Source organism: Bacteroides faecium (assembly GCF_012113595.1).
GTDB lineage: Bacteria > Bacteroidota > Bacteroidia > Bacteroidales > Bacteroidaceae > Bacteroides > Bacteroides faecium.
In genome coordinates this window covers 1,845,485-1,903,155 of sequence record NZ_CP050831.1, presented here as the reverse complement: position 1 = coordinate 1,903,155, position 57,671 = coordinate 1,845,485, and the positions used below count along the sequence as shown (strand labels likewise).

The window sequence follows — 57,671 nt, the reverse complement described above, 5'->3', positions numbered from 1 at the left end:
CCGCACAGTCCGCAACGTAGTAAGTCGCGACCTGGAAGATGAAGCCATCATATCGGAAGAGCTCGTAAGCGCTATCGGCGACGAGAATATCGCCATCCCGGTAGTCGATATGGATATACTGGACGTAGCGCCACAGGAATATAAGGTAGGCAATAACCTGCAAGCCAATCCCGTTGGACTGGTAGGAAGCCATATCGAAGGCCGTTTCCTCAATATCGTTGCCCGCGCTTCCGTACGGAAAAATCTGGAACACTGTTTCCAGCAGGCTAAAATCGACATTGCCGACCAACTGATTGCTCCACTCGTTACAGCCAACGCCGTACTGACAGAAAGCGAACGCCGTTCGGGTTGCGCACTCATCGACCTCGGCGCAGACACGACCACCATCTCTGTTTACAAGAACAACATTCTCCGCTTCCTGACCGTACTGCCGCTAGGTGGCAACAGCATCACGCGCGACATCACCACCCTGCAAATGGAGGAAGAAGAAGCGGAACGCCTGAAGAAAGCCTATGGTGACGTCCTCTACGAGGAAGACCCGGAACAAGAAGAAGCTACCTGCAAACTGGACGATGACAGTCGTACCCTCAAAGTAGCCGACCTCAACAATATCATCGAAGCCCGTGCCGAAGAAATCATCGCCAACGTATGGAACCAGGTACAGCTATCCGGATTTGATGATAAACTGCTGGCAGGAATCATCCTGACGGGAGGAACCGCCAACTTGAAGAATATCGAGGAAATGCTGCGCAAACGTAGTAAAGTAGAGAAAATACGGATTGCGAAACTTCCTCGCAACACAGTTCATGCCCCAAGCAATATCCTGAAAAAAGACGGTTCGCAGAACACACTGTTCGGACTTCTGTTTGAAGGAAACCAGAACTGCTGTCTGACAGAAACCGCTCCGCAACCTGCTCCCGCTCCGGCAACTTCCAAACCGGAACCGGCAGAAGTCCACAAAACGGTAGATATGTTTGAGGACGACCAGGAACTGAAAGAGCAAGCCCGCATCGCCCGGCTTAAAAAAGAGGAGGAAGAACGGGAAGCGAAGACAGCAGCCAAAGAAGCGGAAAAGCTTCGTAAGCAGAAGGAGAAGGAAGAGAAAGAAAGACGGAAAAGAGAAGCCGGCCCGAGCTGGATTCAGCGTAAGATTGACTCGCTGACGAAAGAAATCTTCTCCGACGACGATATGAAGTAAGTGATTAGTGTTTTAGTGATAAATAAAAATAGATAGGATATGGACGAGATAGTACAATTCGATTTCCCGACAGATTCACCGAAAATCATCAAAGTGATTGGTGTAGGTGGTGGTGGTGGTAACGCTGTAAACCACATGTACCGGGAAGGTATCCATGATGTAACGTTCGTTCTTTGCAACACGGACAACCAGGCGTTAGCCGAATCACCCGTCCCGGTGAAACTGCAACTGGGCCGTAGCATCACCCAAGGGCTTGGAGCCGGCAACCGTCCCGAACGGGCACGCGACGCCGCCGAAGAAAGTATAGAAGATATCAAAAGCCAACTGAATGACGGCACCAAGATGGTATTCATCACCGCCGGAATGGGAGGAGGAACCGGAACCGGAGCCGCCCCTGTCATTGCCCGCATTGCGAAGGAAATGGATATCCTGACTGTCGGTATCGTCACCATCCCCTTTATCTTCGAAGGAGAAAAGAAAATCATCCAGGCACTGGACGGTGTGGAACGCATCGCCCAGCACGTTGATGCCCTGCTGGTTATCAACAACGAACGCCTGCGCGAAATATATGCCGACCTTACCTTTATGAACGCCTTCGGCAAAGCCGATGATACCCTCTCGATTGCCGCCAAGAGCATTGCCGAGATTATCACCATGCGTGGTACGGTCAACCTGGACTTTGCCGACGTCAAGACCATCCTGAAAGATGGTGGCGTAGCCATCATGAGTACCGGATTCGGCGAAGGAGAAAACCGTGTCACCAAGGCCATAGACGATGCTCTCCATTCTCCATTGCTCAATAATAATGATATCTTCAACGCCAAGAAGGTTATGCTGAACGTATCTTTCTGCCCGTCGTCGGAACTGATGATGGAGGAAATGAACGAGATTCACGAGTTCATGAGCAAATTCCGCGAAGGTGTGGAAGTAATCTGGGGTGTTGCCATCGACAATTCTCTGGAATCAAGAGTAAAGATTACCGTACTGGCCACCGGATTCGGTGTGGAAGACGTTCCCGGAATGGATACTCTGCATGCCGCACGCAGTCAGGAAGAAGAAGAACGCCAGTTGCAACTGGAAGAAGAGAAAGAAAAGAACAAAGAGCGTATCCGCAAGGCATACGGCGAAAGTGCCAGCAACATCGGAAGCAAGAGTCTCCGCAAACGTCGCCATATCTATCTCTTCAACACGGAAGATTTGGACAACGACGACATCATCGCCATGGTAGAGGACTCTCCTACGTATATGCGTGACAAGACGACTCTGACTAAGATTCGCACGAAAGCGGCTCTTGAAGAGGAAGTAGCGACGGAAGAAGCGACAGACGATAACGGTGTCATCACTTTCTGATAACTCATAACATATAAACATATAAAGATATGGATTTATTCGAACAAGTCAGCGAAGACATTAAAACCGCAATGAAGGCAAAAGACAAAGTTGCCTTGGAAACTTTGAGAAATATAAAGAAGTTTTTCCTGGAAGCAAAGACTGCTCCGGGAGCTAATGATACATTGACGGATGATGCAGCTCTCAAAATCATTCAGAAATTAGTAAAACAAGGAAAAGATTCTGCTGAAATCTATATCGGACAGGGTCGTCAGGATTTGGCTGACGTGGAATTGGGTCAGGTAGCCGTTATGGAAAAATTCTTGCCTAAACAAATGTCTGCCGAAGAATTGGAAGCTGCATTGAAGGAAATCATCGCCGAGGTAGGTGCTACCAGCGGTAAGGATATGGGTAAAGTGATGGGAGTTGCTTCCAAGAAGTTGGCTGGCCTTGCAGAAGGACGTGCCATCTCCGCAAAAGTGAAAGAACTTTTGGGATAACTTTCCCACGACTCTACACAAAAAGTTTCATGCTGTTTTTATTGTCACTTGTCATTTTTTTAAGCCATTCTATTGGTAATCAGCAATCTTAGAGTGACAATAGACAGTGATAATAAGGTGATAATAGAAAGGTTACGTGCTTTCTATTGTCACCTTATTTTTTATCAAATAGTTTCAAGCCGGGAAACAAAGTGTTTAGAGCCGGGAAAAAGAAACTATCCTCAAGGATGGCGAACTTTAGCAGCCTTAGTCAAATAATTCCTTCAGTACTTCCAGTGATTTTAAAGCCGGGAAGTCCGGCAAATGCAAGCTATAATAATCATTTATAGTCGCCAGGCATCGGGTACGTTCCGCACGACTCAGGCCGAAAAGATGCATCGTCTCATAATTCATACGCATTAGTCGGCGAAGACGCCCCGCCTCATCGGGCTTGATATAAGATGAATGTAGTTGGGGACGAATCGAAGTGAAGCAAGCATTCAGCAAGTCGAAATAATCGCCGGTATGATAATCTTCGAGATTGGGATAAAGTCCCAGAAAGCGGGAAAGACGCATCAGGAAAACTAAATGGAAATTGGCAAAACCTTCGCTGCACTCATCCAGCCAGATAATAGAATGTTGCAAATAGGCAAACAAAGGACGGTTTTCAGCTTCTTCGCGGATAGCACGATAAAGGAACTCCGCGAGGAAAAGTGCCATCGCAGACTTGTACGGGTCATAAGGAATGGAAGAAAAAGGATAAAAAGATTTCGCTTCCTTCACACGATAGAGAGTCGTGTTCGGTCTGTAATCCGCTTCAAATTCAATAAAAGATAATGGCTGGAACAGGACGGACTTTACTGCCGCCTTTCGCGAACGAGGTACTGCTACAAGGAAAGAAGCCCTTCCGGACAATTCCGTGTACATATCTACAATGATGGACGTATCATTATATTTTAACGTATGTAGAACTATTCCTTTTGTTTTTTGCAACATAACAGACCACTTCATTATCAATCCGGAACAAAATTACAAAAAATACAAGGTAATCAGAGACTTTTCATAAGCATTAACAACCTAAAAAACAACTACTTTTGTTATTCACCCTGAATGAATTTATTCACCTTTTATCATGGAATCTATATCCTACCCCTAACATCAGATTATTAGGGTCTTTGAACTTGCTCAACTGGTATCCCACATGCAGAAACAAATGGCGCGTGACGTAAGTCTTGAGAGCCAGAATCTGATAGAAACCGTTCGTATCATCTCCACGGCATACCAAGTTTCGTCCAAGTCCGGCATTGATTGAGAAAATCGGCATCACCAGTTCCGCGCGAAGGGACAGCCCCACCGCAAATTGCTCGCGGAAAGGAGGACGATGGAACTTTATATCGTCCTGATAGCTTCCTTCCAGTTTATAATCCTTGATATTAGCGCTTTCGTCATACTGCGCATCCACAGAAAGTCCCGCTCGGAAATAGTTATTGAAATTATACATCGGAGCAAAATTGAGCCCCGCGATACCAAACGAACCGGGCACCAAACTCGGTACATTGTCTTTAACGAATCCCCTTTTGCGAGTCGCACCATATAACACCAAATCATAACTGACGTGCGGCTTTATGAACAATCGTTTGGGAACTATTCCCTCGAACGCACCATCCGTATCGCCAAAGGTGCGTACAATGCCTACTTTCCCACCGATAATATTGAGTCCCCCATTGGGATAATGAGTATTTCCATTGGAGAAATGCGTTAAGTCCACACCTGCCGCCAGTCTCCATTGCGGATGAAACTGCCAGTTCAGAAGAAGCCCCAAATTGATATATGCATTAATTTTAGAGCCGATAACCTCATTCTGCGGATTGTATTGTTCATCATATTTCTTCCAACCGAAAGAAGCTCCGAAATTCCACTCATAATCGAATGACAGACGGGACGAAAGTCGTACTATGGGTGCACCTTGAAAAGCATATACCGTCACCGGGTTTCCTAATTCGGCAGGGCAGTGAAAAGTATTATACGAAACTCCAATCCCCTGATAAGCATGAGGATACATTCTGCCCAAATTGGAATCTTTACTAAACTGGAAAGCATACTTCAGATGCAGGGAGAGCGATTGTTCGATGGTTTTCTGCTGCAAATTATCTCCTTCGAGAAAACTGTTTGTCGGAACAACATAGCCCGGACGAATGTCCAAACCTATCCTATGTTTCTCAACTATCTGCGCCTTCAATTTTCCGCCAACTGCCAGGAGCGACAGCAGGCAAATAATATACAGTAACCGTCCGGTATTCATATTTCCAGTCATTTTAGGTTTTCGCGTATTAGGTAATATTTTCCAGGAATTTTACTTTGTAACATGCCGGTTATGATTCGTTGTTTCCCCGTCTTGGGTTGAGTGGCATAGAGAGTATATTCCGTTTCAAACCATTCATAATCCATCTTCAGAATAATATGCTGAATAGAATTAGGTGGAATAGGAACTTCTACTTGTTCCGTGTTAGGAAAAGGCAATGTTTGCTGCATGGAAGTATATTGCGCCTGTTTGCCATTCATACCCAAACGCCCGTCTTCCAGACTTGGTATCTCTACTGTCAAATTATCTTTTCCCAGTAATTGAAAAGCTTCGGACCTATTACTTCCGAATGCCACTTCATAGCGAGCATTCTCGTATGGAAACCATACATGAGAATAAAAAATATCCGAACTGTTAGTTTGCACGAAATCCTTTAGTGTGTATGTTTCGCGTTTATAGGAATACGCATCCAAAGAGTAAGTGATACGATCGAACACATATCTGTCCGACGGTGAAATATCAACATAAATTTCTTGGTACTCATATTCATTGCCTACCATAATCATAAATTGGAAGTGAATGGAGCGGGCATTCTCGTCCACTGTAATCTTCAATTCTTTGGAATTACTGCGTTCTATGGTGAAACCTGTCAATTCTTCATCACACACAATTTTCCCCAATCCTTCCAGATATGGAACTTCTCCCGTTGTCGTCAGGTTGCCGTCCACATCATAGATTTTATATGGATAAGAGAAGTTATCACTATGAGTATAAATTAATAAATCCCAATTGGAAGACGCAAACCGGATTACCGCGACATCACCGTTCCCATCCAAAGTCAGTTCGGAATCGGAAGAGCGGAAATCGTCAACAAATACATCCCCGTTGCAACTATAAAATACCAATAGAATAAGAAGATATGCTGTTAAGTCTATGCACTTTTTCATGCCATTGTCCTTTTGTCGTTTTCGTTGGGGACAAAAGTAGTATATATTTTAAAACATAAGACTGCGCATTCAGTTAAAAATCTAATCCTGTGAGAGAAAATTCCCTAAATAAAATCCGATTAAATGACATCCAATCGAAAAATAGACTACTTTTAGAACAAAACTAAAACACACAGACTAATGAAGAAGCATATCTACATACTATTCATGTTTATTTTCCTGTTATTAGGATGCAATAGACAACCGTCCGACTCTGACAAACAGCTAGATGAAATTGAGAAAATCATTGAAGTGAATCCTGACAGTGCATCGAATATCCTAAAAAGTATACCATCGCCCGAAGAACTGGATAACAGAACGTATGCACGCTGGTGTATGCTATCCGGCAAAGTAACAGATAAAATATTCAATGACCTTTTACCTACTTATCAGTTTGAAAGGGCTTATGGCTGGTATTCGTCACACGGCACTCCCGATGAACAAGCGCAAATCTTAATTTATCTCGGTCGCTCCTATTTTGCAGAAGGAGATTATGATAAAGCAATGTCAATATACACCAATGCATTGGATATCGCAGAAAAACATAAACTCAATAATCTCACCGGATACACATATAATCATATAGGTGATTTGTATAGAGAAAAATTCATGTTCACAGAAGCTATCAAAAAATACGAGACTGCTGCCGAATGTTTCAAAAAAGAAAATAATACAGATAGTTATGCCTGTGCATTAAAAAACATAGGACGTGAATATGCATGCATAGACTCATTATCACGTGCTTTAGAAATACTGACTATCGCTGATTCCGTAGCAGCTAATACTAAAGATATAGAAGTTACCGCTTCAATAAATAATGCTTTAGGAAATATTTATGTAATGCGAGAAGAATATAATAAAGCCGAAAAGTACTTTCTTAAAGCATTATCGACGGGAAAAGAAAAAATGCCTGATTATGTAGCACTGATTGACTTATATACCACAACTGATTCTATAGATAAAGCTAAAGAACTATTATCTAAAATGCCACAAGATGATCCCCAATATACGTGTAGCATCAATTATTTATATTATCAAATCCATAATGCAGAGAGAAACTATAAAGAAGCGCTTGCCTACCTGGAAGAATATGTTGACATGGTAGATTCTATCGTATACGCTGACAACCAATCTAAGATATTAAACATAGAATCTAAATATAATCATTTAAAAATCAGCAAAGAAGTCGATAGATTAAAGATTAAACAACAAAGCTACATTATATTTTCAGTTATCTGCATTTCATGCTTATTATTGATAACGATAGTGTACTTATTATATCGAAAACAAGTAAAAGAGAAAATCCAAAGACAACGCGATGAATTAAACCGGATTAAAACAGATTTTCTCTATGTATCATTAGAATTGGAAGAGAGAAAAAAGTTATTAGACACATTTAAAGAAAAAGATGACAACTATAATAAGATAGAGGAAGAAATATCACTTTTAACTAGCAATTATAAGGAATTACAACATAAATCTCTAGAAAATTCACCGGTATTTAAAGAGTTGGTACGATTAGCCAAACAAAATAAGCCAAGAAATGATAAGCCATTAATAACAGATAAACAATGGAAACTCATTGCAGATGAAATAACATATATCTATCCAAATTTATCAAAATACATATATAGTTTATGCCCCAATTTACCAGAACAAGACTTTTTGTATTGCTGTTTATGTATGTGCGGATTTGACACTAACACAGAAGCGAAGTTACTAAATATTGCAAGCGATTCAGTAAGAAAAAAACGGCTTAGGCTTAGAGAAAAACTGAACATTGCATTGCTGAATGATAATGCTACATTATATGAGTACTTGATTGAAAATATGCACTAATACCTTCATTTTAGAAGGAAATAAACTACAGTTTAAGAAGCCGTCCACGCAAAAGTGCATAAACTACTGATTATCAACAGTCTTTTGTCCACACCGAAAAACGTCTTTTGCTTGTGCACCCCTTCATATCTCTATAACTTTGCAGAAAACAATTAAAGATATGAAAAGACTAAGTATTGTATTATTAATTGGCATTTCATTTATGACGATGGAAGCCAATACTCTATCAGAGCATAGAACTAAGCGGTTAGTTATCAAAATATGGCATCAGCATAGAGAAGTACCAGTTTCTATTCCTATAGAAGCTATCCTCGACGAAAACTCCATCGAAGTTCGTTTTTTAGAACATGTAGACAAGCAAGTCATCTTCCAAGTAAAAGATCAGCAAGGAAACATCATGTTCCAAGATGTGATAGTAACTCCTAATGAAGCAGAAGTTTATAAGATTGATTTGAAAGGCTACAAAGTTGGTCATTATGAGTTTTTTTACATAGAAGGAAACATGCCCCTCATAGGGGAATTCGAGATTGAACACTCAATCCATTAATAAGTAACACGCACCATTTAACAATATAATAATTAAAAGTATGAAAAAGTTTTTTTACCTACTATGCACGATTACAGGACTATCTGCCCTAAACTCCTGCTCGAATGATATTACAGAAGATGTCATATCTCAAAAGAAAATCAAACTTAACCAAAACGAAGTTTTAAGTATCTCTTACGATGAAACGAAAGATTTGGATGATAAGACTCTTTTCAATATGGTAAACTCTTTTGCCGAACTACAAGGCGGAAATGTGACAAGAAGCAATGTAGCTTCCTTTAAAATAGTAAAAGAAAGTTTCATTAATAAAGAAGGAGAGTTCAAAGAACAAGAACAAGCTACAAGAGCGATAAGCAATGACGATATCACGTCCAAAATCTGCGAGATCGAATTTAGCAATGGCTCTTCTATAGGCCGTGCTGTGGTTTCAGCAAATGCTAATTTTCCCGGCATCATTGCTTTTATTCCTCAATGTAGTAGCGAAACAATGCTAAAGCAAACAGGTGCTAGTGAATTATTGCATGCATCAAAAGCAAGTTATCTCTACAATACAATAAAAATGAAAGAACTCGTGGACTCTTTACGACTTCCGACACTTGAAAAAGTAAGTAAAGAACTAAAATTGCCTTTGGATGAGATTTCTTATGAAGCAATTAAAGATAATATAGTTATCACTGATGCAAAACCTATAACGAGGGCAACAGCTGTACAAATAGGAGATATAGAAATGCAAATACAGGAAACATCGATATATCCTCCTTTGGTAAAAACCAATTGGGGACAAGGATTTCCTTACAATGCAGAATTTGGTTATTTTAATGAATTACTTGATTGGGTCAGGACAGAAAAAGGAGGGAAAAATTTCACAACAGTTCCCGCAGGATGTGTGAACATTGCCATGGCTCAAATGATGACATATACCCATCGTCGTAGAATCCCACAAATTTCATTTCCTAATCCTGATGGACATGGTACGTTTATTCCGAATTGGGATCTGATGGCTCAAACTCCTAAGATCGATGATCCGGGAGCTAGTGAAAGGGGACGTAGTGATACAGAAGAGCTAATAATTGACCTTTATCGTGAAAACCATACAACTTCCAAAAAGGATTGGGATGGCGCTGTCATTGCAAGCGAAGTTACGGAAGAAAATATGCTAAGAACAATGAGTAAGTACTTTAATTATAAGCCAAAAGCCTCTTTCAATGGTGATATGGCATGGGCAGCATTACGTGCAAAGCGCCTAATTATGATGTTAACTTCCGATCACGCCTTCATCATCTCTGGCATGTTAATAACTGAAAAATCTATAGCTACCCGCCAATTAGTAAAGAGTAACGATGTTTATTGGCATGCTAATTTAGGGTGGGCAGATGAATGCACTGGCTACTATCAATTAGACAGTAATGCTAATACATATTTTGATGCCAAAGGCGTTCAACAATGGTGTTATAAAATGGATTACTTAAATAATATTTCCGTAAGATAAAAACAATATGCTAAAGAATAAATACTTTTTATACATACTTATCACCTCATTTCTGATTTTATCATGTACAGACACTGACATTGTCAGCAGCACTAATGATAGAGCAACGAAAAACGATAAGATAATTTTAACACCAGAAGAATTTGTCAGTATTGCATATGATAATCCTGATGAACTATCTGAAGAGGAAATAGGTAATCTTATTTCTGATTTTAGAAATAATATAGAAACTAAAAAAATAGCTACTACACGAAATTCAGAAATATCTCCAATATCAATCAAAAAGAAATATTATATCACCGAAAGCAATAATATCATTAAAAGTGTAGTTGCAACTCGCTCACCAATATCGGAAGAACTCACAGTACCTATATTTGATGTTGAATTGTCCAACTATGATGGTAGTAAAAGCTTAGCTGTCGTATGCGGTGACGAAAGAATGCCTGAGGTTCTTTTCTATACAGACAATTATTGCCCTGATACTAAAATAGATAATGGAACACGCTATTTATTAGAATTATCTAAAAAAAATATTCTTTCAGATATCCAACTAATAGAAAACATAAAATCTACAAAAAGAGATTCTACCCTTTATAAAATAGCTCAACAACTAAATATATCTATAAGAGAAATATCTTATCAAGACATTAAAGATCGAATTACAACAACCGATGCAATATCTACAAGAAATAATAATCCCGGGAATCCCGCCGGGGGTGTAGAAAGACCTAGTTCAGAAGTGGTAGCGTTCGTTAATCCCTTATCCAAAGTAGAATGGAAACAAAGCAATCCATACAATTTCAGTATGCCCGTAATGATGATTTTTGATGGAAAAAACAGCGAATATGAAGGACATATATCGGTAGGATGTGCCAATCTCGCAATAGGAATATTATTTAGTATAATAAAGCCTACTATGTATATAAAAGATAATCAAAGAGTAGATTGGGACTACGTAACTTCAGTTGATAATATTGTTAGCAACCCATGGAAACCTGAACAAGATTCACCACAAGACTTGATAGATATGATTTCTGGTTTATTATACAAAATATACGTAGACACAGATTCATACCCCACTCGAGAAAACAAAAAGTTGTACGATATTGACACAGATAGTGAATATACGAAAGACGTAATTACACAAACTGGAACTAAACCTCTTGATATGGTAAATTATTTAAGAATCATGACTAATTTTTCAGGAAATGAAAAGGAGAAATTCAATGGTAGTCTTGCCAAGCAATCTTTATTTGAAAGAAAGCCTGTTCTCTTGTGCGGCTCTGGACATAAAGTAGACAAAGATGGTAATATAATAGAAAAAGCTGGGGCACACGCTTGGCTAATTGATGGAGTTGTTATTACCAAAGACTCCCGAAGTGCTGTATACTGCCACTATTGGTCAGTAAACATTGGCTGGGGAATAGGTTCTAAGGCTTATTTCAGAACAAGTAATAATCTACAAGATTGTGATGTCATATTTCATACAGACAATGGTAACATCGCATATTATACCCAAGAAATGACCATGTTATATAATATAACGAAAAAATAATAGAGATATGAGATTTGCTATTTTTTTACTTATCGCATCATTATTCATATCCTTTTATGGCTGTTCTAAGGAAGAACCATACGAACCGGAAAAGAAATCGATTTCTATATGGGAAGGAGAAACGTCACATATTAGTATCGAAACTGACTTAACGCGCTACAATTGCACACTACAGTCTGATGATCAAGAAATTGCAACTGCAACTATTGACAAAATGGGTATCTGCATCATTACACACAAAAGTGGAAGTACTATGATACGGCTTCTAGATAATGATAAAATATTATGTGAAATATTCGTATATGTAAAATATTTCGGTAGTCCAGAAATTATAGATTGGGGGATTCCATTAAAAGAAGGCAATCCAGGGTATCCAGGGATAACAATAAAAGCAACAGACCTAAGAATCCCCCCGGAAATAGAGAAAGAGTTACGGGAAGAAAGTAAACCATTTATCAGCGCAATTTATACGTTCAATCAGAATACGAAAAAGTTCACAATAGAAACTTTTTCGGGAATATCTTATGAAGGATCATACGAATGGAACCTTACTTCTTTAACCTTAATGCATGACGGCAAAAAAGAAAAATATGGTTTCAAATTCGCTACTGGAATGTCACACGGATATATCATAGAAGCTGATAAAACAGAAAAATATCAGCAACGATATCCTGATGCCGGTATCACAGAAGTAAAGGTTAATCATGTTTGGAAGGATAATGGAATAATTCAATTAAGAGGACTTACATTTTAATTGATTTCAATAAAAAAAATAAAATGAAACTGTTACCATTAACATCTTGCATACTTGCAATCAACTATTCAAACAAAGACAAGGTAAATAGTGAGCATAAAATTAAGTAAATAAAAAGTATTATGAGAAAAAACATCTTTATATATATTATTTTGGCAGCATTGATATCTTCCTGCACAGAAGAAATGGATAGGTTAACTGAAGCAAATATAAAAAGCAGCCTCTATGATTTGTCAGAAAATGAGGCACTCACAATCGCCAAATCATTTCAAAAATCAGTTACAGCCAGTCCTGAAACAAGAGCGAACGGAGTAACTTTGGGTATAAAAAGCCAATATCGACTTAATGCTTCGGGACAAACAAGAACATTATCTGATGAGAACTCCCCCTTAATTTATGAGATAGAAATGAATGATGGTTTGGAAAATGGTAAAATCATTGTTTCTGGTGATAAAAGATTTCCAGAAGTATTAGCATATATGCCTTCATTCAATGATTCACTTTATAAAGTTGCCACAGGTCCAAATGTAATGGTACAAATGGCAAAAAATGCTTTACTTGATAAAATTCAGAACTACGCGACCACGTCGGCAACACGTTCTCGTCCGGTAGATTCTGTATCAGGAGAAGTCAGTGTTATGATTGTTCCATTTTGCAAAACAGATTGGGGGCAAAGCAGTCCATTTAATCAATTATTGCCAACAGCTTGGGTACAATATGCAGTAGGGGTGGGTAGTAGACCGGGAGCCGCATGGCACAATAATTATTTTACAGGCGAAGCCGTTGTTGCTATTACCCAAGCAATGGCATACTTACAACCTTACTTAGAAATAAATGGTACTTATATTAATTGGGAAGAATTAACGATGGAGAAAGATGTTACAAGACCTTATTATAACATGGCCGCAACATTATCCAAATACATATATGATACTATTGGGACATATCCTGTGTGGGGCAAATCTTACAACGATCAATGGCCACAGTCTACAATTGTGGATGCTGTTGTTGCAATGGAAACTCCAATAAATAAAGTATCTGATGCTTTAAATTCTTCTCAATATAAAATAATCGGTGATAGAGATCAAAAATGGAATCTGGATATAGTGAAAAAATCACTGCTTTCTTTCTATCCTGTTTTTGTCGGTGATCTAAATAGAGTTGCTTTTTTAATTGATGGTTATGCAATTAATGATGAGAATACGGTATATTTCCATTGCAACTTTGGCAGGGGGGACGAATTCAATGGCTACTATATGGTTTATGATGACGGAAGAGTCGATTTTGAACCCGGTGGTTATATCTATAGAGATACATATCTTAGAATAATCGCTAACATGAGAAATCGCTAGAGATACCTATAAAGCAATACTACTAAATAGTAAAAGTAAAAAAACGCTTTCAGCTTTCAGCCCTTCCTAAAAGCCCCTTTTCATCGAAGGTTTTGCCTGAAAGCGAACCTGAATGCGGAAGCGTATAATTTAAGTTCCTTTTTTTTTATACTATACCTACTTGAAATGCAAGTTCTGTTTTAGCGCAACGGAGCTTGCATTTCATTTAAACAGAGCCTCTGCTTCACCAGAATAGAGGCTCTGTCCTGTTCAGCCACCTGCCGATGACTTTAAGCCCACAGGTAAACAACCCTAAGCCCATGTGCCACCCACTTTTGCCCACGTGATGAATCTATATCCCCCGCTTGGTGAGCATCGACAGGATTAGATTCGGATAATTGGATATTTGAGTCATCAGTGTATCAGATGGATTGGCTCAAATCAATACGGTTTTGAGCTAATTGATGTGATTCTCTCACTACTACAAAGTTTAAAAGTGTGCAAGTATCTGCAACGCTGCAACAAAACGGGGACAATGTATTATCTAATAGATAGTTACAGCGTTGCAGATACCTGTTGCAGATGGTGGCAGATAGCCTTTATCTGCCACACTGTATAAAACAATAAATCTTTTATTGCAAACGGTACAATCATATATATGAAACAATGGTTCCCTACATCGAAACTCCCGTTCCCAGGCTGGAAATTGCAGTATCCGCGTAGGGAAACGAGAGTATCCGCGTAGGGAAATTGGAGTTTCTGAGTATAGATACTCCAGTTTCCCTATGCGGATACTGACATTAATGTAATGCCTCCGGCTTTTCCTTAAGGGGATATCTGCCCGTAACTACACGATACGTGTTGCAGATAAGGGATATCTGCAACCATCTGCAACAGGTATCTGCAACGCTATAACTATCTATTAGATAATACATTGCCCCCGTTTTGTTGCAGCGTTGCAGATACTTGCATACTTTTAAACTTTATAGTAATATGAATATTACATTAGACTCATCTTAATACAGATAAGTTCATTTCCGTACTGTAAGGCAACAGAATAAAGAACAAGAATAAACATCTCATTAATTGCCGAATCGGAGAAAATAAACTATTTTTGTTCTCAACTATAAATATAGAGCGGTTATGGATGCAGCAATAAAGAAAATACCTTATGGAATGACGAACTTCGAGTCTATTATCAGTGATAACTATTACTATGTAGACAAGACACGTCATATTGCCTTAGTAGAAGACACAAGTCGTTTTTTCTTCTTCGTCCGTCCCCGCCGTTTCGGGAAAAGCCTTTTTCTGAACATGCTCGGTATTTACTATGATATCAACAAGCAAGATAAGTTCGAAGAAATCTTTGGCGGGCTATATATAGGCAAGCACCCTACACCCAACCGGAATAAATATTTAGTGCTAAAACTCAATTTTAGCAGCGTAGCCACTACCTTGGAACAGCTGGAACAGAAATTTAATGCCTATTGCAAGATGGTCATGCGTGCCTTTGCTAAAGATAACAGTCACTTATTAGGCGAAGACATAGTGGAAGAACTTGAAAAATATGACACTGCAGATGAGGTATTGGGATTCTTATGCCTATCCGCTCAAAACAAAAGGCTGAAAATGTATCTCATCCTCGACGAATACGATAACTTTGCTAACAACATTCTGGTGGATTACGACAACGAACGTTACCATAACATCACTCATGACAACGGCTTTTTTCGAGGATTTCTGAAAGTAGTGAAAGACTATTCAAACTCTGTAATCGAACGTATTTTCCTCACCGGTGTCAGCCCCGTAACAATGGATGACCTCACCAGTGGATTCAACATAGCGGATAATTACAGTAGCAACTCTGTGTTCAATAACATGATAGGTTTCAATGAATACGAAGTACGCACTCTAATAGACTACTACAAAAGCAGAACAGAATTACCGCATACCACGGACGAATTAATAGGAATCATGAAACCATGGTACGACAATTACTGCTTCTCTACAAAGTCACTGGATGAACCGTCTATGTACAACTCGGATATGGTGCTCTATTTCATGAACCGCTATTTGCTGAACAAGCATATTCCCGACAATATGCTTGATGCAAATATCCGTACGGACTACAATAAGTTACGCCATCTTATCCACGTTGACAAGATTTTTGGAGAAAACGCAAGTGTCGTTCAGGAGATAGTAGAAAATGGCTCTACCACTGGAATTATTGCTGATAGTTTCCCTGCGGAAGACATTGTCAAGCCTAGGAACTTCAAGAGCCTGCTTTATTATTATGGAATGCTCACCATCAGTGGAATGGAAATGGGCGAGCCTGTGTTAAGCGTTCCCAACCGGGCAGTACGTGAGCAACTTTACGGTTATATGGCGGACATCTATAAAGATACTGCCGACCTTTATCTTGAAATAGATAAATTGGTAGATCTCATGAAACGAATGGCATATAAAGGAGAATGGGAAAATTATTTCAGATACATTGCCGACCGCCTGAACGGCCAGAGCTGTATCCGAGACTTTATAGAGGGGGAAGCTTATGTAAAGACCTTCATTTTATCATATCTGGGACTGACACACTATTATATCGCCCGCCCCGAATATGAAAGCAACAAAGGATACGCGGATATTTTTCTGCAACCCCGCTTGCTACAACTTCCCGACATGGCGTACAGTTACTGCATCGAAGTTAAGTATGCCAAACGTGATGCCGCCGATATGGAGATAGAGAAATTGACAGTCGATGCCAAAACACAACTGAAACAGTATGCAGCAAGTGAATGGATTCTGCAAGATAAGGGAACCACAGAATTGAAGAGTATCGTTTTAGTGTTTAAAGGCTGGAAACTGGTAAAAGTAGAAGAAGTATAATGTTCTCAATAAAAATAAAGCGGTTATGGATGCAGCAATAAAGAAAATACCTTATGGAATGACAAACTTCGAGTCTATTATCAGTGATAACTATTACTATGTAGACAAAACTCGCTATATTACTTTAGTAGAAAATACAAGTCGTTTTTTCTTCTTTGTCCGTCCCCGTCGTTTCGGAAAGAGTCTTTTCCTGAATATGCTCGGACTATACTACGATATCAATAAAAAGGATAAGTTCGAAGAAATCTTTGGCGGACTATCTATTGGCAAGAATCCCACGCCTTACCGTAATAAGTATCTGGTTTTGACACTCAATTTTAGTAGCGTGGCAGCCAATATGGAACGACTGGAAGAGACATTCAACACCTATTGCAAAATAGTAATGGATGGATTTGCGGAAAGATATGCTCATCTGTTAGGAAAAGAAGCTGTCGAGAAACTACGAGGGCTAAGTACGGGAGCCGCTTTATTGGGCTCATTGTGCCAAAGCGCACAAAACAAGGGATACAAAATATACCTTATTCTTGATGAATATGACAACTTTGCCAACAATATACTGGTAGATTATGGTAACGAACGCTATCGTAGCATCACACACGGCAACGGCTTCTTTCGGGGATTTCTCAAAGTAGTGAAAGACTATTCAAACTCTGTGATTGAACGTATTTTCCTTACCGGAGTAAGTCCTGTAACGATGGACGATCTTACCAGCGGATTCAACATTGCAGATAACTATAGCAGCAATTCCGCATTCAATAACATGATAGGGTTCAATGAATACGAAGTACGTACTCTTATAGATTACTACAAAAGCTGTACAGTGTTGCCACATACTACAGACGAATTGATAGAAATGATGAAACCGTGGTACGACAATTATTGTTTCTCCACAGAGTCATTGGACGAACCATCCATGTACAACTCGGATATGGTGCTTTATTTCATGAATCGTTATTTGCTGAACAAACGCATTCCTGCCAATATGCTTGATGCCAACATTCGCACCGACTACAACAAGCTACGCCACCTTATCCATGTTGACAAGACTTTTGGAGAGAATGCAAGTGTCGTTCAGGAAATAGTGGAAAAAGGAACTACTACCGGAATCATTGCCGACAGTTTCCCGGCCGAAGATATCATCAAGGCTGAGAATTTCAAGAGCCTGCTCTATTATTACGGCATGCTCACCATTCATGGGACACGAGGACCGATGAATATACTTTCCATTCCCAACCAGACTGTGCGCGAGCAACTCTATGGATATATGATCGATATCTATCAACAAGCGACAGACCTCAGCCTGAATGTGGATAAGCTGAATTTCCTAATGTATGATATGGCGTACGAGGGTAATTGGGAACCCTATTTCAAGCATATTGCCGAGCGGCTGGACAATCAAAGCAGCATCCGGGAATTTATCGAAGGAGAAGCACACGTGAAAGCTTTCATTCTCGCTTATCTGGGGTTGAACAGCTACTATATCGCCCGCCCCGAATACGAAAGCAACAAAGGATACGCGGATATTTTTCTGCAACCCCGCTTGCTGCAACTTCCCGACATGGCGTACAGTTACTGCATCGAAGTTAAGTATGCCAAACGTGATGCCACCGATATGGAGATAGAGAAATTGACAGTCGATGCCAAAACACAACTGAAACAGTATGCAGCAAGTGAATGGATTCTGCAAGATAAGGGAACCACAGAATTAAAGAGTATCGTTTTAGTGTTTAAAGGCTGGAAATTAGTAAAAGTAGAAGAAGTATAATGTTCTCTATATATAATAAGGTATATGTGAAAACATGTCCGTCAGCTTTCTTATAGAAGAGAGAAAATTTTTCATTCATGAAGCAGGTATTTATTTCATTGAATATCAACACATAACAAGGTAGCAATAGAAGAAAAGTGAATTTTTCTTCTATTTTTTTTCGCTAATTATTTGTCAGTTTAAAAAAAGTTCCTACCTTTGCATCCGCAATCGAGAAACAAACACAGCTTCGAGAAAGCAAAAGCAGAAATGCAACAATAGGATGGCCCGTTCGTCTATCGGTTAGGACGCAAGATTTTCATTCTTGAAAGGGGGGTTCGACTCCCCCACGGGCTACAAGTTAAAAGAATAAAAGAACTAAAAAAACAGATTAGTCGAGATGGCAAATCATAAATCATCACTGAAAAGAATCAGACAAGAAGAGACAAGAAGACTTCACAACAGATATTATGGCAAGACCATGAGAAACGCTGTTAGAAAGCTTCGCGCAACTACTGACAAAGCAGAAGCAGTTGCAATGTATCCGGGCATTACAAAGATGTTGGATAAGTTAGCTAAAACAAATGTGATTCACAAGAATAAAGCTAGCAATCTGAAATCTAAGTTGGCTCTTTATATCAACAAGCTCGCTTAATAATAAGAATTTAACAATTCTACTATAGCATCAGGCTGAACTTTAAAAGTTCGGCCTTTCTTGTTTACAAACACCTGAATATCAGTTCTGTTAAGAAAGCAGAGAATCCACTTTCATTCGTCATTTTTCACCATTTATTCTTCGCCAAGTCGACAATTTTCACTATATTTGCTCTGTTATTAAAGTTAGAAAGGCAATTATGAGCGAAGAACAAATCACTCCCAATAACGGGTCTTATTCTGCGGATAGTATCCAAGTATTGGAAGGTCTTGAAGCAGTAAGAAAACGCCCTGCGATGTACATCGGTGACATCAGCGTAAAGGGACTTCACCACTTGGTATACGAAATCGTTGACAACTCTATCGACGAAGCATTGGCCGGCTATTGCGACCATATCGAAGTGACAATCAACGAAGACAATTCAATCACAGTACAGGACAACGGACGCGGTATTCCGGTTGACTACCACGAAAAAGAAAAGAAGTCGGCCCTGGAAGTTGCCATGACCGTACTGCATGCCGGCGGTAAATTCGACAAAGGATCGTATAAAGTTTCCGGCGGTTTGCACGGTGTAGGTATGTCTTGTGTGAACGCACTGTCTACTCACATGACAACGCAAGTATTCCGCGGTGGCAAAATTTATCAGCAGGAGTACGAAATAGGTAAACCGCTTTACTCTGTAAAAGAGGTCGGTACTGCCGAAATCACGGGAACCCGTCAACAGTTCTGGCCGGACAACACGATTTTCACGGAAACTGTATATGATTACAAGATTCTGGCTTCACGCCTACGTGAGCTGGCTTATTTGAATGCAGGTCTCGCTATCTCCCTGACTGACCGCCGGGTAGTAAATGAGGACGGCAGCTTCAAGAGCGAACAGTTCTACTCGGAAGAAGGTTTGAGAGAATTCGTACGTTTCATTGAGTCTTCACGTGAACACTTGATTAATGACGTTATCTATTTGAGCACAGAGAAACAGGGAATTCCTATCGAAGTGGCTATCATGTACAATACAGGATTCTCTGAAAACGTTCACTCGTACGTTAACAATATCAACACGATAGAAGGTGGTACGCATCTGGCAGGTTTCCGCCGTGCACTGACTCGTACGCTGAAGAAATATGCCGAAGACAGCAAGATGCTGGAAAAGGTAAAAGTGGAAATCTCAGGAGATGACTTCCGCGAAGGTCTGACTGCCGTTATTTCTGTAAAAGTAGCTGAACCGCAGTTTGAAGGACAGACTAAGACTAAGTTGGGTAACAACGAAGTGATGGGTGCTGTGGATCAGGCAGTAGGTGAAGTCTTAGCATATTATCTGGAAGAACATCCGAAAGAAGCGAAGATAATCGTTGACAAGGTGATTCTGGCCGCTACTGCACGTCACGCTGCCAGAAAAGCCCGTGAAATGGTGCAACGCAAGTCTCCGATGTCAGGTGGCGGTTTGCCGGGTAAGCTGGCGGACTGTTCGGATAAGGACGCAACCAAGTGCGAGTTGTTCCTCGTCGAGGGTGACTCGGCAGGTGGTACTGCCAAGCAGGGACGTAACCGTATGTTTCAGGCTATCCTTCCGTTGCGCGGTAAGATTCTGAACGTAGAAAAGGCAATGTATCACAAGGCTTTGGAAAGCGATGAAATCCGCAATATCTATACAGCTCTAGGCGTCACTATCGGAACTGAAGAGGATAGCAAAGAAGCGAACATTGCAAAACTTCGCTATCACAAGATTATCATCATGACCGATGCCGACGTCGATGGTTCTCACATCGACACATTGATTATGACGTTCTTCTTCCGCTATATGCCGCAGATTATTCAGAACGGTTATCTGTACATTGCTACTCCGCCGCTCTATCTCTGCAAGAAGGGTAAAGTTGAAGAGTATTGCTGGACAGATGCCCAACGCCAGAAGTTTATCGACACGTATGGTGGCGGTTCGGAAAACGCTATTCATACCCAACGCTACAAAGGTTTGGGTGAAATGAACGCCCAGCAATTGTGGGAAACGACTATGGACCCCGAAAACCGTATGCTGAAACAGGTAAATATCGACAACGCAGCAGAAGCCGATTATGTATTCTCCATGTTGATGGGTGAAGACGTAGGGCCGCGCCGCGAATTTATTGAAGAGAATGCAACGTATGCAAATATCGATGCATAATTATTATATTACGTTTTTATAAACCAACCTCACATCTTACAACGAGGAAACGCCGACGGCGAAGGAGAATCCTTCGGTCGGCGTTTTTCTTTTGCCTGCACAGTATCAGTGATTAGTCCCAAGCATGAACCGTCATTAAAAATGCTGAAGAAAATCCGTCAGGTTAACATCACGGCTCAGTTCCATCTTCTTCCGCAGACGATAGCGCGCCATCTCTACACTACGAACGGACATGTTCAGCAACGGAGCAATATCTTTCGAACATAAATCCATCTTCAGGTAAGCACAGAGCCGCTTATCTCCTACCGTCAATTGCGGAAAACGTTCGCCAAGCCGCTTCAGGTAGTCTTCATAAACCATGTCGAAATTATGCTCGATATTCTCCCGGATATCCTTTTGTATTTTACCCAACACCTTCGTCATTTTTGCTTCGTCTTCCCTACCGGGCACATATGTATAAAGTTTGTCCAAGTCTTCTTTTATCTTGAGCAGGATTTCATTTTTACGAATGAGGTTCATCGTAGAAGTAGCCAAATCCTGAGATTTGTGCCGCAGGTTATATTCCAATGTTTGATTCTTCAGCATGACGATTTCCTGTTCACGCTTGCGCGCGTCTTCTTCGAACCGCAGTTGCTGCTCCCGCATTTCTTCTTCTTTACGAAATTCCACTTCTGCTTCTTTCAATCGGGAACGCATTTTATCAAAGCGTACCAACAGCCAGACGAGCATAGAAAATAAGATAAAATATGCGTAATACGCCACCGAACTCAGATACCACGGGGGCAACACTTCAAAATGACAGGTAGTTTCCGACATTCCCGGTCGAAACTTATTCTTGGCACGTACATGAAAGGTATAGCTCCCTTGCGGCAACTTAGTATATTCTTTCATATTAGTCATTGAATAAGAAGACCACTCCTTATCATAATCTTCAAGGAAATAACTGTACTCCACAGCACCTTCCTTCTCAAATTCGGGAACTACAAATTCAAAGCGCAATGAATTATATTTAAAAGGAAGTTTTATCACGAACGGTTGTTCGATAGTACCTCTGGAACCGTATATCAGAGAGTCTTTATTGTTATTGGTGAGATAGATATTCTTGATAAACACGCTATTACCCTGTTTCTTTTCATTCGTCCGTACCTTATCCAGATTAATCCAGGAGAAACCATTCTCGGTGCTGAACAGAAGATGATTCCTGTCAATACAGTTTATATTTTCAAAACCGAATATACGTTTGTCCTGCAAGAAATTCAATGAAATGGAATCCAGCGTATAGGTATGGTCAGAATTCCGGAAAGCGACCGCCTGCAACGTACCGGACATGAAGAAGAGATCGCCATAGGGAGATTCATATAAATGGGCGGCAGCAGGCAGAGTTGCAAAATATTTATTCAATTTATCAAACAAGACTGCCTTATTACGAGTAAGGTCGAACTTATAAAATCCTGCATCAGAAGAAAATACGATGCGGTTTCTAAACTGATTCACCAGATTATTACGGCTAGTCGGGAACCCTCTATCTTCAGCAAAATACTCAACATTCAACACGGAATCTGCTTGAGCGTCCAAGGTCAAACGAAAAAGTCCTTTCATCCAATGAGTCATCCATATCGTGCCGTCATTGTCTTCTGCAAACATGCCGCTCGATTCTTTAAAGCCTTTCAGATAATGAGAAAACTCCCAGCGCCCGCCATGCTTATGCAGAAAGAAAAGCCCATCATAAGAGCATCCCAGGATATAATCCGGACGATTCTTCATCCGTACCAGTTTCCAAGTCCCATTTACCTGCGGAATACGTTCCGCACGGTCGCCTGTAATTATAAAAACACCCCTGTCGTGTCCACAGAACAATGTATTATCTATTTCCGCCAGATACCACACCTGCCCCTTCATATCTTGCACGGATTTGACTGTTTGTTGCTGATTATTAAGAGGATAATCCATATAATAAAGTCCCTGGTTCGTACCCAGATACAGTTTGTCCTTATAAACCAGCGAAGCATAACCGGAACCGTATAGATTCTCGGAACCAAACAGGGAGAATTCGGGCGTATTAATAATAACATAGTCAATGCCTTTATCCAATCCTAACCAAAGATTGCCTGAACGGTCGAATCCCACACTTAATACGGTATTATTCTGCATACCGGAAAATGTATTCACATGCAACGTTGAATTGTCGGAGAGATTTTTCACGAAAAGCCCGTTGGCCACTGTTCCGAAAGCTATCGACTTGCCATCGGTAGCTGCGCAAAAGACCTGGCTCTGCTTTATAAAAGGGTCGATATCCAACGGCAAAGGTTCCAGATGTTTCCCGTCATACAGATAGACTCCGTGAAAATCAGTGACAAACAACATTTTGTTCTTTTCATAAGGTAAAATAGCACATACCTTTTTGCCTATCAATTCATCAGTATAAGGTAAAGACATAAATGAATTGCCGGTTAGAATCATCGGTCCTTCTTCACGGTTCGACACCAGGAGAGAATTATGCACGACTGCCGAGCAGTCTATTTTGTGATTGAAATGATAGGTTTGAACCGTATCCGTATTATATTTATATACATCGCGGTTGCTCTGCAAGTAGAATGAATGTTCAATCTTATAGATTTTCCATATTTCGGAGATATCTTTTATAGAATCAAATGCCCGTATCAGAGATTGATAGACTACTCCACCATTATTTTCCAACTGATAATATCCGAACTCATTAAATGCTCCGGCATACAGGCGTTTGGAATCGTTATCATAAAATACAGAACGTACATTGGTATAATTGGCAATAGGATAGGTTGCCCAATCCTTACCGTCAAATTCCAGCACTCCATTATTATTAGCAAAGTAAATACAACCACCCGGATTCTGCACAATATCCCAATTCTGCGTACCGGATTTATAATGCGTCTTACTGAAATTGCGCACTATCGGATAAATAGAATAAACAGAATTATGGACAAATAAAAATAATAGAATCAATAAGAACGTTCTCATAATATTACTCTTTAATGGCTAGATCATTTTTAGACTCCGGTCGATTGCAAAGATAATGAAATTGTTGGTTTGTAGGGTTTATCCGACAAGGCATTTTTAGCTCATATAGTTTATCCATTTTAATATAATTACTGATTTTCAACAGCTTATATATTTCTTGTTGAGTTTTTATAGAATTAATAATTGGGTAATGTTGAGTTCTTGTGAAACAAAATACGAGGAATTCAGGATTGAACAGGCATATCTTTGCAACGTCGGAACAAGACAATGAATTGATTCCGATTGCAAATTTGAGTTACACTTAAAATTAATACCATGAAAAGAGTTATTCTTATTTTTTGCAGCGTGCTGCTAGGACAAATCTCTTTCGCCCAAGCCCTTCGGGTCACAGGTCAGGTCACTTCCGCAGAAGACGGATTCTCACTGCCGGGCGTTACAGTTTCAGTAAAAGGTACTACGAATGAAGGAACCATCACGAACATGGATGGTAACTACTCTATCAATGTGGCTAAAGGAAAGACTTTAGTATTTACGTATGTAGGGTGCAAGAAGCATGAGGTCACCGTACAAAAGGGTGGAGCAATGAATATAGTACTGCAACCCGATGCCCAGATGCTGGATGAAGTAGTAGCTATCGGCTACGGTACGATGAAAAAGAGCGACCTTACAGGCTCGGTTGCTTCCGTAAAAGCCGACCAACTGCAAAAGACTCCCGCTGCCGGACTTGACCAGGCGTTACAAGGACGTGCCGCCGGTGTCACCGTCAACGCGAATTCCGGGCAACCGGGTGCTGCCGCCGAAGTACGTATCCGCGGTATCGGTACGGTGAACAACAGTGCGCCTATTTATGTAGTGGACGGAGTGATTGTAGACAACATCACCTATCTAAGCCCGAGCGATATTGAATCCACTGAAATATTGAAAGACGCCTCAGCAACAGCTATCTACGGTTCGCGTGGTGCAAACGGCGTGATTCTGGTAACAACCAAGAAAGGTGGAAAAGACGGGAAAGCTGTCGTTTCACTGAATGTATATGCAGGTATACAGAATCGTTGGAACAAGCTGGACCTGATGGGAAGCCAGGAATTTGCCGAGACATTAATCAATATGAATAATGTAAAATCAGAAATGAACTTTTACGAAAAGAATGGCTTCAATAAATGGCTACGCGCCTATCGTCTGGGAGATTCAGAATACTATCCTACCAAGCTCGACTATTCCACAATCGAAACAGACTGGCAGGACGAAGTATTCCAAAAGAACGCACTTGTGCAGAATTATCATGTATCCGTAGACGGTGGAAATGAGAAAAGCAGTTATTCCATCAGTGGAAGTTACTTCACACAAGAAGGTACTATTATGGGGTCAGACTATGCCAGAGTCACTCTGCGCGCCAATTCCTCTCATCAGGTAAAAAGCTGGTTAAAAATTGGCGAGAACCTCTCGTTCATGAGTTCACATGGGCGCAATGCAATGAATAATAATAGCAGTCCCGGAGCATCAGTGCTTTCGGCAGCTATTGCCATGGCTCCTTGGGATCCGACTCATTATCCCGATGGAAGTGTCAACAAAAACGGAAAAGATCTGAGTGGTCAGATCAGTGCTGCCTCCAACTTCAAGAATGTGGTTAATCCATATTCAATGGTCTACACATCTGAGCCGTCAGACAAGACAGAGCGTTGGGTAGGCGACCTTTATCTGGAACTGACTCCAATCAAGGGGCTCACTTTCCGTTCTGATGTCAGCCTTGATTTAACAAACACACGCTCGAAACTGTATAAGAGCAAATATGAGTACTCCAGTTACGACAAGGCTGAAAAGAACTTCATATCAAGCAGTATGGCACGTTATTCGAATATAGGCGTCGAAAACACATTGACTTATACCAGAGAAATCAAAAAACACAGTTTTTCTGCCATGGTAGGTCAGACAATGGAAGAATACAACTACTATAGCATTGGTGGCGCCGGCTCTTCAATCCTGAATCCAAAAGAGACAAACTGGTATTTGTCTCAGGCAACCGAAGACCAGACAAAAGCTTCCGACTCTGCCAGCCGTTCCCGAAGATTCTCAATGTTGGGACGTTTGCATTACTCCTACAACAGCCGTTACTTGATCACGGTTAACTTTCGTGCAGATGCTTCCAGTAAATTCCCGGAAAACTTATGGGGATACTTTCCATCAACGGCCTTGGCATGGAGAATCAGTGAAGAAAATTGGATGAAAGATATTACCTGGCTTGATAACCTGAAGGTACGTGTCGGTTGGGGACGTATCGGTAATGATAAAATCGGTGATGACAGTTTTATCCTTAAAATGATGAATACAGGACCTACTTTCGTTGATTATGTACTGGGTAGAGAGCAGGCTCTTGCCAACGGCGCAACTATCTTAACCTATGTAAACAGCGGTGGGAAATGGGAAACTACGGAACAATGGAATGCCGGTGTAGACTTCGGACTATTCAACAATAAACTCTCCGGTACAGTAGATTTATTCCTTCGTGATACAAAAGAAATGCTGTTAGGAGTAAAAGCTCCGGCACATGTAGGTAACCGCTACGATGCCACTGCAAACGTAGGCACTGTAAGAAACAAAGGTATTGAAATATCACTTAATCACCAGAACCGAATTGGACAGGTAAACTACTCTGTAGCCGGTAACGTCTCATTTATCAACAATAAGCTGACCGCCTTGAATGGTGGAGAAAAGGTGTATGGCGACCGTACAATCAGCGATGAAGGACTGCCACTATATACATTCTGGGGATATCAATATGAAGGAATCTACCGTACCGACCAGGAAGCTCTGGATCACTTATATTCATATAAAGATGAGCCCAACTCTATCAGTTACCATGCCGGAGATGCCCGCTACAAAGACTTGAACGGAGACGGTAAAATTGACAATGATGATAAAACCGACTTAGGCAACCCGTTCCCCTGGCTGACTTACGGATTGAACCTCGGAGCAGACTGGAAAGGTATTGATTTGCAACTCTTCTTCCAGGGAGTATATGGCAACAAAATATTCAATGCTGTAAGACTTCGGACAGAAGGAACCGGAAATGAAGCGACACTGAGCACAACGATGCACAATGTATGGTCTAAATCGAACCCGGAAGGTGATATTCCGAATCCTTACGGGAGCTCGACCAACAAAGAAAATAGCAGCCGCCTCATCGAGAACGGAGCTTACTTACGACTGAAAAATCTGCAAATCGGTTATACACTACCCACGGCAATAGTCAGAAAAGCAGGACTCAGCAGATGTCGTATTTACCTGTCTGCTAACAATCTATTCACAGTTACCCCGTACACCGGATATGACCCGGAAGTCGGTGGTGGCGTAGATTATGGTAACTATCCGCAGTCCAGAACCTTTATGTTAGGCGCAAATATTAACTTCTAATATCGACGAAAAATGAGAAAATATATCTACATCAGCATATTATGCCTTTCAGCAGGGCTGACTTCCTGCAATGACTGGCTGACAGAAGAAGGTCCAATGGTTACCAAATCCGAAGACTTCTTTACCAACGAAGAAACAGCGGTACAATCAGTCAATGCTGCTTACGTACCTCTCATGTGGGAATACAACAACACCTATTATCCCGAATGGTTCATTGGCGACGTGGTATCGGATGATGCCTTGAAAGGCGGACAAAACTTGTCGGATATGGCTGACGTCTATGACCTTGAGAACTTCAAGACCATTTCCAACAACGGATTACTCTTGGATTATTACCGTGCCCAATATCAAGGAGTGGCACGATGCAATTTAGCAATCGAAGAAATCCCTAGAATGGAAGTGGATGAAAAATTCACTGAGAAGCTACGTGACAGATTGGTTGGAGAGGCTAAGTTCCTGCGTGCCATGTACTATTTTCGCCTTGTACGAATGTTCGGCGGAGTTCCTAAAGTAGATTACGTTATCTATAGCAGCGAGAAGTGGAAACAGCCACGTGCCACCAAAGAGGAAATTTACGACCTGATTACTAAAGACCTTCTTGCCGCAGAACCTGTACTCTGGAAAAAGAGTGAATATGAAGATGCTGATTTAGGCCGCGCAACCAAAGGAGCCGCACAGGCTATGCTGTTGAAAGTCTATCTATACATGCATAATTATACTGAGGCTAAGAAATGGGGAGAATTCATCAAACTCCAGGCAGAAGCCGGTGAATATAGATTATGCGAACAATACGCGGACAATTTCACACTGGAAGGAGAGAATGGTTCGGAATCCGTATTTGAAATTCAATATATGGATGAACCGACTTCCGACTTTGGTGAAGGAAACGGATTTACCCGCGGAACATTCACTACGATTCTGACACGTTCGCGTTCTACTGCATTCGGTACTTCCGGATGGGGATTCAACAAGCCGACACAGAATCTTTATAATGAATTTGAGAATGGTGATCCGCGCCGTGAGATTTCCATCTTAAATCCGACAGATGCACAGATTACGACTCCAACAGAAGAAATTTATCTAGGCAGCAGATACGTAAGTCGGAAATATACATTGATGGACGAGAACAACCGGTACGCTTCATTATCACATACGACTCGTTCTCCCATCAATAATAAAGTGATCAGATATGCCGACGTATTATTGATGTATGCCGAAGCATGTTGTGAAACCAACAATTTACCTTCCGCCAAGAGTGCACTCAATGCTGTCCGCCAGAGGGCTCGCGGAAATAATCCAGACATACTCCCGGACTTTCCTTACGGCAGTTACAATGACAACAACAAAGAAGACTTGATAAAAGCCATTCGACATGAACGCCGGGTAGAACTGGCCATGGAAGGTCACCGCTGGTTCGATCTCTGCCGATGGGGAATTGCCAAATCCACAATGGATGCTTATAAAGCGGGGGAGAGCGCAGAAGCCAAGGCCGAAATGGGTGACTTCATTGAAGGAAAACATGAATTATTCCCTATTCCGCAAGAAGAAGTCAATTTAGGAGGATTAACGCAAAACTCCGGATACTAAAAACCAATATTATAAAAACTTTATTGTCTAATTTAATACTTAATTATCATGAAAAAGAAGAATTTAATGCTGTTATTTATCAGTGCATTATTAATGGGATTTACATTTGCAGGTTGTGGTGGTAGCGATGATGACGGAGAGCCCAAGAAACCGGATACCGAAACACCGGGAGGAGACGACGGAAATGGTGGAGATGATGAAGATCTGAGCGGTATCGTCGACCCCAATGGCTCTTTGGAAGGAAGCAACTATTATGTTATCCAACTGGACGAAACATGTGCAAAGAAAATAAAAGGTAAAGTGATAGCCGAATTCTATGCAAACGGCGTTGACGGAGAAACAGAAGAAGAGGCAGCTAAAACAAGACATCTCTATGTGTGGGATAACACATATGAAGCAGGAACACCTCAAGGTCCCAACTGCTACGGTCTGGTTCAAGGTTGGACGAGTCTTGTAGTGACCAGTGTAGGTTGGTCAGGCGCAGGATATAGTGTGCCGGCATACTGCAAAGACGATTTACTCAAAATGATGGAAATAGGTAAAGAACCCGAAAAATACTTCCTACACATTTCAGTAAAAACGAAACAAGCCGGTAAGTCTCACCTTCTTTTGCTTAATTTCGGAAGCAATAATACAGGAAAAGTTGCTATAGGGAATGCACCGTTCGTAGATGGCGATACATTCCAGCCCTATGCTCCTATCACTACTGATGGCGAATGGAACGAACTTAATATCCCTATCACAGAGTTTATGAAACCAGCAGCAGGCGGACTTGATTATTTAAACAAAAGCGACATAGAAACCAAAGGTACAAATGTTCTTAGCTTCCTGAGCGGAGGAGTAGCCGGTACTACCTTTGATTTCGACGCAGTCTTCATTTATAAGAAAAAATAATCGAAAGAATAGCTAGTTCAATAGGTATCAGTCTCATTAGTCTCCACCTCTTTTGTTCTCTCCAAGACCCCATGGTGGAGACTAATTACTCCTCAAAATTAAAATTATAGCATGAAAGCAAAAAACAACTGTATGTTCACACTCGCCATAGCGCTCGCGTTTGCATTCGTAAGCTGTTCGGAAACAGATGAACCCGGCACAGAAGAACCTAAAACTCCTACGGAAGAAGCAGATGAGACAGGTTCGGGAGAAGTAGATGGCTATGCATTAGTATGGCAGGACTTATTCAACCAATCCCCGCTTAATCAGGATAACTGGAAGATTGAAATAAATGGAAACGGTAACGGCAATGCCGAACTACAATATTATCGTGCCGAAAATATAAGCATAGGCAAAGAGCCGGACAGCCAAAAGAGTTGTCTGATTATAACTGCCAAAAAAGAAAATTATGAAGGCCGTTCTTTCACCTCAGGTCGTTTGAATACAGATGGCAAGCATAAGTTTACTTATGGCAAGATAGAAGCCAGCATCAAACTACCTAAAACAGCGAATGGTCTTTGGCCTGCTTTCTGGATGTTAGGCGCGGACTATGCGACAAACGGATGGCCCCGCTGCGGAGAGGTAGACATTTTAGAAATGGGACATACTGACGGGATAAAGGGTAATAAAACTGAGAAATACTTCAATGGCGCCTGCCACTGGGGATATTACGAAGGAGCAGGATACCCCAATTATGCAAAGGCCAGTATGGCTCCTTACAGTTTGCAAGATGGCAATTTCCACTTATTCACGCTAATCTGGGATGAGAATGCAATAAAAATGTATCTCGACCTGGATAAAAATCCGGATACAGCTCCCTACTATGAGATGGATATTACGGATAAGTCTACAGACAAATCACCGGGAAACTATTTCCATAAAGACTGTTTCATACTCTTTAATCTCGCCGTAGGAGGATATTTCACCGGTATATTGAATCCTGCCCAAATAACGGCATTGCCTGACGAAGAAGCCAAAATGTATGTAGACTTTGTCAAGGTCTATCAGAAAAATAAATAAATCGACTCAACCATTCAAGCCATGAAAAAGATATTCTATTCACTCATACTATCCACACTGATGTTCGGAGCCTGTTCCGCTTCGGATGACGGAGTTCCTCAAACACCTGAAGACCCCGACGGGACACAGGAACCGCAGGAAGAGCCGGTCACCTACACCGGTATACAGAAACGTAGTGTAAAACGTGGAGTCAGCTATAGTTTCCAGCTCCCCAAAGAAGACACGCAAATGTTGGGAAGTGCCATATCCTGGGCTTACAACTGGGGGACAGAGATTTCTTCCGATTTAAGTACTGAGTTCAGCAAGCAGCAAATCGACTATTGCCCAATGTCATGGAATGCCAATCCAGACATCGCTCCCAAGATTCGCAGGTACGTCAACGCACACCCGGAATGTAAATATCTACTTGCATACAATGAGCCTAATCTGACAGACCAGGCAAGAATGACACCCCAGGAAGCTGCCGCACAATGGCCTGCACTGCGTGCATTAGCTTCTGAACTAAATCTGAAGCTCATATCTCCGGCTATGAACTACGGAACATTGCCGGATTATAGTGACCCGATCAAATGGTTGGACGAGTTTTTCAGCAACGTTCCCCTCAGTGATGTAGACGGTATAGCTATCCATTGTTACATGGAAAGCCCTTCTTCTCTTATCAACTATGTAAGCATGTTCAAAAAATATGGAAAACCTATTTGGTTAACAGAATTCTGTGCATGGCCCAGTAGTGATAAGATTAGCATATCAAGCCAGATGAACTATATGAGCGAGACTCTTCATTATCTTGAGTCCGATCCTGACGTATTCCGCTATGCCTGGTTCATCCCAAGAGGTATTGGACCGACCGATCCAAGTACCGGTACAACCAGCAACAGCTTATTACCCGGTAAGCCCAATGCATTGACTGACCTCGGAACAGTGTTTGTGAATATGTCCACTCTGGATAAAACTGCTTATTACAATAAGAATCAAGTTATTCCCGCCGAACACTACAGTTCAATAAACACAGTTGAGAATTTAACATCAGTCAGCGCACACCTGCGCCCTACAACCGATATTTCGGGCATATTGGATGTTTATGATTTGAAACAGGAACAATGGCTGAAATATCAACTGGATGCTCCTAAAGCCGGAACTTACCAGTTGGATATCCGCTATACCAGTTTCAGAGATAACAAGGTTGAGATAACTATAGACAAAGGTACGGCAGCAACACTAGACCTGCCTAATGTAGACAGCAAATGGACTACTGTCACTACCAACATCCAACTAAAAGCAGGTAAGCAAACGCTACGTATAAAAGTCACTACAGGCAATATTGCATTAAATTGGCTGCGTTTCAAAGACTAAGCCCAATAACAATAGGTATAAATATAAAAGAAAATGAATACATTAAAGAAAGCCACCGTCTACGGTCTGACCGTATTTAGCCTTCTTGCCTGCAAACCGGGGCAAGACAGTACGGAACAGAAGATAGATGCTCTACTCTCTAAGATGACTCTGAAAGAGAAAATCGGTCAGATGAACCAGTTGACAGGACTCGGGCTGGCCGAAGATATGCAAGGTGCCATCCGGAACGGCGAAATCGGTTCTATCCTTAATGAATTGGATTTAGCGACCACCAATAAACTTCAGCATATTGCCGTGGAAGAAAGCCGTCTGGGCATTCCGCTTATATTTGCACGGGATGTCATTCATGGTTTCAAGACCATCTTCCCTATTCCATTGGGGCAAGCAGCAAGTTGGAATCCGCAAGTAGCAGAGAACGGCGCGCGTGTCGCAGCCTTAGAAGCCAGTTCCGTAGGTATCCGCTGGACATTCGCCCCCATGATTGACATCAGCCGGGATCCGCGCTGGGGACGTATTGCCGAATCATGCGGGGAAGACCCTTATCTGACTTCCATAATGGGAAATGCAATGATTAAGGGATTTCAGGGAGACACTCTCTCCTCACCTACCAGTATAGCTGCATGTGCCAAGCATTTCGCAGCCTACGGTGCCAGCGAATCCGGTAAAGACTATAACACCACCTGGATACCGGAGCTACAACTCCGCGAACTTTATCTTCCCCCTTTCAAAGCAGCCGTAGATGCCGGGGCAGCTACTTTCATGTGTTCTTTCAATGACATCAACGGAGTGCCTTCTTCCGGCAGCACCTTCCTGAATCGCCAGATTCTACGCGACGAGTGGAAATACGATGGTTTGTTAGTCAGCGACTGGGGTTCTATCCAACAAATGATTCCCCACGGTTTCTGTGCCGACCTGAAAGAAGCAGGCGAGAAAGCAGCCATCGCCGGAGTCGATATGGACATGATGAGTTATGCTTATATCAACCATCTGGAAGAACTTATAAAAGAAAAAAAGGTAGATGAGAAACTCATCGACGAATCAGTACGCAATATTCTTCGGTTGAAATTCCGGCTAGGGTTATTTGATAATCCATATATCAAGGAAGGTGCCCCCTCAGCCTTTTATCTGGATTCTTCTTTGCAGCAGGCTAAAGAAGCAGCCATCGAAAGTGCTGTTTTATTGAAGAATAACCTGCAGACCTTACCACTGAATTCTTCAGTCAAATCGGTAGCAGTAGTAGGACCACTGGCAGACGCACCTGCCGATCAGGTAGGAACCTGGTGTTTCGACGCAGAGCCCGAACATTGTGTCACACCTCTGACAGCGATACAGCAGGAATGTGAAAATAAGATTCGTGTAATTGCCGAACCGGGATTAACTTACAGCCGGGATAAGAGTGAAGCTGGAATAGACAAAGCCGTTGCCGCGGCCCGCCAAGCAGATGTTATTCTGTTCTTTGCAGGAGAAGAAGCCGTATTATCGGGCGAAGCCCGTTGTCGCGCAGATATCAGTTTACCCGGAAAACAAACGGAAATGCTCAGGGCACTGAAGGCTACCGGAAAACCGGTTGTATTGGTAATTATGGCAGGAAGGCCCTTAACTATTCCCGAGGAAGTAGACATGGCAGATGCCGTATTATATACTTTCCACAGTGGGACAATGGCAGGACCGGCTATCTCTGATTTACTGTTCGGCAAAGCTGTTCCTTCCGGTAAACTGCCGGTAACTCTTCCGCGCATAGTCGGACAGGTGCCTATCTATTATGCACATAAGAATACAGGCAGACCGGCATCAAACATCACATTGATAGATGATATTGAAGTAGGTGCCAAACAGACATCTATCGGCTTTACCAGTTATCACCTGGATGCCGGAGACAGTCCTTTGTTCCCATTCGGATACGGACTTTCCTATACTACCTTTACGTATGGAGACTGTCAGCTTTCTGCCGGCGATATAAAACCGGGCGATGTGTTAACCGTTGCCTGCGATGTTACCAATAGCGGTTCATACGATGCACAGGAAGTAGTGCAACTCTATATCCGTGATAAAGTCGGTTCATTGGTCCGTCCCGTGAAAGAGTTGAAAGGATTCAAGAAAGTAATGATTAAAGCCGGAGAAACTCAAAAAGTTGAATTCACCCTTACTAGTGATGATCTGGCTTATTGGAATGCTGATATGCAACAACGTGCAGAAATCGGTGACTTCACCGTATGGATAGCCCCCGACAGTCAGTCCGGTGTAGGTGCCGACTTCAAACTGACCAACTAGTCATTTGATTAAAACTTACATTTCATTCATCTCAAAAAATGCCGGTCTGAAAGATTCACCTTTCAGTACCGGCATTTCCGTATCTATGTCCATCTCTTAATAAAACCTAACAACAGAAACAATTTCCGGGCAAAATGCCTATCTTGCATAAAAACCAAATACACAGCAACTATGAAATTGAAAACTACGATTCCTAATCCCTTACTTGCAAAGATGAGATTGTTTCTTATTGTTCTGACTTCCTGTGTTATCGTCACCTGTATTTTCCTGATTATCATTCATCCGGAAGCATGGATTGCACCATCCTGCGGAATAGTAACCGCCTTGTGTATATTGCTATATCAGGTATATTGTATCCGTAAGAGACGAAAATCCTAGATGAGATGTTGTTTCTTCAGTTCTTCGGCCACAACTTCCAGTTCTTTGTACCACTCCTCACCGAATTTACGGATTAAAGGCTCTTTCAGGAATTGATAGACAGGAAGATTCTCTTTTTTGCCCAGTAAAACTGCTGCCTTACATACGTCCCAACGGTGATAATTTACCGCCTTATAAACCCCGTAATCGCCGATTCGGATGGGATAAAGATGGCAGGACACCGGTTTATAAAAATCTGTTTTACCTTCCCTGTATGCCTTCTCAATAGCACAATAGCAACATCCTTTTTCATCATAACAGGTAAAGACGCAGTCCTTATTATTCACAATTGAAGTAACCAGGTCACCCTCTTCATCTGTATACACCACCCCTTGCTTCTCTATGATTGCACGGGCTTCGGGTGCCAGTTCATCCCAAATAACCGGCAACACTTCTTCCAATTTCTCCACTTCATCCAGTCCCACAGGCGCGCCTGCATCACCCTCAATGCAACACTCCCCTTTACAAGCATCCAGATTGCAAAGAAACTTTGCCTGAAAGACATCAATAGACACTACTACATCACCAATCTGTATCATATTAAAACTTACGTAAGACAAAAAGGGCGGAGTAGTACTCCGCCCTCCCGGTTATAGAAATCTAAATTACTTAATCAATACGTTTCCGTCCATTTCAGCCGGAACTTCCAGCCCCATGATCTTCAAGATAGTCGGAGCAACGTCAGCCAAACGGCCGTTTTCTACTTTCGCAGCCTTGTTCTCGGTTACGTAAACGCAAGGAACAGGGTTCAGAGAGTGAGCAGTGTTCGGAGTACCGTCTTCGTTCAAAGCGCGGTCAGCGTTACCGTGGTCAGCAATGATGATTGCTTCATAATCCTGTGCTTTAGCAGCTTCGATTACATCCTTCACGCAAGCATCTACCGCAACAACAGCTTTCTCGATAGCTTCGTAAATACCGGTATGGCCTACCATATCACCGTTAGCGAAGTTCACTACAATGAAGTCATATTTGTTTCCGTTGATGGCAGCCACCAATTTATCTTTTACTTCGTAGGCACTCATCTCCGGCTTCAAGTCGTAAGTAGCCACCTTCGGAGACGGAACGAGGATACGTTCTTCCTTGTCAAACGGAGTTTCACGACCACCGTTGAAGAAGAATGTCACATGGGCATACTTTTCCGTTTCAGCGATATGAAGCTGGCTCTTTCCGTTAGCAGAAAGATACTCACCCAAAGTATTGGATACGTTTTCTTTATCGAACAGGATATGAACACCCTTGAAAGAAGCATCATACGGAGTCATGCAGTAAAATTGCAGTCCCGGGATTGTATGCATACCTGCTTCCGGCATATCTTGCTGAGTCAGTACGACGGTCAACTCTTTTGCACGGTCGTTACGGTAGTTGAAGAAGATAACGACATCACCTTCCTTGATTGTTCCGTCAACGTTCGCATTTGCAATCGGTTTGATAAATTCGTCTGTCACGCCTTCATCATATGATTCCTGCATTGCCTGAACCATGTCGGCAGCTTTCTTTCCTTCACCGTTTACCAACAGGTCATATGCTTCTTTTACACGTTCCCAACGTTTGTCACGGTCCATAGCGTAATAACGGCCGATGATAGAAGCTATCTTTCCTGCTGATTTCTCGCAGTGTGCAGAAAGTTCTTCGATAAAGCCCTTACCGCTCTTCGGGTCGGTGTCACGACCATCCATGAAACAGTGGATGAATGTATTGTCGATATTGTATTCTTTAGCGATGTCGCAAAGTTTGAAGAGGTGGACGAGTGAACTGTGTACGCCACCGTTGGAAGTCAATCCCATGAAGTGAACGCTCTTTCCGTTTTCTTTTGCATAAGAGAAAGCAGAAACGACTTCAGGATTCTTCAGGATACTGTTGTCCGCACATGCACGGTTGATTTTCACCAAATCCTGATAAACCACGCGTCCGGCACCAATATTCAAGTGACCTACCTCAGAGTTACCCATCTGTCCGTCGGGCAAACCAACGTTTTCACCGCTTGCCTGAAGCTGAGAGTGAGGATAAGTAGTTGTCAGATAATCCCAGTAAGGAGTGGGAGTGTTGAAGATTACGTCGTCTTTCTTTTGGTCGCCTAATCCCCAACCATCGAGGATCATTAAAAGGGCTTTCTTGCTCATAATATTTCAATATTTAAATTATCACTCTGATTTTCGGGCGCAAAGGTACGAAAAAGATAGTTATGTAAACGTTTAATCTATGTTAAGTTAGAGAGTAAAAGAGTACAAGGCTATGGATATTTTTCTTACTTTGTAAGAATATGATTAAACACTTTCATCAAAAAACTACTATTATGAGAACAACTCTACTTTGCATCTTACTTATGTTAACGGGCATACTCAGTGCACAAACAATCGACAATCCGCCTTTTAAAGCCCGTTCGGGAAGTATTATCAATATTACCCGCATAGAGCGCACACCCGAAAACACACGAATATATGTACATGCCATCTTCCGTCCACACTGGTGGATAAGCCTAGACGGAGATGATTATTTGGTAGATGTCGCAACCGGCAAGAAATACATGTTCAAAAGTGCCGAAGGAATCGAAATTAAGAAACAGGTCTATATGCCGGATTCAGGAGAGAAGGATTTCGTCCTCATTTTTGAGCCACTGCCAAAGGAAACCGAGACTATCCACTTTATGAGCTCGGGAGAATCTACGGAATGGAATACATACGACATCTCTTTAACCCCACAAAAAGGAAAGAAAATCCCTCTACTAACAGCCATCAAAGGCAACTGGTTCAAAAAGGACAATCCCGGTCGGTGGGAATATGGGATTTATGATTCAATCACTATTATGAATAATCGGATATATACCAATGAAAGTGTCCGCAAGAAGGGGAAACGAATTGAGATTACCGTCAAAGACAAGCAAAGTGACGATATCAGTACGCTACTGATAACTCCACAGAAAAATGGTAACTGTGCAATAAAAACAGACAGAGCAAACGAGTTGCTATATACCCGCCAAAAAGGGGCTATAAGCACCATTGAACCAGATAACGGTTTTCAACAATTCTTCCATAAAGATACCACTTATCTGCAAGGCTATATCGATGGATATGACCCACGACTAGGGTTTGAAACAGGACTGATTTACCTGTCTAATGAAATCACCCGCGAAGACTATCCGACTGTCCTACAAATAGCAAAAGATGGAAGTTTCACATGTAAATTCGTTATTAATCATCCGCTAGAGCAATCATTAACCCTCAATAACAACTGGATTCCCTTCTACATTGAACCCGGACAAACTCTCACCATGTACATTGACTGGGAAGAGCTAATGGCACGAAGTCGTGCACGCGACTATAATTTCCCCATTAACAATACAGCATACATGGGGCCGTCAGCTCCCCTTTCTTATATACTATCCGATTTTAGTAAATTAATTACTTACGGTTATGGGGATTTATCCAAATCACAAAAGACACTTACTCCCAACCAATACAAGGAACATATGAGGCCTATTATCGCACAATGGCAACATGTTGCTGATTCCGTATGCCAAATCTACCAACCTTCTCCAAAAGCTATTTGCTTAATTAAGAATAAAGTAAAACTACAAACAGGGAATGCATTCTTAGATTTTGAAATGAGCAGAGATTATTATGCCCAACAAGACACAGCCAATCAAGTCTTGAAAATCAAAGCTGATGATTCATTCTACGATTTTCTAAAGAAAATGCCACTTGACGATAAAACTGTTCTTGCAGATGAGAGAGCAGACAACTTCATCAACCGCTTTGAATACATGACTCCACTTCGAAAGGCATATTCGGACGAAGTCGATAATTCGATATACATTTCTTTCACTTATCCACAAAAGCCTCTTTTATCATTTCTCAAAGAAAAAGGGGTGAAACTGAATGCAGGACAAGAAGAATTAAGACAGAAGCATGAAGAACTTGCCGGGCAAAAAGTAAGAATAACGCTTGCAGAACTTCAGGAAGAGGATATGATAACTAATACCCTATTTAAACAGGAAGAGAAGCTAGTAAAAGAATACATAGACTATACTAAAAAACAGAAAATATCTCAAGAAGAAGAATCGCAGCAAGAAAGTGATAGAGCAAGCATGGCAATGGAGCAAAAATATGTAGAAAAGAAAGATGCCATAATTGCCCGGCTATGGGGTGACACCAATCCTTTCCTATGGCAAATAGCTAAAGTACGTAGCCTTACTTTTAATCTACAAAATATAAAAACAAAAACAATTGCCCGCGAATACGTAGACAACCTTAAACAGAATCTCACTGATGCATTCCTGGCAGCCGAAGCAGAGCAAGTATTTGAGAATGCTTATCCTTCAAAAGAAGCCTCATCCTATCAGCTTCCGGAAGGCAAAGCAACCGACATTTTCCGCAATATCATCAAGAATCATCCAGGCAAAGTTCTGTTTGTCGACTTTTGGGCAACAACCTGCGGCCCTTGCCGGGGCGGAATAGAAGCGACGGCAGACTTGCGCAAGAAATACAAAAATCACCCGGAGTTTCAATTTATTTATATCACCGGAGAACGAGAATCTCCTGCCGGAGCCTACAAACAATATGTAGAAAAGAACCTGAAAGGAGAAGCAAGTTATTATGTCACAGGAACAGAATATAATTACCTACGCCAACTTTTCCATTTCAACGGTATTCCCCATTATGAACTGGTTGAAAAAGACGGCAGCATCTCTAAAAAAAATTTAGGAAGCCATACTATTGGACAATATCTGAAGAAACGTTTCGGTACTTCTGAATCAACAGAACACCAACAGGATGTAAAGTAAATGTAAACAGAAATAGCAGAAATTATAAAAAAGCGGTGCAAAAGGATGGAAGCCAGCTCGATTTTCCGTACCTTTGCACCGCTTTTAAATTAAATCATAGAAATATGGACGATTCAAACCCGCGAACGTGCACAACTAGTATTAATTAAAGCGAACAGAGTCATTGCAAACTGGTGTCTCTGCTCGTGCTAAACAACGAAAGGAGACAATAAGATGAGAACGTATCTTTATTGTGAAGCTGGCTTTGTGGAAAAAACACAATGGCTTCCTAACAGCTGGGTAAACGTAGTATGCCCGAATGATGATGACTTTGAATTTCTGACCAAAACGCTCAATGTTCCCGAATCATTTCTTGACGACATAGCCGATACGGACGAACGTCCGCGTACGGACACGGAAGGTAACTGGTTGCTTACCATTCTACGTATTCCCGTGCAGAACAAGCAGGACGGTAGTCTGCCTTTCGGTACTGTTCCGATTGGCATAATCACGAACAATGAAATTATTGTATCGGTCTGTTATCATAACACTGATTTATTACCGGATTTTATTGAACATACCCGCAGAAAAGGAATTGTTGTACGTAATAAGCTCGATTTAATTTTCCGGCTTATCTACTCTTCTGCCGTATGGTTCCTGAAATATTTGAAACAAATCAATTTGGATATCAGTGCCGCAGAAAAGGAGTTGGAGCGTAGTATTCGTAACGAAGACCTGCTCCGCTTGATGAGATTGCAGAAAACACTGGTTTACTTCAACACTTCCATTCGGGGAAACGAAGTGATGATAGGTAAACTAAAAACGATTTTCCAGGATACGGATTATCTGGATACGGAACTGGTAGAGGATGTGATTATCGAATTAAAACAAGCACTTAATACCGTAAATATTTATAGCGATATTCTCACGGGAACAATGGATGCTTTTGCTTCCATTATCTCGAATAATGTGAATACTATTATGAAGCGTATGACTAGCTTATCAATAGTCTTGATGCTTCCGACATTGATTGCCAGTTTCTATGGCATGAATGTGGATATTCATTTAGAAGAAGTTCCTTTCGCTTTTTCTCTGATTGTACTCTTCTCCATCGGATTGTCTACAATGGCGTTCGTGATATTCCGGAAGATTAAGTGGTTCTGATAAAAGGAATAGCGCATGATAGATAAAGTCTGATTTTATATCTATCATGCGCTAAAGCCATTCAAAATCCGAAGCCCTCTTAAAAATCGGATAAATCTATTTCAGAGATACCAACCAAACTGGACAATGAGACTTCTTCAGTTCCCCAAGTCTCTACAGTTACAGTATGGCTCTGTCCATTTTCGTATGAATGTTCAGATGTCGCGCCATATTCTTCACTCTTTCCGTCTCCCCAAAGTATTGTTCCTACAATTCCCTCTCCTTTAAAGGAAGGCAAGATAAAAAGGGCATTGTCATGCACTATTTTCAACAAGCTATAATTGGGAATTGACATAGAATCGCTGTCAACATTCAAGGAGATTTGCTTTGTTTGTTCCGGGAATAAGGTCAATTTACCTTCAGTCAATGACAGGTAAAAGATATACTTCATCCCGCCGGCAACACCATATTTCGGAAGTTGGCAGGGGTAATCTTCACCATCAATTTTGAAAGTAACCGTTACATCCGAACCGGAAGAGACAAAAGGAATACAGAAAAACTCAGGAATATTTTCTTCCCATCCATTCTGCTGAATATTTACATTGCAAGCATACTCATACTTTGCGGAAACAGTTCCCTTAACAGCACCCGAAGACACATCCAATGTACCTGACTTACAAACCGGTTTTCCACTGATACTGATCTGTTCCAATTTACCTTCTCCCGCATAATTATCATTTTTGATATTAAAAGCCAATGCAGCCAAAGCATGTTTCATCGTCAAAACCACTTTCGGGTTATTGCGACTGACAGCAACCCCGTTACCAGAGTAAAGATAATCCGTTTGACTCGTTATGTCAACCGGAACAGCATTCATCTTCGCAGACGTCTCCTGATAGGGATAAACAGCATAAAGATAGCCTTTTGCGCTACTACCAAACTCTATGGCAGGTACTCCTTTCCACACTCCGCCTTGGCAAACAGCCTTATAGTTTCTTGCCTGTTGCAGAGACTCATCCGCAGTTTCCTCTGCCATAAATACATTCATTGCATCGCCATCATCCAATTTCGTAACTACATTAGTAACGGCACGTGTTTGCACTGTTGTAGTAAAAGTCACTTCCGTTGCAGGCTCTTCCACATACTCCTTGTCGTCATCCTTGCATGCGACTACAACAGCGCAGACGAGAACAAGTAAGAAATATCTTTGTATAGCAGTCATTCTATTCATACCGATTATTTTTGGTTTCCAATTACAAAATTCAATTCTTTCTTATCAGTCCCTTTTTCCAGAGTCAACTTATAGGTTCCAGCAGCCAACGCACTTGTATCAATTCGTATTTCCGGCTTGGCATCAGTTGTCTTTCCTGATAATTTTTGCGCCGCACCCAATGTAAGTTTATAAGCTACCTCCGATATCGTCTTCAACAGAATTATTTTATCCTTTTTGTTATAAGACAAAGAGGTTACTTCATCAATTCCCGGTTCCTTGACTATGATTTCGGACACAACTCTTTCATAAGCTAACATTCTTTGCCAATCGGAAGGAGAATCAGGATCGGTACTTCGATAACGTAACCAAATACGATCTCCGGCTGCCAACGGTTGAGTTATGCGACAAGGAATGCGTGACCAACCCCTGCCATAATTAGCATCTAAATTTTCGAAAGGAAGTGTGCCACTACTAATATCTTCCTTCCAAACACCATTCTTATCTACCAACGAAAGAACTCCTTCACCATTAAAAACATTAAATCCCATATTATAGCAATAGCATACAGATACAGTGAAATTCTTACCCGGCTGAAAGTTGGTTTCTGTCGTAGCCAAACCATTATATTGTGTTCCATCCGAAGAAGAAGAAGTACCGGCACCAAGTACTAAAAGATTCTCATATCGGGAGTTACCATCCTCTTTCTTTAGATCAAACACGGCTGATTGATAATAATTGAATTCATATCCTCCTCCGGTTCCCGGCGTGGTGGGATTCAAAGCAGAAATTAAATAATACCCGTCACAAGAGCCGCTCCATCCCCAGTTTACACTAAAATATTCATTACTTGTATATCCGTCCAAAACAAACTGATGTCCTGCATTATCAGATGTATATCCTGCATAAAACACGGGACCATTTGTCGTTATTTCCTGTTTTAACATACGAATCCATTCCGTATCCGAGTACCATTCCCGTCGCAAAAGCTTAGCTCCTTTTCCATATCCCATATAAGTAAGCAAACCCAGCACAGCTTCTCTCGTAGGAGCACCAGTTTCTTGAGCAGTATACATCGCTTTAGACATTACTCCACAATCAAAAATCAATTGTGCTACGTCATTCTGTTCTTGTATAGTCCAATTGTTTTTATATGATGTAAGCGGCATATTATTCCAATTGTATGTATGTCCCAATGAATGCCCGGCTTGTGTCCGTTTTACGTTCCTATATTCATAACTATAATCAGATAAAGTGCCTATTCCCTTATCCGGCCATTGGTGATATCTCATAACAATAGCCAAAGCAGTAGCTACACAACCAGTCACTGCCCTTTGTGAATTAATGTATGGACAGTATTTATTATAAGGATTAACTTGATCCCATTTGGCTGTCGCCAGTTTCTTCTCCACAGTACCAATACTGGCAGAAACATTCGTCCAATATTGAGCGGTCTTAGCCGAAGTGGTTACATTCTTCTTCCTCACATCGTTTATTTGCCTGCGCAATTCTGCCAGCCATTCCTTCAAATTGACGGGCATATCTTCTGCCTTAAACTTATTCTCAAAAGAATACGCCAATACGGGCAAAGTGACATCTTCACCTGATACGATAACAAAACCTTCCTGATCGGTGCGGTCAAATACATAAAAAGCCGGTTCTCCGGAAGTCCTCGTACCCGACTCTTCACCATTCCAGACCAATTGTAACCGAGGAGAAGCACCACGTGTCTGCGCACTCGTCTTGAAAAAGTTAACAGCCAAAGACTGCGCTTGCCCTACCGTTACATTATCCGCAAAAAGCAGTCCCGGTAAAAGACTACATAAAACAAATAAGATTCGCTTCATCTTATTTGTCCATAAACATGTCCAATTATACACCCTTATTTCCATTTTATATTTAATTAGTTTGTATACTACTCACAATGCTATGTATTAACACGATTAACTACGGAAGTACATAAAAATGTAACGGCTCAGTATATACCGACTCATTCCTCTCTTCTACCCTATCATGGAATCCTGCGGCAGTTGCCATAACCGCAATACCCACTCCTAAAAGAGAATATGTTTTTAAAGCATTCCCTATAAGCTTCCCATTTGATATTAAATATTTACTAAGCACACAATCGCATCCAAAGGAAGGAACCTCAATAGTGCTAGTTTGCGTAGGAGTCAGTTTAAACTTCTTATATTCCCCTATTTTATACGAGCCTTTCTCAAAAGAGATACTTTTCCATATCATTGTACTATCCAAAGGAATCTCCTGAATTACACATGAAGTTATCTCAGGTTGTGACAACTGGGTAGAGGTAATCTTTGAACAGGAAGTACATATTCGCAATGAAAGAAAAACACTTTCTCCAAGATGAATAGTATCTTTACTCAATGCTGCAGATAATGTCACCGCCGGATTATCATCTTTTAAAGCCGGCATAACCTGTGCATCACTCGCAACAATCTCTCGAGAGGGAGAAATATTCAGTTCACGACCAAATCGCACTTTTAAAGATGGCAGTGTTAATTTTCCTTTCTGTTTGGCTTTCAGTTTCAACACAAGTTCACAAGACTTCACAGTGTCTCCTTTCACAACCGCAGTATTAGTTCGATAGTCATAATGGAGAAATTCAAACCGTTTCGATTTGCTAATATGAATATCTCTAGGCTTCTGTTTCATTACAAAAGCTATTTCAAAGTCCTCTCCTACCTCTGTCCTTTCCGGACAGATTATTTCAATATTCGTTTCTCCTTGTTTATAAGCTTCCTGAATTCCAGAGTTATTATTATTCAAAAACTTTTGCTCATAGGAGTTGATATTCGGTACATCTCCTTTAATTGAAGAAATTACATCCGTTGGTATAGGATAATATTTCAGCCGACGAGTATCTACATAAACACGGTTCACTGCAGGGCTACTCCCACCTGATATTTTCACCCCACGTTGCAACCAATTACCCTCTTTGTCTTTTTTCAAATACTGATAATAATAAGTTAACGCACCTGATGGAATTGTATCGCAGTAATATACCTTTTTATAAGGTAATGTTTCCGCCCCTTGAAAAAAGTATTGGTATTTACAAACCGGATAAGAACTAATCAAATGTTCCACAATTCGCCCTTCCTCATCAAAGACATATTTCTCTACCTCTTTTTTCGTATCACAGGAGATTTCCCTACGTACATTTCCTAAATATTCTACTTCAAAAGCCGTAATAACTCCTCGTTCCAATACATATTTATAGTTCTCTTCATAAGAAAACTGCTTATGTTTGAATTGAGCCAGAGCGCCTTCTTCATTGAATTTGATTAATGTACCGTCAGAATATATCACTTCTGAAACATAACCTTTGAGACATTGTACTTTCCTGTCATTTATCTTACCTGAAGTTTCTGATTGGCTAACATCTGCGCCAACTACAGGATAACTGAATAGTAAGCTTAGAAGAAAATACAGAAATCTCCACCCTACAAATATCTTCCGTGTCATAAACATACCGGTTTTCAATAATAAGAGAGACTTATTTCTGCGTCATAGTTCTCTGCGGTTGCCCCATCACCATTATAGCTACTATGATCATGAATCTTGGTCAAGCGACCATCACTCCATTCATAGTCGAAGCTAAATATATTTTGCCAATCATCATTCCCATTTACAAGACGATCCATCAGTCTTTGAGGAGCTTTTCCCAATATATTCAATAAAGAAGCATAGCATAAGATTACATTATCTCCACCACAAGAAACTGCATCATCATCATATCTAAAGAGCATAAAATACGGAAGGTTAATGGATAGCTCAGGTACTGGGTCTGTCCGATAATTTATTCCGGCCTGATAATCATCACCTTCTCCCTTCATCGCTGTCATCAGATTCTCCGACCAAGTCGTTTTTACACTGCCCGACTCTACTCCACTAGTTGATGAATAGGAATAGGAAATACTTTTCAGATGTTCCTGAGAATCGTAAGTGAAGTATAATGTACCACTTCCCGAATAATCATTATCAACGCTCTGATAAGTACAATCAGCTTTCGTCGCCCAGCCTTTATCGTTTAACGTAAATACTGCAGTATATAAGGTGTGATTGGATAAAAGAGCATTAGTCATATGCACTTTATTGGAAGTATAAGAAATATCCACAGTTCCTGCCGAACCATCTCCTTCTCCATCCGTATCTATAAGTTGATAATCTATAGCACTAACACGCAATTGAGTGTCAAAATGAGATTGAAAGCTCTCAATATATCCTTCTGTTGAAGAAACCGTAATATCATAAGGCCGATCAATATGCTTTAATTTCATAATCATCTCTTTTCCACACACAGGACAAACCTCTACAAAAATCAGTTGAGTTCCCGTCAACTCTGTATAACGATATTCTCCACGCCTGCCATCTTCAAAGAGGACAGTAACTTTCTTATTAGGAGAATCCATTTCATAATGAAATGGCGCAGGCTCTTCTCCTGCCTCAACAAGAACGCCTGTACCATCCGTCTCGAACGAAATTGCACCACTTTTTCCTTGATGTTCTCCATCAGAACAAGAATAGCCAATCTCTCCTGACCAAAATCCTATAATAGAGAAGACGGCATCGTCTTCTTTACCCTCATCATTATCCGAACAAGCTAAAAGACATACACAACCCAATAAAATACTTGATAAAACCTTAATTACATTTCCCATAATCATTATTTTTTATGCATAATAGTTTTGCGACTCAATCATAGAAATACGAATAATAATATCCCTGTCCCTAATTCAGGTATCGACTTCGTATTCTTTCTTACTTTCTAATTCTAATAATATGTATCAAAGTTACATCACTTTCTTGAATTAAAAAAAGCCATAATTGCGTAGAAGCAATCAAAGCCTTCTTTTCCGTGACTATCCTTTAGAAAAACGTACCTAAATGGTCAATATTTATTCTTTAGAATAGAAGAATACGTCAAATAAAACAGCCTGTCATCTAATCACAGATAACAGGCTGAAATTATACGTTTTTACTTCGATAGAGAATTAATTAAAAGAGAATGTTTAGAGAGAGAAATTAAATTTCTATTTTATCCTTGTTTGTTTACTTTTCTTCCACCCAATGGAATAGAGACTCCAACGAATCCGTTAACAGAGTTAGAGTTCTTTCCTAAGAACATATAGTCAGTTCCGAGAAATACAGGACCTAATTTCAGACCCAGACCGAAAGACTTACCTGCTGACTGAATTACTGAGTAGCTAAGTGCTACGTTAAACCAGCTTTTTGGACGATAGTTTGCAGAGAATGTCAATTCTGTAAGTGCATCGGGTTGTACAAAACGAGTTGTAGACAATGCACCAACTGCTAATTTGTTATTGAAGAATCCGTATTCTGCACCTACTACTAATGTAGAAGCCAGGCGAGATTTACGAGATTCTTTTGCGTCACCAACTTCAAGTTGCAACATATCGTAGTTAAGCACATCACCTTTTGTTACGAGCTCCATATAATCCTTAGTATCAGCATCCAACTGATTCAATGCATTTGTAATGCTAGCTTGCGGATCAGATGGATTAACCATATCCGCATACTTACGTCCTTGTATATCAATAGGATCAGGATTAGCAGATGCTATTTTTGTACTTGATTTAGACCAAGATATGAATCCCAAATCAAGAATAGAAGCAGATACGGTCAAATTATCCATTATTTTATAAGATGCCCCCAAGTCGATACCAAAACCATAACCGGCTATACCTAATTTACCACTGTCAAAATCAAAATCAGTAACGTAATCTTTACCTTCTTCTTCTTTCAGTTCCAAACCTTTAAAAGAACTTTTCAGTTCTGCACCAACATTCAAATTTGCATGATAATTATTGAATTTAGCTTTCAATTCTGTAGCTTGTTTTATTGCTTCCTGTGGAGACAAGTTATCCCAATAACTTGCACTTGACCAGTTTGTAATCTCCTGATTAGTAGGCAAGTTAGCATTCATTGCAATATTATTAAGCTTCAATTCCATATTACCGATACCCAACAAAGCTTTCACTCTGGCACCCACTGTCAAACGACTATTAATCTGACGTGAAAGTCCCAAGCCAACTTCAGCGTAAGCATTGATATTCAATTGTTGGTTACTAATATCGTAATTACTATTTCTCCAATTATCTTCTATTCCATCCATCTCATTCAAAAAGGTGAACATCTTTTTCGTCAAGTTCGCACCAATATCTGTACGAAGCCCGATATTGAATGACCAAAAGTTCTTACCTTTATACCATCCGGCAGAAAGAATTTCTGTACTGAAGTTCACATTCAGTTTATTATTATCTTTCAGACGATTCATAAAATCCGGTTTGGTATAAAATTCATCCCCATCATCAATAATATCAATGATATCCTGATATCCTAATGAAGTAGACCCAACAGTCGCATTTACGGCACCAATTACCGGAAGGTTGAAATACCCCTTTGTCGGTGTCAAAGCCGGATTCAATTGTTGACGATAATGCGTACCTTCCATAAAATAAGAAGTACGCAAGAACTGTGCATTTGCCGAAAGAGCGCAAATCAACATGATAGAAAATACCCCGATAAACTTAGTAGAGCGTAATAGTTTGTTCGTTGCCATGATTTTAAACTTTTTAATTCTTGTTACCGTTTGCAAATATATAGCATTTTAATAACAAATAAAAGCACTAAACAACACTTTTTCATCCCAAACAGGACAAAATCACGGTTATGTGTAACAAATTCGTGCTTATTCTGCAAAAAAATGTAGAAAACGGAAGTTCAGAGGGAACAAATAGCACTAGAAAGCCAGAGAAAGTTGCCCGTCTCCTAACAGATTAAACGTTAAACGATGATAAGGAGTCGTTCCACATTCGGCAATGGCGGCACGGTGTTTTTTAGTCGGGTAACCTTTATTATGATCCCAATCGTAAGATGGATATTCCTCGTGAAGACGATTCATATAGTCGTCTCTATAAGTTTTGGCCAAAATGGATGCGGCGGCTATAGAAAGATATTTTCCATCTCCCTTTATTACCGTGGTATGGGGAATATTAGGATATTTATTGAAACGGTTTCCATCAATTAGCAAATGCTGCGGACGGGTAGTCAGTTGGTCAACAGCACGGTGCATGGCTAAGAAAGAAGCACGCAGGATATTTATCTCATCTATCTCTTCCGGTGAAACGACACCAACCGCCCAGGCTATGGCTTCCTTTTCTATTACCTCACGCAATGCATAGCGTTGTTTTTCCGTTAATTGTTTAGAGTCATTCAACAACTCATTCTTAAAGTCTTTCGGAAGAATCACGGCAGCGGCATATACTGCACCTGCCAAACAGCCACGACCTGCCTCATCGCATCCTGCTTCAATCAGATTCTCATTTAAATAAGGTAATAGCATCTTTATTGTTTTTATTCAGGTACAAATTATTTTTATTCTACTGCAAAGGTAAAGGAAATAAAAAAAGGAGACTCGTTTTCCGTCTCCTTTTTCTTGGTTATTTCTTACTTTTTAGAACAAACTCCAGGCAACAGTGAGCCCTGCCATCACAATAGCTACCATGCTCATCAGTTTTATCAGGATATTCAAGCTAGGGCCGGATGTATCTTTAAATGGGTCGCCTACCGTATCGCCTACTACGGTTGCTTTATGAACTTCGCTGCCTTTGCCGCCGAAATTGCCTTCTTCCACATATTTCTTTGCGTTATCCCATGCACCGCCGGCATTGGCCATAAAGATAGCCAATACGAAACCGCTGCTCAGACCACCAATCAACAGACCGAGTACACCGGGAACGCCAAAGATGAGTCCGGTAAGGATAGGAGCAATAATAGCAATCAGAGAAGGGACAACCATTTCGCGTTGTGCACCTTTTGTCGAGATTTCGACACAGCGTTCGTAATCCGGTTCCGCTTCTCCCGTCAGGATACCTTTGATTTCACGGAACTGGCGACGTACTTCGTCCACCATATGTCCTGCGGCACGTCCTACCGCATTCATCGTCAGCCCACAGAACAGGAAAGCCATCATCGAGCCGAGGAACATACCCGAAAGAACTTTCGGGTTCATCAGGTTCACTTCATAATAGTTCATGAAGTCAATAAATGTCGCATTCGCCACATTGAAGGGACTTCCATCCGAGTAAGTCAAGTCCACGCTTCCGAGACGGGTCAGACCGATTCGGATTTCCTCAATATAAGATGCCAACAAAGCCAGACCGGTCAATGCGGCGGAACCGATTGCAAAACCTTTTCCTGTGGCAGCGGTTGTATTACCCAATGAGTCGAGCGCGTCGGTGCGTTTGCGGACTTCAGCACCCAAGCCTGCCATTTCCGCATTACCACCTGCATTATCGGCAATCGGGCCGTAGGCATCTGTTGCCAATGTGATGCCTAATGTAGAAAGCATGCCGACAGCAGCAATACCGATTCCGTACAATCCCATTCCGACATTGGCAAAATCGCCGCCGGAAGCTAATAAATAAGAAGCGATGATACCTACGACCACGGCAATCACAGGGATAGCCGTAGAAAGCATACCCAGACCGATGCCGGAGATAATCACCGTGGCAGGGCCGGTCTTTCCGCTTTCACTCAGTTTCTGAGTGGGGCGATAAGACTGGGAAGTATAATATTCCGTAGAACGTCCGATGACAATGCCGACTACCAAGCCGACTACTACGGCACAAGAAATCAGTGCCCAGTTATCGAGTTGCAAGAGCCACAGTATAAGGAAGGTAGCAAAGACAATGAGCACGGAGCTAAGATTTGTTCCGAATGCCAGCGAGCCCAGCAAATCTTTCATCTTCGCATTCTCTTTGGTACGGACAGCGAATATACCTATAATAGAAAGGATAATGCCCACAGCAGCAATCAACATCGGTGCAATAACGGCTTTGAACTGCATCACCGTATCGGCAGAATGGATAAAGGCGGCAGCACCCAAAGCAGCGGTTGCCAGGATAGAGCCGCAGTAAGATTCATATAAATCGGCTCCCATACCGGCTACATCACCGACGTTATCGCCTACATTATCGGCAATAGTGGCGGGATTGCGCGGGTCGTCCTCGGGGATTCCGGCTTCCACCTTCCCCACCAGGTCGGCTCCGACATCGGCAGCCTTTGTATAGATACCACCACCGACACGGGCAAAAAGCGCCTGGGTAGAAGCTCCCATGCCAAAAGTAAGCATTGTAGTGGTAATCACGCAGAGTTTATGAGTAGGCGTGAGCGCGTCGGCAGGAATCACTGCGTTCAGCAACAAGTACCAGAAAGAAATATCGAGCAAACCAAGACCGACTACGACAAGCCCCATCACCGCACCGCTTCGGAAAGCGATTCTCAATCCTGAGTTCAACGAATTGCGTGCGGCATTGGCGGTACGCGCCGATGCATAAGTTGCCGTTTTCATCCCAAGGAAACCGGAAAGGCCGGAGAAGAAACCACCCGTCAGGAAAGCGATGGGAACCCATGCATTCTGAACGTGAAAGCCATAAGCCATGATTGAGAACAAAATTACCAGTCCCAGGAATACCCAGCCTACAATCTTGTATTGCTGTTTCAAGTAAGACATAGCGCCTTTGCGCACGGCAGCGGCAATTTTTATCATTTGGGGAGTACCTTCACTCTCCTTCATCATTTGCTTATGGAAGTAATAAGCAAAGCAGAGGGCTAACACGGAAGCAACCGGAACCAGCCAGAAAAGAATGCTATCCATAGAATTAATTTTTAAAGGGTTTACGGTGGCTAAAATTATGGAAATCAAACGACAAAAGCAAGTAAGTAAGAAAAAATCTGATAGAATAATGTTCATTTCGTGTACCGGATTTAATTCATTATCGATGCGGAAATGAAATGAAACTTAATCGAATATTTTCTCATCGTGATAAGAACATTTTCTCACGGTGATAAGAATTAATACTCATCCCTATGAGAATATTTTCTCATCGCGATGAGTATTTTTTCTCATAGCAGTGAGAATTGTTTGAGAATATAATAAGGTATATTATGCTATGTATTAACCAAATAACTATTTTACATTTCTCGTTTTACACATCCCAATTCATCGTTCAAAAAGCTCTTAATCTCTAAAAACATGTTTTTTTACTGCATTTATTGAAAATGTATCGGGGATAATCTCGTTCTCTTACTCTTTTTTAAGCCCGAAAACAGTTAGTTCATAACCCGTGCGAGAATGAATTCATTCAGAATCATACGAAAATAAGACTCAGATAGTCAATGACAGTTATTTATCTTCCGTCCTTTGCCGGTTTCTGGATATAAATTCCGTGGGAGTCACGCCGAACTGCTTCTGGAATATCTTGGCAAAGTAGGAAGGTGACTGGAAGCCTACCCTGTCGCAGATTTCATTGATACGCAGTTCGCCTTCCTGCAACAACTCCGCCGCACGCTTCAAGCGGATGACGCGGATAAAGTCGAGCGAAGAAAGGTCGGTCAGCGACTTAATCTTCCGATGCAGGCTAGAACGGGACATATTCATGGCAGCCGCCAATGCTTCCACATTATAATTGGCATCCGCAAGGTTCTCACGCACTTTGGCTATCAGTTGCGACATCAATTGTTCGTCGGCACGAGTCATGGTATCCCCTTGCGGGGTACAGGCTCCGTAAGTGATTTGGTTCAGGAACAGTTCGTGGGTACGATGCGCTTCCCGTTCGCGCGCCAGTTCCGCCAATAACTGCTGTTCGCGAATCTTCTGCACTTCACGGCGGCGGTAAGTACGGAGAGTAAATACAAAGCTGCCGGATAATAGAATGATATAAATAAGGTACGCCCAGACAGTACGCCACCAGGGTGGGAGAATACGTATCGGCAAAGTGGCTTCCACGGGATTCCACACACCGTCGTTATTGCTGCCTCGCACACGGAACACGTAGTCTCCCGGCGGGAGTTGGGCATACGAAGCCGTATGTATGTCGGAAGTATGAATCCATTCGTTATCAATGCCTTCCATTTTATAAGCGTAACGGTTAGCTTCCGGCGAAGAGTAGCTCAATGCTACGAAATCAAAACTGATATTGGAACGATAAGGCAGGTGTACGCCTTCAGAAGAAAAAGGAGTTTCACGACCTTGCACACGCATACGGGTGATATAAACAGGCGGTACAAAAGCATTCCGGCGGATGGTATGCGGATTGAAAGAGACGAGCCCGTTTATCGTACCCATCCAGATAGTGCCGTCGGCGGCGGCCAGAGCCGATTTATAGTTGAACTGGTTGTCCGGCAACCCGTCATTGCGGGTAAATACGTGCAAGCTGTCGGCTTCGGGATACAGGCAGACCAAGCCACGGTCTGTTCCGAACCAGATGCGGTGTTGTTGGTCTTCCACTGCTTTGTAAGTCACGTCGTCGGGCAGTCCGTCCGTTTCGGTATAGGTGCGGAAAGTAGCCGTTTCGGGGTTGAAGCGGGAAAGTCCGCCCCTGTCTGTGGAAAACCAGAGAAAGCCTTTGCTGTCTTCGGATATGCCGGTCACTTCGTTGGTGCCGATAGAGGTGGTGTCTCCCGGCAGATGTCTGTAATTGACCGTTTCATCGGTTGCCGGGTTATAGCGGAATACTCCGTTTCCCATGGTCGCTACCCAGATAGTGCCGTTCCTGTCTTCAAGAATGTCGCGCATAAAAGCATAGCCGAACTGCTTCATCTTCCCGAATGTACGCCCGCCGTCGACAGAGCGGAAGATATTCCAGCCGTCGCCCAGCCAGATTACTCCCTGACGGTCGCGGTGAAGGGCAAATACGGAGCCTTCACTGATGCCGAGTTGTTGGGGATAAAGTGTCTGTACACGTCCGTTGAAAGAAGGACGGGGAGAAACGGCAGATGCACAGGGAGCGGTAAGGCCGGGAGTGACAAGACCGGGAGTAATAAGGTCGATACCGCCTTTAAAATAGCCGGCTCCCACTAAATCATCCGAGGCGAAGAGACTCAATACATTCCGGCGGTCGGGAGATTCGGGGACGGTGGTAAACAATCCGGTTTGAGGATTCCAGTAGCAGACACCGCCATCCTGCGTACCTATCCATACAAGCCCGTCTTTTCCTTCAGCCAGTTCGCTGATACGACGTCCGCAGGCTGCGCCGGGTTTTCCCGGAAGATGAATGGAAAAGTCGATGGTACGCACCGGCAGATAGCTCACACCGCCAAACTGTGTACAAATCCATGTGCCGCCTTCGCGGTCGCGGTAGATTTTATCAATGATAGCGTCACCCAGCCCATACGCTCCTTCTGCATCGGCAGGGATATGTTGCAGGCTGTTCTGCTTTTCATTAATCACATATACGCCATTCTGTGTTCCTACCCAGAGCTCGTTGCCGAAGCAGGTCACGTAGCGGATTATTTTGCGATGTATCTCCGGTGCCGGGAAAATGCTGACTTCACCTGTCTTTTTGTTGAACCGTTTCAATTCTTCTTCGTGCACTCCGACAATCAACTCATCGCCATAATCGCACAGGGTGAAGATAAAATCACCTTTCAATGCTTCCTTCGCAACGGCATCATAGGTATCTTTCGCAGGGTTGTAGCGGTAGATTCCCGCCCCGTATGTCCCTATCCAGACTGTGCCTTCTCCGTCCACGCATATGGATTGCGGAAAATCCTTGCTTTTGTCTTCTCCCGGACAAGGGATATAATGGGACAACTTTCCTGTGGCTTCATGGTAACGAAAAACTCCCTGGTTGGGGACGTTTACCCATATATTTCCCGAGCGGTCTGCCACGATGTCCTGAATCCAGTTGCCCGTGATTTGTTCGCCTGCTGCCGTGCGGACATCAAAGAAAGTAAATTTGCCGGTCGCGAGGTCTTGAAGGTAGACACCGTCATCCGTTCCTACCCAAAGCCTTCGATGAGTATCTTCAAAAAGTGCGGAGATAACCTGGTTTCCCCGTCCGGTAGCCTCATCACAGCAAGGATATACCTGCATCGAAACACCGTCGTAACGGTTCAGCCCGTTGCGCGTACCCAGCCAGACAAAGCCGTAACTATCCTGAATAATAGACTTGACATGACTGTTTGAAAGTCCGTTCGCACCATTCACGTGAATAAAGTTATACTGTCCCGTCGCGGAAGAAACCGGAAGGAAGAAGCAAACGGACAGAAGGAAAAGCAGCAGTTTCTCGTTCATAAATAGATATTAGATGACGACAAATATAGTTTTTTTACACGAAAAAGCGTCTCCGGGATGCAACATTTATTGCAACAGATACTACAAATGTCGCACCACGGCATCCCTTCCGCACAATTGAAACATTTCTTGCACATCTTGACAAAAGCGTATATAGCCGCTTATCCGCCCGTCCCCTACCTTTGCTTCCGTCAATGTGACAAATCGACGCGAACTCCCGGAATCTTTAAATTAATACCAGATATGAAAAAAATTACTCTCGGTTGCCTTGCCGTAACCACCATGCTACAATTAATCCCGGTCAACGGAAATGCAGAGAACGTCCGGAGCCAAAAGGCAAAGGCAAAGACGAACCGTACTGAAATGAAACAGGACACTATTCCTGCTTCTGCTTCTAAAAAAGAGGGAGAAGAAGGAGAACGTAATGTGATGCTGAACGCTTCCGATGCCAACAAGCCCCGTGAAATCCAAATCGGACTGCCCAGTGAGGACGTTAATGTATATGAGAACGGACTTCCTGGCGTATATTCGTCTGCCGTGCACAAGCTGGCTGCCCATTGGCGCAGCGACAGCAGCTTGGGAGAAGTGGGACTGTTGTCTCCTTCGGAATCAGCTATCACGACAGGAAATATCGCTTATTCGGTGAACGCTTTCAGCAAATTGGGACAAAAAGACTTTCAAGGTATCCTGAACTACCGTACCAACCATTTCGGCATGCAAAACTTTGATTTCAATGTGTCGGGAGCAATCAGTGGGAAATGGCTCTATACAGCAGGCATTTATCAGAATTTCGACCCGGGGAGTTTCGACTTGAAGTTCACCAATTATGCCGACCGTACGGAAATTTACCATGCCGGTCTTACGCATCTCTTCGACAACGGACGTGGGAAGGTGTCATTGCTCTACAAACATTCGCGCAGCGAGAATCCGGGAAACTTTGCCAATGCCGCCCCTTTTATCTATGTAGGCGACGGGTCGGTCAAGGAAGCCGAAGGTTTCAAACTGGGGACAAACTCATACGTTCCGCAAAGCGGCTCTTTCCGCTACATGGACGTCATGGACGGAAAGATGAAAACGTGGAACCTGGGTGACGGCTGTGAGAACCGTGCCAACGAAGTGGCTCTGATAGCCGATTACCGTTTCAAGAATGACCTGTTGTGGAAGTTCAACATGAAATATATGGACGCTCCACGCGCCAACTATGTGGACTTCGGCGGCAGTACAATCAGCGAGGCAACGGTTGCCGACGGCTATACGCTGCAAAACGGCGACCCGTATGAGGGTTTGGTGGAAGGACGTCGCACCTGGTTGCACGTGGGTAAGGTGAAGAATTTCCTTATCACTTCCGAATTGAGCAAAAATATCGGCAACCATGATTTAAGGCTGGGGCTGAACGAGTGGTATTATCACCTGGATTACCATTCTTCTTCCATGCAGTGGATGGCCAGCGTACAGAATTACCCGCAACTGCTACATTCCGCCGCAACGAACCCGCTTGACCAGACGTTTGCCGACGAGCATGTGCAGACATACGGTTATAATGAATTAAGTCCGGAATACACCAAAGGATATGAGAATAAGCTCGCCCTCTACTTTACGGACAACTGGCAGGTGACTCCGAAGTTCAACATCTACTATGGCGGTCGTCTGGAATACTACCGGATGAGTGCAGACCAGATATCAGCTTCCCGTTTCCCCGGATTCCACATCGGCGACTTCAAGACTTTCAGCAAAGACGAAGAAACCGGAAATATCATCGCCACCCAACGGAATATACATCCCGCCAAAGTGGTGAAAGACAAGTTGAACTACGCCGCCACTCTCCGCATGACGTACAACATGACGAAACCATTCGGACTGACTGTCGACGGAACAGTAGCCACGCGTTTCCCACGTATCAACGAATATGCAGGAACCGGCCCGACGGAAGAGCAATACAAACGTGTCACCATTCCGATGATTCGAGGCGGATTGTTCTACAAGAACAATTGGATAAACCTGACTTCAATGGTCACTTATATCTCCAAGTCGAACAACATCGACCAGCAGAACCTGACCAAACCGGGAACGAAAGAGGGGAAGACCGTATTGTTAATCTACAACATCGAAACACTGGGCTGGACTACTTCTGCCGAAATAGACCCGTTCAAAGGTTTCCACCTGCACGCCTTGTTCACGTATCAGAAGCCTGTTTACAA

At 42.0% G+C, this 57,671-nt stretch carries 37 protein-coding genes and 1 tRNA gene (2 of these 38 running past the window's edge); 24 read left to right on the top strand and 14 right to left on the bottom strand.

What is annotated here, in order from left to right; all coding sequences use genetic code 11:
- The 3 genes in view from ftsA to BacF7301_RS06650 are tightly spaced (at most 39 nt apart) and all read left to right on the top strand, a layout consistent with a single transcriptional unit that may run on beyond the window.
- A protein-coding gene (ftsA, locus tag BacF7301_RS06660; protein WP_167961377.1) for a cell division protein FtsA crosses the window boundary here: on the top strand, window positions 1-1,198 show its 3' portion. 257 nt of this gene lie to the left of the window's left edge; 1,198 of the gene's 1,455 nt are visible here — the last part of the coding sequence; its start codon lies off the left edge, out of view; its stop codon occupies window positions 1,196-1,198.
- Window positions 1,199-1,237: 39 nt separating this feature from the next.
- On the top strand, window positions 1,238-2,548 hold the full coding sequence (gene ftsZ, locus BacF7301_RS06655; protein WP_167961375.1) for a cell division protein FtsZ: 1,311 nt from the start codon (window positions 1,238-1,240) through the stop codon (window positions 2,546-2,548).
- A gap of 29 nt (window positions 2,549-2,577) precedes the next feature.
- The gene (locus BacF7301_RS06650; RefSeq protein WP_167961374.1) at window positions 2,578-3,027 is read left to right on the top strand and encodes a GatB/YqeY domain-containing protein; all 450 of its coding nucleotides are present in this window, start codon (window positions 2,578-2,580) and stop codon (window positions 3,025-3,027) included.
- Window positions 3,028-3,273: 246 nt separating this feature from the next.
- Here BacF7301_RS06650 and recO read toward each other — a convergent pair whose 3' ends face one another.
- The 3 genes from recO to BacF7301_RS06635 form a co-directional block, all read right to left on the bottom strand.
- Window positions 3,274-4,002 carry a DNA repair protein RecO gene (recO, locus tag BacF7301_RS06645; RefSeq protein WP_167961372.1) on the bottom strand — a complete coding sequence of 243 codons (729 nt, stop codon included), beginning with the start codon at window positions 4,000-4,002 and terminating at the stop codon, window positions 3,274-3,276.
- A 124-nt stretch (window positions 4,003-4,126) separates the two neighbouring features.
- On the bottom strand, window positions 4,127-5,320 hold the full coding sequence (locus BacF7301_RS06640; RefSeq protein WP_167961370.1) for an acyloxyacyl hydrolase: 1,194 nt from the start codon (window positions 5,318-5,320) through the stop codon (window positions 4,127-4,129).
- Window positions 5,317-6,255 carry a hypothetical protein gene (locus BacF7301_RS06635; protein ID WP_167961368.1) on the bottom strand — a complete coding sequence of 313 codons (939 nt, stop codon included), beginning with the start codon at window positions 6,253-6,255 and terminating at the stop codon, window positions 5,317-5,319. Before BacF7301_RS06635 ends, BacF7301_RS06640 begins: the two co-directional genes overlap by 4 nt.
- A gap of 180 nt (window positions 6,256-6,435) precedes the next feature.
- Here BacF7301_RS06635 and BacF7301_RS06630 point away from each other — a divergent pair, with 180 nt between their 5' ends.
- The 11 genes from BacF7301_RS06630 to gyrB all read left to right on the top strand — a co-directional run bounded on the left by BacF7301_RS06630 (window position 6,436) and on the right by gyrB (window position 21,249).
- The gene (locus BacF7301_RS06630; RefSeq protein WP_167961366.1) at window positions 6,436-8,133 is read left to right on the top strand and encodes a BT3442 family protein; all 1,698 of its coding nucleotides are present in this window, start codon (window positions 6,436-6,438) and stop codon (window positions 8,131-8,133) included.
- Window positions 8,134-8,293: 160 nt separating this feature from the next.
- The gene (locus BacF7301_RS06625) at window positions 8,294-8,680 is read left to right on the top strand and encodes a BT3441 family protein (protein ID WP_167961364.1); all 387 of its coding nucleotides are present in this window, start codon (window positions 8,294-8,296) and stop codon (window positions 8,678-8,680) included.
- A 40-nt stretch (window positions 8,681-8,720) separates the two neighbouring features.
- Entirely contained in the window at window positions 8,721-10,169 is a 1,449-nt protein-coding gene (locus BacF7301_RS06620; protein WP_167961362.1) for a C10 family peptidase, read from the top strand.
- Window positions 10,170-10,176: 7 nt separating this feature from the next.
- On the top strand, window positions 10,177-11,724 hold the full coding sequence (locus BacF7301_RS06615; RefSeq protein ID WP_167961360.1) for a cysteine peptidase family C39 domain-containing protein: 1,548 nt from the start codon (window positions 10,177-10,179) through the stop codon (window positions 11,722-11,724).
- A gap of 7 nt (window positions 11,725-11,731) precedes the next feature.
- Entirely contained in the window at window positions 11,732-12,478 is a 747-nt protein-coding gene (locus BacF7301_RS06610) for a hypothetical protein (RefSeq protein WP_167961358.1), read from the top strand.
- A gap of 122 nt (window positions 12,479-12,600) precedes the next feature.
- The gene (locus tag BacF7301_RS06605; protein ID WP_167961356.1) at window positions 12,601-13,830 is read left to right on the top strand and encodes a C10 family peptidase; all 1,230 of its coding nucleotides are present in this window, start codon (window positions 12,601-12,603) and stop codon (window positions 13,828-13,830) included.
- A 1,122-nt stretch (window positions 13,831-14,952) separates the two neighbouring features.
- The gene (locus BacF7301_RS06600; RefSeq protein WP_167961354.1) at window positions 14,953-16,692 is read left to right on the top strand and encodes an AAA family ATPase; all 1,740 of its coding nucleotides are present in this window, start codon (window positions 14,953-14,955) and stop codon (window positions 16,690-16,692) included.
- 25 nt (window positions 16,693-16,717) lie between these two features.
- Window positions 16,718-18,457 (top strand): ATP-binding protein, encoded by a 1,740-nt coding sequence (locus BacF7301_RS06595; protein WP_167961352.1) that lies wholly within the window; start codon window positions 16,718-16,720, stop codon window positions 18,455-18,457.
- A 264-nt stretch (window positions 18,458-18,721) separates the two neighbouring features.
- Window positions 18,722-18,793: transfer RNA gene (locus BacF7301_RS06590), tRNA-Glu, on the top strand.
- A 43-nt stretch (window positions 18,794-18,836) separates the two neighbouring features.
- Window positions 18,837-19,091, top strand: a complete 255-nt coding sequence (rpsT, locus tag BacF7301_RS06585) for a 30S ribosomal protein S20 (RefSeq protein WP_167961350.1) — start codon at window positions 18,837-18,839, stop codon at window positions 19,089-19,091.
- A 199-nt stretch (window positions 19,092-19,290) separates the two neighbouring features.
- Complete coding sequence (gene gyrB, locus BacF7301_RS06580; RefSeq protein WP_167961348.1) at window positions 19,291-21,249, top strand: DNA topoisomerase (ATP-hydrolyzing) subunit B; 1,959 nt, start codon at window positions 19,291-19,293, stop codon at window positions 21,247-21,249.
- 135 nt (window positions 21,250-21,384) lie between these two features.
- Here gyrB and BacF7301_RS06575 read toward each other — a convergent pair whose 3' ends face one another.
- Window positions 21,385-24,246, bottom strand: a complete 2,862-nt coding sequence (locus BacF7301_RS06575; protein WP_167961346.1) for a helix-turn-helix and ligand-binding sensor domain-containing protein — start codon at window positions 24,244-24,246, stop codon at window positions 21,385-21,387.
- Window positions 24,247-24,561: 315 nt separating this feature from the next.
- Between BacF7301_RS06575 and BacF7301_RS06570 the strand changes: the two genes are divergently transcribed.
- The 7 genes from BacF7301_RS06570 to BacF7301_RS06540 all read left to right on the top strand — a co-directional run bounded on the left by BacF7301_RS06570 (window position 24,562) and on the right by BacF7301_RS06540 (window position 35,199).
- Complete coding sequence (locus BacF7301_RS06570) at window positions 24,562-27,657, top strand: SusC/RagA family TonB-linked outer membrane protein (RefSeq protein WP_167961344.1); 3,096 nt, start codon at window positions 24,562-24,564, stop codon at window positions 27,655-27,657.
- 12 nt (window positions 27,658-27,669) lie between these two features.
- Complete coding sequence (locus BacF7301_RS06565; RefSeq protein ID WP_167961342.1) at window positions 27,670-29,244, top strand: RagB/SusD family nutrient uptake outer membrane protein; 1,575 nt, start codon at window positions 27,670-27,672, stop codon at window positions 29,242-29,244.
- 48 nt (window positions 29,245-29,292) lie between these two features.
- A complete protein-coding gene (locus BacF7301_RS06560; RefSeq protein WP_167961340.1) occupies window positions 29,293-30,138 on the top strand; it encodes a hypothetical protein in 846 nt (281 codons plus the stop codon).
- Window positions 30,139-30,249: 111 nt separating this feature from the next.
- Window positions 30,250-31,197 (top strand): glycoside hydrolase family 16 protein, encoded by a 948-nt coding sequence (locus BacF7301_RS06555; protein WP_167961338.1) that lies wholly within the window; start codon window positions 30,250-30,252, stop codon window positions 31,195-31,197.
- Window positions 31,198-31,218: 21 nt separating this feature from the next.
- Entirely contained in the window at window positions 31,219-32,550 is a 1,332-nt protein-coding gene (locus BacF7301_RS06550; protein ID WP_167961336.1) for a glycosyl hydrolase, read from the top strand.
- Between the two features lie 33 nt (window positions 32,551-32,583).
- Window positions 32,584-34,821: a beta-glucosidase BglX gene (gene bglX, locus BacF7301_RS06545; protein ID WP_167961334.1), complete on the top strand. Its 2,238-nt coding sequence runs from the start codon at window positions 32,584-32,586 to the stop codon at window positions 34,819-34,821.
- Window positions 34,822-34,992: 171 nt separating this feature from the next.
- Window positions 34,993-35,199, top strand: coding sequence for a hypothetical protein (locus tag BacF7301_RS06540; protein WP_167961332.1), 207 nt, complete (start codon window positions 34,993-34,995; stop codon window positions 35,197-35,199).
- On the opposite strand, the gene BacF7301_RS06535 is transcribed toward BacF7301_RS06540, so the two are convergent.
- Both BacF7301_RS06535 and gpmI read right to left on the bottom strand, forming a co-directional pair.
- Window positions 35,196-35,777, bottom strand: coding sequence for a DUF3109 family protein (locus BacF7301_RS06535; protein ID WP_167961331.1), 582 nt, complete (start codon window positions 35,775-35,777; stop codon window positions 35,196-35,198). The two genes, BacF7301_RS06540 and BacF7301_RS06535, sit on opposite strands and share 4 nt — an antisense overlap.
- Before the next feature lie 66 nt (window positions 35,778-35,843).
- Window positions 35,844-37,358: a 2,3-bisphosphoglycerate-independent phosphoglycerate mutase gene (gene gpmI, locus BacF7301_RS06530; protein ID WP_167961329.1), complete on the bottom strand. Its 1,515-nt coding sequence runs from the start codon at window positions 37,356-37,358 to the stop codon at window positions 35,844-35,846.
- Between the two features lie 173 nt (window positions 37,359-37,531).
- Between gpmI and BacF7301_RS06525 the strand changes: the two genes are divergently transcribed.
- Both BacF7301_RS06525 and BacF7301_RS06520 read left to right on the top strand, forming a co-directional pair.
- A complete protein-coding gene (locus BacF7301_RS06525) occupies window positions 37,532-40,018 on the top strand; it encodes a TlpA family protein disulfide reductase (protein WP_167961327.1) in 2,487 nt (828 codons plus the stop codon).
- 213 nt (window positions 40,019-40,231) lie between these two features.
- Window positions 40,232-41,161: a magnesium transporter CorA family protein gene (locus BacF7301_RS06520; protein ID WP_167961325.1), complete on the top strand. Its 930-nt coding sequence runs from the start codon at window positions 40,232-40,234 to the stop codon at window positions 41,159-41,161.
- A gap of 79 nt (window positions 41,162-41,240) precedes the next feature.
- On the opposite strand, the gene BacF7301_RS06515 is transcribed toward BacF7301_RS06520, so the two are convergent.
- From BacF7301_RS06515 to BacF7301_RS06480, 8 genes are all read right to left on the bottom strand, one after another.
- On the bottom strand, window positions 41,241-42,371 hold the full coding sequence (locus BacF7301_RS06515) for a fimbrillin family protein (RefSeq protein ID WP_167961323.1): 1,131 nt from the start codon (window positions 42,369-42,371) through the stop codon (window positions 41,241-41,243).
- Between the two features lie 5 nt (window positions 42,372-42,376).
- Window positions 42,377-44,197, bottom strand: coding sequence for a C10 family peptidase (locus BacF7301_RS06510; RefSeq protein ID WP_167961321.1), 1,821 nt, complete (start codon window positions 44,195-44,197; stop codon window positions 42,377-42,379).
- Between the two features lie 100 nt (window positions 44,198-44,297).
- A complete protein-coding gene (locus BacF7301_RS06505) occupies window positions 44,298-45,836 on the bottom strand; it encodes a BatD family protein (protein ID WP_167961319.1) in 1,539 nt (512 codons plus the stop codon).
- Between the two features lie 14 nt (window positions 45,837-45,850).
- Window positions 45,851-47,032: a DUF4595 domain-containing protein gene (locus BacF7301_RS06500; protein ID WP_167961317.1), complete on the bottom strand. Its 1,182-nt coding sequence runs from the start codon at window positions 47,030-47,032 to the stop codon at window positions 45,851-45,853.
- A gap of 377 nt (window positions 47,033-47,409) precedes the next feature.
- Window positions 47,410-48,954 carry a DUF5723 family protein gene (locus BacF7301_RS06495; RefSeq protein WP_167961315.1) on the bottom strand — a complete coding sequence of 515 codons (1,545 nt, stop codon included), beginning with the start codon at window positions 48,952-48,954 and terminating at the stop codon, window positions 47,410-47,412.
- 180 nt (window positions 48,955-49,134) lie between these two features.
- Complete coding sequence (gene rnhB / locus BacF7301_RS06490; protein WP_167961313.1) at window positions 49,135-49,737, bottom strand: ribonuclease HII; 603 nt, start codon at window positions 49,735-49,737, stop codon at window positions 49,135-49,137.
- A 111-nt stretch (window positions 49,738-49,848) separates the two neighbouring features.
- Window positions 49,849-52,053, bottom strand: a complete 2,205-nt coding sequence (locus BacF7301_RS06485; RefSeq protein WP_167961311.1) for a sodium-translocating pyrophosphatase — start codon at window positions 52,051-52,053, stop codon at window positions 49,849-49,851.
- 528 nt (window positions 52,054-52,581) lie between these two features.
- On the bottom strand, window positions 52,582-55,473 hold the full coding sequence (locus BacF7301_RS06480) for a two-component regulator propeller domain-containing protein (RefSeq protein ID WP_167961309.1): 2,892 nt from the start codon (window positions 55,471-55,473) through the stop codon (window positions 52,582-52,584).
- 243 nt (window positions 55,474-55,716) lie between these two features.
- On the opposite strand from BacF7301_RS06480, the gene BacF7301_RS06475 reads away from it, so the two are divergent.
- A protein-coding gene (locus BacF7301_RS06475) for a TonB-dependent receptor (protein WP_167967128.1) crosses the window boundary here: on the top strand, window positions 55,717-57,671 show its 5' portion. It continues 421 nt past the right edge of the window; only the first 1,955 of its 2,376 coding nucleotides appear in the window; the start codon lies at window positions 55,717-55,719; its stop codon lies beyond the right edge, outside the window.

Bases quoted from the DNA above. Each gene is read 5' to 3' on its own strand.
- ftsZ (WP_167961375.1), top strand. From the start codon at position 1,238: ATGGACGAGATAGTACAATTCGATTTCCCGACAGATTCACCGAAAATC.
- BacF7301_RS06650 (WP_167961374.1), top strand. From the start codon at position 2,578: ATGGATTTATTCGAACAAGTCAGCGAAGACATTAAAACCGCAATGAAG.
- recO (WP_167961372.1), bottom strand. From the start codon at position 4,002: ATGTTGCAAAAAACAAAAGGAATAGTTCTACATACGTTAAAATATAAT.
- BacF7301_RS06640 (WP_167961370.1), bottom strand. From the start codon at position 5,320: ATGACTGGAAATATGAATACCGGACGGTTACTGTATATTATTTGCCTG.
- BacF7301_RS06635 (WP_167961368.1), bottom strand. From the start codon at position 6,255: ATGAAAAAGTGCATAGACTTAACAGCATATCTTCTTATTCTATTGGTA.
- BacF7301_RS06630 (WP_167961366.1), top strand. From the start codon at position 6,436: ATGAAGAAGCATATCTACATACTATTCATGTTTATTTTCCTGTTATTA.
- BacF7301_RS06625 (WP_167961364.1), top strand. From the start codon at position 8,294: ATGAAAAGACTAAGTATTGTATTATTAATTGGCATTTCATTTATGACG.
- BacF7301_RS06620 (WP_167961362.1), top strand. From the start codon at position 8,721: ATGAAAAAGTTTTTTTACCTACTATGCACGATTACAGGACTATCTGCC.
- BacF7301_RS06615 (WP_167961360.1), top strand. From the start codon at position 10,177: ATGCTAAAGAATAAATACTTTTTATACATACTTATCACCTCATTTCTG.
- BacF7301_RS06610 (WP_167961358.1), top strand. From the start codon at position 11,732: ATGAGATTTGCTATTTTTTTACTTATCGCATCATTATTCATATCCTTT.
- BacF7301_RS06605 (WP_167961356.1), top strand. From the start codon at position 12,601: ATGAGAAAAAACATCTTTATATATATTATTTTGGCAGCATTGATATCT.
- BacF7301_RS06600 (WP_167961354.1), top strand. From the start codon at position 14,953: ATGGATGCAGCAATAAAGAAAATACCTTATGGAATGACGAACTTCGAG.
- BacF7301_RS06595 (WP_167961352.1), top strand. From the start codon at position 16,718: ATGGATGCAGCAATAAAGAAAATACCTTATGGAATGACAAACTTCGAG.
- rpsT (WP_167961350.1), top strand. From the start codon at position 18,837: ATGGCAAATCATAAATCATCACTGAAAAGAATCAGACAAGAAGAGACA.
- gyrB (WP_167961348.1), top strand. From the start codon at position 19,291: ATGAGCGAAGAACAAATCACTCCCAATAACGGGTCTTATTCTGCGGAT.
- BacF7301_RS06575 (WP_167961346.1), bottom strand. From the start codon at position 24,246: ATGAGAACGTTCTTATTGATTCTATTATTTTTATTTGTCCATAATTCT.
- BacF7301_RS06570 (WP_167961344.1), top strand. From the start codon at position 24,562: ATGAAAAGAGTTATTCTTATTTTTTGCAGCGTGCTGCTAGGACAAATC.
- BacF7301_RS06565 (WP_167961342.1), top strand. From the start codon at position 27,670: ATGAGAAAATATATCTACATCAGCATATTATGCCTTTCAGCAGGGCTG.
- BacF7301_RS06560 (WP_167961340.1), top strand. From the start codon at position 29,293: ATGAAAAAGAAGAATTTAATGCTGTTATTTATCAGTGCATTATTAATG.
- BacF7301_RS06555 (WP_167961338.1), top strand. From the start codon at position 30,250: ATGAAAGCAAAAAACAACTGTATGTTCACACTCGCCATAGCGCTCGCG.
- BacF7301_RS06550 (WP_167961336.1), top strand. From the start codon at position 31,219: ATGAAAAAGATATTCTATTCACTCATACTATCCACACTGATGTTCGGA.
- bglX (WP_167961334.1), top strand. From the start codon at position 32,584: ATGAATACATTAAAGAAAGCCACCGTCTACGGTCTGACCGTATTTAGC.
- BacF7301_RS06540 (WP_167961332.1), top strand. From the start codon at position 34,993: ATGAAATTGAAAACTACGATTCCTAATCCCTTACTTGCAAAGATGAGA.
- BacF7301_RS06535 (WP_167961331.1), bottom strand. From the start codon at position 35,777: ATGATACAGATTGGTGATGTAGTAGTGTCTATTGATGTCTTTCAGGCA.
- gpmI (WP_167961329.1), bottom strand. From the start codon at position 37,358: ATGAGCAAGAAAGCCCTTTTAATGATCCTCGATGGTTGGGGATTAGGC.
- BacF7301_RS06525 (WP_167961327.1), top strand. From the start codon at position 37,532: ATGAGAACAACTCTACTTTGCATCTTACTTATGTTAACGGGCATACTC.
- BacF7301_RS06520 (WP_167961325.1), top strand. From the start codon at position 40,232: ATGAGAACGTATCTTTATTGTGAAGCTGGCTTTGTGGAAAAAACACAA.
- BacF7301_RS06515 (WP_167961323.1), bottom strand. From the start codon at position 42,371: ATGAATAGAATGACTGCTATACAAAGATATTTCTTACTTGTTCTCGTC.
- BacF7301_RS06510 (WP_167961321.1), bottom strand. From the start codon at position 44,197: ATGAAGCGAATCTTATTTGTTTTATGTAGTCTTTTACCGGGACTGCTT.
- BacF7301_RS06505 (WP_167961319.1), bottom strand. From the start codon at position 45,836: ATGACACGGAAGATATTTGTAGGGTGGAGATTTCTGTATTTTCTTCTA.
- BacF7301_RS06500 (WP_167961317.1), bottom strand. From the start codon at position 47,032: ATGGGAAATGTAATTAAGGTTTTATCAAGTATTTTATTGGGTTGTGTA.
- BacF7301_RS06495 (WP_167961315.1), bottom strand. From the start codon at position 48,954: ATGGCAACGAACAAACTATTACGCTCTACTAAGTTTATCGGGGTATTT.
- rnhB (WP_167961313.1), bottom strand. From the start codon at position 49,737: ATGCTATTACCTTATTTAAATGAGAATCTGATTGAAGCAGGATGCGAT.
- BacF7301_RS06485 (WP_167961311.1), bottom strand. From the start codon at position 52,053: ATGGATAGCATTCTTTTCTGGCTGGTTCCGGTTGCTTCCGTGTTAGCC.
- BacF7301_RS06480 (WP_167961309.1), bottom strand. From the start codon at position 55,473: ATGAACGAGAAACTGCTGCTTTTCCTTCTGTCCGTTTGCTTCTTCCTT.